Source organism: Acinetobacter sp. ACNIH1 (assembly GCF_002934695.1).
In the GTDB taxonomy this organism is placed as follows: domain Bacteria; phylum Pseudomonadota; class Gammaproteobacteria; order Pseudomonadales; family Moraxellaceae; genus Acinetobacter; species Acinetobacter variabilis.
This window is the reverse complement of record NZ_CP026420.1, coordinates 1902453-1960123: the sequence shown is the minus strand read 5'-3', so window position 1 is coordinate 1960123 and position 57671 is coordinate 1902453. Positions and strand designations below refer to the sequence as shown.

At 41.1% G+C, this 57671-nt stretch carries 57 protein-coding genes, 2 tRNA genes, 1 other RNA gene and 2 pseudogenes (1 of these 62 only partly in view); 34 read left to right on the top strand and 28 right to left on the bottom strand.

What is annotated here, in order from left to right; all coding sequences use genetic code 11:
• The 3 genes from lpdA to sucD form a co-directional block, all read left to right on the top strand.
• Window positions 1-270 carry the 3' portion of a dihydrolipoyl dehydrogenase gene (lpdA, locus tag C3F22_RS09680; RefSeq protein WP_104426440.1) on the top strand. Its footprint begins 1164 nt before the window's first position, so 270 of the gene's 1434 nt are visible here — the last part of the coding sequence; its start codon lies beyond the left edge, outside the window; its stop codon occupies window positions 268-270.
• A gap of 184 nt (window positions 271-454) precedes the next feature.
• Window positions 455-1621: an ADP-forming succinate--CoA ligase subunit beta gene (sucC, locus tag C3F22_RS09675; RefSeq protein ID WP_104426439.1), complete on the top strand. Its 1167-nt coding sequence runs from the start codon at window positions 455-457 to the stop codon at window positions 1619-1621.
• Window positions 1622-1632: 11 nt separating this feature from the next.
• A complete protein-coding gene (gene sucD, locus C3F22_RS09670) occupies window positions 1633-2523 on the top strand; it encodes a succinate--CoA ligase subunit alpha (protein ID WP_005234623.1) in 891 nt (296 codons plus the stop codon).
• 101 nt (window positions 2524-2624) lie between these two features.
• Here sucD and C3F22_RS09665 read toward each other — a convergent pair whose 3' ends face one another.
• From C3F22_RS09665 to C3F22_RS09655, 3 genes are all read right to left on the bottom strand, one after another.
• The gene (locus tag C3F22_RS09665) at window positions 2625-4343 is read right to left on the bottom strand and encodes a flotillin family protein (RefSeq protein ID WP_104426438.1); all 1719 of its coding nucleotides are present in this window, start codon (window positions 4341-4343) and stop codon (window positions 2625-2627) included.
• A 51-nt stretch (window positions 4344-4394) separates the two neighbouring features.
• A complete protein-coding gene (locus tag C3F22_RS09660; protein ID WP_005234626.1) occupies window positions 4395-5030 on the bottom strand; it encodes a YqiJ family protein in 636 nt (211 codons plus the stop codon).
• A gap of 269 nt (window positions 5031-5299) precedes the next feature.
• Window positions 5300-5842: a hypothetical protein gene (locus tag C3F22_RS09655; protein WP_104426437.1), complete on the bottom strand. Its 543-nt coding sequence runs from the start codon at window positions 5840-5842 to the stop codon at window positions 5300-5302.
• Window positions 5843-6159: 317 nt separating this feature from the next.
• Between C3F22_RS09655 and cysD the strand changes: the two genes are divergently transcribed.
• From cysD to C3F22_RS09625, 6 genes and pseudogenes are all read left to right on the top strand, one after another.
• Window positions 6160-7074: a sulfate adenylyltransferase subunit CysD gene (gene cysD / locus C3F22_RS09650; protein ID WP_104426436.1), complete on the top strand. Its 915-nt coding sequence runs from the start codon at window positions 6160-6162 to the stop codon at window positions 7072-7074.
• A 118-nt stretch (window positions 7075-7192) separates the two neighbouring features.
• The gene (gene cysN / locus C3F22_RS09645) at window positions 7193-8806 is read left to right on the top strand and encodes a sulfate adenylyltransferase subunit CysN (RefSeq protein WP_104426435.1); all 1614 of its coding nucleotides are present in this window, start codon (window positions 7193-7195) and stop codon (window positions 8804-8806) included.
• Window positions 8807-8950: 144 nt separating this feature from the next.
• Window positions 8951-9217, top strand: a pseudogene (locus tag C3F22_RS18560) (hypothetical protein).
• Between the two features lie 254 nt (window positions 9218-9471).
• Window positions 9472-9987, top strand: coding sequence for a PadR family transcriptional regulator (locus C3F22_RS09635; RefSeq protein WP_104426434.1), 516 nt, complete (start codon window positions 9472-9474; stop codon window positions 9985-9987).
• Window positions 9988-9996: 9 nt separating this feature from the next.
• Complete coding sequence (locus C3F22_RS09630; protein ID WP_104426433.1) at window positions 9997-10308, top strand: DUF3861 domain-containing protein; 312 nt, start codon at window positions 9997-9999, stop codon at window positions 10306-10308.
• Between the two features lie 18 nt (window positions 10309-10326).
• Window positions 10327-10587 carry a DUF2798 domain-containing protein gene (locus C3F22_RS09625; RefSeq protein ID WP_104426432.1) on the top strand — a complete coding sequence of 87 codons (261 nt, stop codon included), beginning with the start codon at window positions 10327-10329 and terminating at the stop codon, window positions 10585-10587.
• Window positions 10588-10604: 17 nt separating this feature from the next.
• Here C3F22_RS09625 and C3F22_RS09620 read toward each other — a convergent pair whose 3' ends face one another.
• Window positions 10605-10955: a thioredoxin family protein gene (locus C3F22_RS09620; protein ID WP_104426431.1), complete on the bottom strand. Its 351-nt coding sequence runs from the start codon at window positions 10953-10955 to the stop codon at window positions 10605-10607.
• A gap of 24 nt (window positions 10956-10979) precedes the next feature.
• Window positions 10980-11420, bottom strand: a complete 441-nt coding sequence (locus tag C3F22_RS09615) for an N-acetyltransferase (RefSeq protein ID WP_005234657.1) — start codon at window positions 11418-11420, stop codon at window positions 10980-10982.
• Between the two features lie 129 nt (window positions 11421-11549).
• On the opposite strand from C3F22_RS09615, the gene C3F22_RS09610 reads away from it, so the two are divergent.
• The 3 genes from C3F22_RS09610 (at window position 11550) to C3F22_RS09600 (ending at window position 14024) form a co-directional block, all read left to right on the top strand.
• Complete coding sequence (locus tag C3F22_RS09610) at window positions 11550-12542, top strand: NAD(P)H-quinone oxidoreductase (protein ID WP_104426430.1); 993 nt, start codon at window positions 11550-11552, stop codon at window positions 12540-12542.
• 237 nt (window positions 12543-12779) lie between these two features.
• Window positions 12780-12980: a hypothetical protein gene (locus tag C3F22_RS09605; protein WP_004782944.1), complete on the top strand. Its 201-nt coding sequence runs from the start codon at window positions 12780-12782 to the stop codon at window positions 12978-12980.
• Between the two features lie 138 nt (window positions 12981-13118).
• On the top strand, window positions 13119-14024 hold the full coding sequence (locus C3F22_RS09600; RefSeq protein ID WP_104426429.1) for a helix-turn-helix transcriptional regulator: 906 nt from the start codon (window positions 13119-13121) through the stop codon (window positions 14022-14024).
• Window positions 14025-14155: 131 nt separating this feature from the next.
• Here the strand turns inward: C3F22_RS09600 and C3F22_RS09595 are convergent.
• Window positions 14156-14241 (bottom strand) — tRNA-Leu (locus tag C3F22_RS09595).
• An 11-nt stretch (window positions 14242-14252) separates the two neighbouring features.
• A tRNA-Cys gene (locus C3F22_RS09590) sits at window positions 14253-14326 on the bottom strand.
• Between the two features lie 153 nt (window positions 14327-14479).
• Between C3F22_RS09590 and folD the strand changes: the two genes are divergently transcribed.
• Together folD and C3F22_RS09580 are read left to right on the top strand one after the other, a co-directional pair.
• A complete protein-coding gene (folD, locus tag C3F22_RS09585) occupies window positions 14480-15328 on the top strand; it encodes a bifunctional methylenetetrahydrofolate dehydrogenase/methenyltetrahydrofolate cyclohydrolase FolD (RefSeq protein ID WP_104426428.1) in 849 nt (282 codons plus the stop codon).
• Window positions 15329-15592: 264 nt separating this feature from the next.
• The gene (locus tag C3F22_RS09580; protein ID WP_104426427.1) at window positions 15593-16261 is read left to right on the top strand and encodes a class I SAM-dependent methyltransferase; all 669 of its coding nucleotides are present in this window, start codon (window positions 15593-15595) and stop codon (window positions 16259-16261) included.
• Between the two features lie 56 nt (window positions 16262-16317).
• Here C3F22_RS09580 and C3F22_RS09575 read toward each other — a convergent pair whose 3' ends face one another.
• The 3 genes from C3F22_RS09575 to C3F22_RS09565 form a co-directional block, all read right to left on the bottom strand.
• Window positions 16318-16743, bottom strand: coding sequence for a hypothetical protein (locus tag C3F22_RS09575; protein ID WP_104426426.1), 426 nt, complete (start codon window positions 16741-16743; stop codon window positions 16318-16320).
• 133 nt (window positions 16744-16876) lie between these two features.
• The gene (locus tag C3F22_RS09570) at window positions 16877-18229 is read right to left on the bottom strand and encodes an MFS transporter (protein ID WP_416332513.1); all 1353 of its coding nucleotides are present in this window, start codon (window positions 18227-18229) and stop codon (window positions 16877-16879) included.
• 355 nt (window positions 18230-18584) lie between these two features.
• Window positions 18585-20414, bottom strand: coding sequence for a phosphoenolpyruvate carboxykinase (GTP) (locus tag C3F22_RS09565; RefSeq protein ID WP_034170502.1), 1830 nt, complete (start codon window positions 20412-20414; stop codon window positions 18585-18587).
• Window positions 20415-20829: 415 nt separating this feature from the next.
• Here C3F22_RS09565 and C3F22_RS09555 point away from each other — a divergent pair, with 415 nt between their 5' ends.
• From C3F22_RS09555 to groL, 4 genes are all read left to right on the top strand, one after another.
• Window positions 20830-21768: a diacylglycerol/lipid kinase family protein gene (locus C3F22_RS09555; RefSeq protein ID WP_104426424.1), complete on the top strand. Its 939-nt coding sequence runs from the start codon at window positions 20830-20832 to the stop codon at window positions 21766-21768.
• On the top strand, window positions 21749-22525 hold the full coding sequence (locus C3F22_RS09550; protein WP_104426423.1) for a metallophosphoesterase family protein: 777 nt from the start codon (window positions 21749-21751) through the stop codon (window positions 22523-22525). Before C3F22_RS09555 ends, C3F22_RS09550 begins: the two co-directional genes overlap by 20 nt.
• 178 nt (window positions 22526-22703) lie before the next feature.
• The gene (locus tag C3F22_RS09545) at window positions 22704-22994 is read left to right on the top strand and encodes a co-chaperone GroES (RefSeq protein ID WP_004646315.1); all 291 of its coding nucleotides are present in this window, start codon (window positions 22704-22706) and stop codon (window positions 22992-22994) included.
• A gap of 69 nt (window positions 22995-23063) precedes the next feature.
• Window positions 23064-24698 (top strand): chaperonin GroEL, encoded by a 1635-nt coding sequence (gene groL, locus C3F22_RS09540; RefSeq protein WP_005234685.1) that lies wholly within the window; start codon window positions 23064-23066, stop codon window positions 24696-24698.
• Window positions 24699-24768: 70 nt separating this feature from the next.
• Here groL and C3F22_RS09535 read toward each other — a convergent pair whose 3' ends face one another.
• Window positions 24769-25275, bottom strand: a complete 507-nt coding sequence (locus tag C3F22_RS09535; protein ID WP_104426422.1) for a copper resistance protein NlpE — start codon at window positions 25273-25275, stop codon at window positions 24769-24771.
• Between the two features lie 309 nt (window positions 25276-25584).
• Here C3F22_RS09535 and C3F22_RS09530 point away from each other — a divergent pair, with 309 nt between their 5' ends.
• Window positions 25585-26448 carry an IS982 family transposase gene (locus C3F22_RS09530; RefSeq protein ID WP_004729973.1) on the top strand — a complete coding sequence of 288 codons (864 nt, stop codon included), beginning with the start codon at window positions 25585-25587 and terminating at the stop codon, window positions 26446-26448.
• A 42-nt stretch (window positions 26449-26490) separates the two neighbouring features.
• Window positions 26491-27645 carry a helix-turn-helix transcriptional regulator gene (locus C3F22_RS09525; RefSeq protein WP_104426421.1) on the top strand — a complete coding sequence of 385 codons (1155 nt, stop codon included), beginning with the start codon at window positions 26491-26493 and terminating at the stop codon, window positions 27643-27645.
• 50 nt (window positions 27646-27695) lie between these two features.
• Here the strand turns inward: C3F22_RS09525 and C3F22_RS09520 are convergent, their stop codons facing one another.
• Window positions 27696-28868 (bottom strand): hypothetical protein, encoded by a 1173-nt coding sequence (locus tag C3F22_RS09520; protein ID WP_104426420.1) that lies wholly within the window; start codon window positions 28866-28868, stop codon window positions 27696-27698.
• Between the two features lie 309 nt (window positions 28869-29177).
• On the opposite strand from C3F22_RS09520, the gene C3F22_RS09515 reads away from it, so the two are divergent.
• Window positions 29178-29756 carry a 1-acyl-sn-glycerol-3-phosphate acyltransferase gene (locus C3F22_RS09515; protein WP_104426419.1) on the top strand — a complete coding sequence of 193 codons (579 nt, stop codon included), beginning with the start codon at window positions 29178-29180 and terminating at the stop codon, window positions 29754-29756.
• Window positions 29757-29820: 64 nt separating this feature from the next.
• On the opposite strand, the gene C3F22_RS09510 is transcribed toward C3F22_RS09515, so the two are convergent.
• The 3 genes from C3F22_RS09510 to C3F22_RS09500 all read right to left on the bottom strand — a co-directional run bounded on the left by C3F22_RS09510 (window position 29821) and on the right by C3F22_RS09500 (window position 31874).
• Window positions 29821-30144: a hypothetical protein gene (locus C3F22_RS09510; protein ID WP_005234692.1), complete on the bottom strand. Its 324-nt coding sequence runs from the start codon at window positions 30142-30144 to the stop codon at window positions 29821-29823.
• A 131-nt stretch (window positions 30145-30275) separates the two neighbouring features.
• The gene (locus C3F22_RS09505; protein ID WP_104426418.1) at window positions 30276-31037 is read right to left on the bottom strand and encodes a 3-oxoacyl-ACP reductase; all 762 of its coding nucleotides are present in this window, start codon (window positions 31035-31037) and stop codon (window positions 30276-30278) included.
• Window positions 31038-31121: 84 nt separating this feature from the next.
• Window positions 31122-31874, bottom strand: a complete 753-nt coding sequence (locus C3F22_RS09500) for a sulfite exporter TauE/SafE family protein (protein WP_104427006.1) — start codon at window positions 31872-31874, stop codon at window positions 31122-31124.
• 244 nt (window positions 31875-32118) lie between these two features.
• Here C3F22_RS09500 and C3F22_RS09495 point away from each other — a divergent pair, with 244 nt between their 5' ends.
• Complete coding sequence (locus C3F22_RS09495; protein ID WP_005234696.1) at window positions 32119-32325, top strand: hypothetical protein; 207 nt, start codon at window positions 32119-32121, stop codon at window positions 32323-32325.
• Window positions 32326-32404: 79 nt separating this feature from the next.
• Here the strand turns inward: C3F22_RS09495 and rsmD are convergent, their stop codons facing one another.
• Both rsmD and mrdA read right to left on the bottom strand, forming a co-directional pair.
• Window positions 32405-32962, bottom strand: a complete 558-nt coding sequence (gene rsmD, locus C3F22_RS09490; protein ID WP_104426417.1) for a 16S rRNA (guanine(966)-N(2))-methyltransferase RsmD — start codon at window positions 32960-32962, stop codon at window positions 32405-32407.
• Window positions 32963-32965: 3 nt separating this feature from the next.
• Window positions 32966-35008, bottom strand: coding sequence for a penicillin-binding protein 2 (gene mrdA, locus C3F22_RS09485; protein WP_104426416.1), 2043 nt, complete (start codon window positions 35006-35008; stop codon window positions 32966-32968).
• Window positions 35009-35242: 234 nt separating this feature from the next.
• On the opposite strand from mrdA, the gene C3F22_RS09480 reads away from it, so the two are divergent.
• From C3F22_RS09480 to C3F22_RS09465, 4 genes are all read left to right on the top strand, one after another.
• Window positions 35243-35761 (top strand): hypothetical protein, encoded by a 519-nt coding sequence (locus C3F22_RS09480; protein WP_104426415.1) that lies wholly within the window; start codon window positions 35243-35245, stop codon window positions 35759-35761.
• 65 nt (window positions 35762-35826) lie between these two features.
• On the top strand, window positions 35827-37143 hold the full coding sequence (locus C3F22_RS09475) for a hypothetical protein (protein WP_104426414.1): 1317 nt from the start codon (window positions 35827-35829) through the stop codon (window positions 37141-37143).
• Window positions 37144-37225: 82 nt separating this feature from the next.
• Window positions 37226-37885 carry an adenylate kinase gene (adk, locus tag C3F22_RS09470; protein WP_004782907.1) on the top strand — a complete coding sequence of 220 codons (660 nt, stop codon included), beginning with the start codon at window positions 37226-37228 and terminating at the stop codon, window positions 37883-37885.
• Window positions 37886-37967: 82 nt separating this feature from the next.
• The gene (locus C3F22_RS09465) at window positions 37968-38177 is read left to right on the top strand and encodes a hypothetical protein (RefSeq protein ID WP_034170490.1); all 210 of its coding nucleotides are present in this window, start codon (window positions 37968-37970) and stop codon (window positions 38175-38177) included.
• Window positions 38178-38212: 35 nt separating this feature from the next.
• On the opposite strand, the gene nth is transcribed toward C3F22_RS09465, so the two are convergent.
• Together nth and C3F22_RS09455 are read right to left on the bottom strand one after the other, a co-directional pair.
• Entirely contained in the window at window positions 38213-38926 is a 714-nt protein-coding gene (gene nth / locus C3F22_RS09460) for an endonuclease III (RefSeq protein WP_104426413.1), read from the bottom strand.
• 3 nt (window positions 38927-38929) lie between these two features.
• Window positions 38930-39721 carry an RnfABCDGE type electron transport complex subunit B gene (locus tag C3F22_RS09455; RefSeq protein WP_034170488.1) on the bottom strand — a complete coding sequence of 264 codons (792 nt, stop codon included), beginning with the start codon at window positions 39719-39721 and terminating at the stop codon, window positions 38930-38932.
• Window positions 39722-40068: 347 nt separating this feature from the next.
• Between C3F22_RS09455 and gdhA the strand changes: the two genes are divergently transcribed.
• Window positions 40069-41412 (top strand): NADP-specific glutamate dehydrogenase, encoded by a 1344-nt coding sequence (gene gdhA / locus C3F22_RS09450; RefSeq protein WP_034170487.1) that lies wholly within the window; start codon window positions 40069-40071, stop codon window positions 41410-41412.
• A 72-nt stretch (window positions 41413-41484) separates the two neighbouring features.
• On the opposite strand, the gene C3F22_RS09445 is transcribed toward gdhA, so the two are convergent.
• From C3F22_RS09445 to rlmH, 3 genes are all read right to left on the bottom strand, one after another.
• On the bottom strand, window positions 41485-42267 hold the full coding sequence (locus tag C3F22_RS09445; protein WP_104426412.1) for an META and DUF4377 domain-containing protein: 783 nt from the start codon (window positions 42265-42267) through the stop codon (window positions 41485-41487).
• A gap of 139 nt (window positions 42268-42406) precedes the next feature.
• Entirely contained in the window at window positions 42407-43183 is a 777-nt protein-coding gene (locus C3F22_RS09440) for a dioxygenase (RefSeq protein ID WP_034170485.1), read from the bottom strand.
• Window positions 43184-43289: 106 nt separating this feature from the next.
• Window positions 43290-43772 carry a 23S rRNA (pseudouridine(1915)-N(3))-methyltransferase RlmH gene (gene rlmH, locus C3F22_RS09435; protein ID WP_004782895.1) on the bottom strand — a complete coding sequence of 161 codons (483 nt, stop codon included), beginning with the start codon at window positions 43770-43772 and terminating at the stop codon, window positions 43290-43292.
• Window positions 43773-43927: 155 nt separating this feature from the next.
• On the opposite strand from rlmH, the gene C3F22_RS09430 reads away from it, so the two are divergent.
• A complete protein-coding gene (locus tag C3F22_RS09430) occupies window positions 43928-44887 on the top strand; it encodes a M28 family peptidase (RefSeq protein WP_104426411.1) in 960 nt (319 codons plus the stop codon).
• A 65-nt stretch (window positions 44888-44952) separates the two neighbouring features.
• Here C3F22_RS09430 and lon read toward each other — a convergent pair whose 3' ends face one another.
• From lon to C3F22_RS09405, 5 genes are all read right to left on the bottom strand, one after another.
• Window positions 44953-47379 (bottom strand): endopeptidase La, encoded by a 2427-nt coding sequence (lon, locus tag C3F22_RS09425; protein WP_104426410.1) that lies wholly within the window; start codon window positions 47377-47379, stop codon window positions 44953-44955.
• A 147-nt stretch (window positions 47380-47526) separates the two neighbouring features.
• Window positions 47527-48108: a 5-formyltetrahydrofolate cyclo-ligase gene (locus C3F22_RS09420; protein ID WP_034170526.1), complete on the bottom strand. Its 582-nt coding sequence runs from the start codon at window positions 48106-48108 to the stop codon at window positions 47527-47529.
• A 288-nt stretch (window positions 48109-48396) separates the two neighbouring features.
• Window positions 48397-48581: non-coding RNA, 6S RNA (gene ssrS, locus C3F22_RS09415), on the bottom strand.
• A 97-nt stretch (window positions 48582-48678) separates the two neighbouring features.
• A complete protein-coding gene (locus C3F22_RS09410) occupies window positions 48679-48966 on the bottom strand; it encodes a cell division protein ZapA (RefSeq protein ID WP_104426409.1) in 288 nt (95 codons plus the stop codon).
• On the bottom strand, window positions 48963-49520 hold the full coding sequence (locus C3F22_RS09405; protein WP_104426408.1) for a hypothetical protein: 558 nt from the start codon (window positions 49518-49520) through the stop codon (window positions 48963-48965). Before C3F22_RS09405 ends, C3F22_RS09410 begins: the two co-directional genes overlap by 4 nt.
• 65 nt (window positions 49521-49585) lie before the next feature.
• Between C3F22_RS09405 and C3F22_RS09400 the strand changes: the two genes are divergently transcribed.
• From C3F22_RS09400 to C3F22_RS09385, 4 genes are all read left to right on the top strand, one after another.
• A complete protein-coding gene (locus C3F22_RS09400) occupies window positions 49586-50218 on the top strand; it encodes a UPF0149 family protein (protein WP_104426407.1) in 633 nt (210 codons plus the stop codon).
• 151 nt (window positions 50219-50369) lie between these two features.
• Window positions 50370-51704, top strand: a complete 1335-nt coding sequence (gene pepP, locus C3F22_RS09395) for a Xaa-Pro aminopeptidase (protein ID WP_104426406.1) — start codon at window positions 50370-50372, stop codon at window positions 51702-51704.
• A 393-nt stretch (window positions 51705-52097) separates the two neighbouring features.
• Complete coding sequence (locus C3F22_RS09390) at window positions 52098-52337, top strand: DUF378 domain-containing protein (RefSeq protein WP_034703714.1); 240 nt, start codon at window positions 52098-52100, stop codon at window positions 52335-52337.
• A 132-nt stretch (window positions 52338-52469) separates the two neighbouring features.
• Window positions 52470-53614, top strand: a protein-coding gene (locus C3F22_RS09385; RefSeq protein WP_100834114.1) for an IS3-like element ISAba14 family transposase whose coding sequence is annotated in 2 segments (ribosomal slippage) — window positions 52470-52734 and window positions 52734-53614 — 1146 coding nt in all. Because the reading frame shifts where the segments join, the coding sequence is not laid out codon by codon here.
• A gap of 198 nt (window positions 53615-53812) precedes the next feature.
• Here C3F22_RS09385 and C3F22_RS09380 read toward each other — a convergent pair.
• A pseudogene (locus C3F22_RS09380) lies at window positions 53813-54778 on the bottom strand (acyltransferase family protein); the annotation flags it as partial.
• A 35-nt stretch (window positions 54779-54813) separates the two neighbouring features.
• On the opposite strand from C3F22_RS09380, the gene C3F22_RS09375 reads away from it, so the two are divergent.
• Both C3F22_RS09375 and C3F22_RS09370 read left to right on the top strand, forming a co-directional pair.
• A protein-coding gene (locus C3F22_RS09375) for an IS5 family transposase (RefSeq protein WP_104426404.1) occupies window positions 54814-55636 on the top strand; the annotation gives its coding sequence in 2 pieces (ribosomal slippage) (window positions 54814-55194 and window positions 55196-55636; 822 coding nt in all).
• Window positions 55637-55976: 340 nt separating this feature from the next.
• Window positions 55977-56909: an IS5-like element IS17 family transposase gene (locus C3F22_RS09370; RefSeq protein ID WP_104426403.1), complete on the top strand. Its 933-nt coding sequence runs from the start codon at window positions 55977-55979 to the stop codon at window positions 56907-56909.
• Window positions 56910-57671 lie beyond the last annotated feature (762 nt).

The following is a 57671-nucleotide window of genomic DNA, read 5'->3' as shown; positions in this document are numbered from 1 at the left end:
AATGGTCGTGCTTTGGCTGCTGGTGAAGGTGCTGGTTTCGTGAAGTTTGTTGCTGATGCAAAAACTGACCGTCTACTTGGTATGCACGTGATTGGACCTGCTGCGTCTGATATCGTTCACCAAGGTATGATTGCACTTGAATTTGTATCTTCAGTTGAAGATCTACAGTTGATGACATTTGGTCACCCAACGTTCTCTGAAGTCGTACATGAAGCTGCTCTTGCAGTTGATGGTCGTGCGATTCACGCGATCCAACGCAAGCGTAAGTAATCCTTCAAAGAGCGGCTCCAGCCGCTCTTTTTACATTTGGTGGTTGTTTTTGAATGAATAATCATCTAAAAATAAAGATAAGTAAAATTTAAGATCCAAAAATACCAATATTGATTGATGTGAACCAAGAAATATTGGGAAAACGTGTAATAACAAAGTCAAATAAGTAGTAAAAGGTCAATCAATGAACTTACATGAGTATCAAGCAAAAGCGTTATTAAAAAAATATGGGATGCCTGTACAAGAAGGTATTCTTGCTACCAATGCTGAAGAAACAGTACATGCTTTTGAGCAGCTTGGTGGGAAGTTTGCAGTATTAAAAGCGCAGGTTCACGCAGGTGGTCGTGGCAAAGCGGGTGGGGTAAAAGTGGTAAAGTCGGCTGAAGAAGCAGCTGAATATGCCAATCAGATTATTGGTTCACGTTTAGTGACCTATCAAACCGATGCAAATGGTCAGCCAGTCAATAGTATTTTGGTGTCTGAAGATGTTTATCCGGTTGAACGTGAACTTTATTTAGGTGCGGTGGTTGACCGTTCTAGCCGTCGTATTACTTTTATGGCATCTACTGAAGGTGGTGTCGAAATTGAAAAAGTTGCAGAAGAAAATCCTGAAAAAATCATTAAAGTGGAAGTTGATCCTTTAGTAGGGTTATTGCCATTTCAGGCGCGTGAAGTGGCATTTGCACTTAAGTTAAAAGATAACCAGATCAACCAATTTGTCAAAGTCATGACAGCTGCTTACCAAGCTTTTGTCGAAAATGATTTTGCTTTATTTGAAATTAACCCGCTCTCTGTACGTGAAAATGGTGATATTCTTTGTGTCGATGCCAAAGTCGGCATTGATTCGAATGCACTGTATCGCCTGCCTGAAGTCGCAGTTTTACGTGATAAATCACAAGAAAATGAGCGTGAGCTGAAAGCGTCTGAATTTGATTTGAACTATGTAGCGTTAGAAGGCAATATCGGTTGTATGGTCAATGGTGCCGGTCTTGCGATGGCAACCATGGACATTATCAAGCTTTATGGTGGTCAGCCAGCCAACTTCCTGGATGTGGGTGGTGGTGCAACCAAAGAGCGTGTAATTGAAGCATTTAAAATTATCTTGGCAGATTCTTCTGTACAAGGTGTCTTGATTAATATTTTTGGTGGAATTGTACGTTGTGACATGATTGCTGAAGCAATTATTGCAGCGGTTCAGGAGGTAAATGTCACTGTGCCTGTCGTTGTTCGTCTTGAAGGGAACAATGCAGAGCTTGGTGCCAAGTTACTAGATGAATCTGGTTTGAAATTGATTTCTGCAAATGGCCTGGCCGATGCTGCAGAAAAAATTGTTGCTGCAGTAAAAGCTTAAGGAGTATCACAATGAGCGTATTAATTAATAAAGACACCAAAGTTTTAGTCCAAGGCTTTACAGGCAAGAACGGTACATTCCACTCTGAACAGGCTATTGCCTACGGCACTAAAGTTGTTGGTGGAGTAACACCGGGTAAAGGTGGTCAATCACATCTGGATCTGCCAGTATTTAATACTATGCGTGAAGCGGTGCAAGAAACTCAAGCTGATGCTTCTGTGATTTATGTGCCTGCACCTTTTGTACTTGATTCTATTGTAGAAGCTGTTGACTCAGGTATTGAGCTGATCGTTGTGATTACTGAAGGTGTACCAACACTGGATATGCTGAAAGCCAAACGTTATTTGGAAACCAATGGTAATGGCACGCGTCTGATTGGTCCAAACTGTCCGGGTATCATTACGCCAGGCGAGTGTAAGATCGGGATTATGCCGGGTCATATTCACCAGCCAGGTAAGATCGGCATTATCTCACGTTCAGGTACTTTGACTTATGAAGCGGTTGCACAAACCACTAAATTAGGTCTTGGACAGTCTACCTGTATCGGGATCGGTGGTGATCCGATTCCAGGCATGAACCAGATTGATTGCTTGAAACTGTTCCAGGAAGATCCACAAACTGAAGCCATTATCATGATTGGTGAAATTGGCGGTACTGCTGAGGAAGAAGCAGCTGAGTATATTCAGTCACATGTGACCAAGCCAGTGGTAGGTTATATTGCTGGTGTAACAGCACCGAAAGGTAAGCGTATGGGTCACGCAGGTGCTATTATTTCCGGTGGTAAAGGTACTGCTGAAGAGAAGTTTGCAGCATTTGAACGCGCGGGAATGGCTTATACACGTAGTCCTGCAGAGTTGGGTTCAACCATGCTCCAGGTATTGAAAGAAAAAGGTTTAGCTTAATTTGTTGAGCTGATAAAAAGCCCTCATTATTGAGGGCTTTTTTATAATTGCTACAAAAGAAAATTAAAGTCTAAATAAATAAGAATTTTAAAATTAAGATTTTAGCTAGCTGCATCAGCTTTGGCTTTCAGGCTTTGGGTCATCCCATTGATGTCACCGCCCTGAATGCCTAATTCATTCATCAGACTATCAATCAAAGGTGCCTGGCTACGATAACGCAAAGCACTATTCACCACCTGATCGGAGAGAGCAACATTGCTGCCTTCATGATGGGCATCTGCCTGGCAAGAACCTGCATGTGTACCATGTAGGCCATTGACTTGCAGAATCTTGATGTCATCAATGTTTTCCATCGGCTTAACACTTTCACGAATGATTTCAGGCAGGTATTTCAGCATAGCTAGGCGGATTTGCATTTCCACCTGTTCAGATGACAGTACATTATTTGCTTCATTCACTGCACGGGTACCTTCGGCATCAACCTGATACTGTTTCTCCATCGCTTGAGCAAGTAATACTTTCGCATCCGCTTCACCTTTGGCTTTTAAGCGAACTTTTTCAGCTTCGGCTTCAGCGGCTATACGAACCGCTTCTGCATCGTCGGCTGCTGCCTGTTTGCCAGCCTCTGCTGCAACGGTAATGGCAATTGCATCTTTCTCAGCCTGTTCTTTCGCTGCCACCAGTTCAACCGCTTTTTGACGTTCTGCTTGCTGGATCTGACGGACAGTGACGACTTCTTCTTCCGCTTTAACCGCTTGAGCACGTGCCTGATCAGCTAAAGCTTTGGCTTCAGATTCAGCACGGGATTTTTCTGCAATTGCAATCGCACGATCCTGTTCAGCCAGTTCAATGGTTTTCTTCTGTTCAACCTGTGCTTTTTGAATGAGCTGAGCTTTCTGAATGTTTTCATTTTCGACATCACGAGCTGCCAGAATGCGTTTCAGTTCTACTTCACGTTCAGCAGCAATACGGGCTTCTTCCGCTTCACGTTTTTTTGCAGCTTCCTGAGCTGCAATTTCAGCTAACTGTTCAGCGCGGCGAATCGAAATTTCACGTTCCTGTTGCAGTTTGGCATATTCTTCTTCACGGATAATTTGTAGACGTGCTTGCTCGGCTTCCAGATTTTTGGCTTTAATGGCCAGATCTGTATCCTGTTCAATATGATTACGCTTACGGCGACGATCTTCAATGGTTTCAGTGAGTTTGGTCAGACCTTCGGCATCGAACGCATTTTGTGGATTGAAGTATTTAAAGCCGGTTTGATCTAAGCCAGTTAAAGAAACAGTTTCCAGTTCCAGACCATTTTTGTGCAGATCTTCAGATACCACTTGCTGTACTTTTTGTACAAAGTCGACGCGTTTTTCATGCAGTTCTTCCATGGCCATTTCAGCAGCCACCGCACGGAGTGAATCGACAAATTTACCTTCAACCAGATTTTTCAATTCATTTGGCGACATGGTCTTTTGACCAAGCGTTTGTGCTGCCGTAGCAATCGAATCGGCGGTAGGCTTTACACGTACATAGAATTCAGCCATTACATCGACACGCATGCGATCACGGGTAATCAAGGCCTGATCATCGGCACGGCGGACTTCCAGACGTAGGGTATTCATATTCACTGGAATGATTTCATGTAGCACTGGTAGCACCAAAGCTCCGCCGCCTAAAATTACTTTTTCACCACCCCAACCGGTACGTACAAAGGAAATCTCTTTACTGGAACGACGGTATAAACGTGCAATGATTAATCCGAAGGTGACTAGGCCAACGAATATAATCCCCGCAATAGTCAAAACATTATATAAATCAAAATTTAGCATTGTTATAAAGTCTCTTTGGGCAAGCTTGATTTTTATAGGAAATTGGTTTAATTAAAGTTCAATAGCCTGAAAGCCATTTTTAGTTTTTTGAGTCAGAACCACTGTCTGACCTTGATTAAATATTTCATTGCGTTCAGGTTCGACCAGCACATAATGGGTCTTACCATGCTGATCCTGAACTTTGGCCTGAGCAGGGGAGTTAGCTTTGGCATCTCCAAGAATAATGGTAGCGGTTCGTCCGATCAGTTCATCGCTATAGATCGCGATGGTTTCATCCTGAGGCAGAATTTTGGCAGCAAGCACGGACAGCCCACGTACAATCGGCATGCATAAAAATAAACAGGCAGGGGAAATAATCCATGCATTTAAAAGCTGGCTGGTAAATCGTTCGAACAGGCCTTGGATTAATAATCCGCTCAGACCATAACTGGTCAGGAAAATAATGAGCCAGATAAAGAGAGGCAGGCGACCCAGATAAAGCCAGTCGAATACTTTATTGAGCAGGCCAGTATGCTGATCAACACCTACTTCCGGGTGAAGCGGTTCTTCAGGCAGAAATTGTTCGAACATATTTTGGGAGCCGCCTCCCAGCATCAGCAAGACACATTCCAAGGCAGCAAACATCAGCATCAGACTTAAACTGATACTAAATACAATGTTGGAAGGATGAGTGAACAGTTCCCACATGAGTTTCTGTCTCTAATTATGGTTTTATAGAAATTTTATGACCCTGTTAAAGATAACAGTTATTAATAAAATTGTAAGTAAAAAACAACAAAAATCCCTATCGGGATAACTTGATAAAACTAATATTTAACAACATGTGATGTATTTTTCTTAGCTACAAATAAATGTCGACTATTTATATAGGTGAGCGAATCTGAGGATTTATCTAAAGAATAGAAAAGCAATTGATGTATGTCTGCTTTTCTATCCCTATATAGATGTATAAAAAACTAAAGGATGGCGGTCTGGATACGGACTTTCATTTCTAGGGCTTGTTGCAGGATATAGCTCTTCATCCATTGCACCTGTTCGCCCATTGGATTGGTTTTTACTGCAGTCTCCAGAAATTTAAGTTCAGGCTGATTAAATAGTTGTTCGTCGAGAGCCTGTTCCAATACCTGAGTATTTGCAGACAAAGGTAAGGTCACCAAGAAGAATGCTTTAGGATAGTTATAGAAAGCATAAAGCAGGTTAAAAGCCTTTTGATCGCCTCTCAGATTGCCGGCACCTATTTCGTAACCTGCCTGCTGGTTGCTATAAGTCATACCGAGCAGGTATTCCCATTGACCATTCAGCTTACGCAGGCCAAACTGCACGCCAATCTGATCCGCTGTCAGTTCATGTTGGATATAAATGTTTAAAGGACTGCCATCTTCAGTATAGGGTTCCTGAAGAACCAAAATATGTTGCTGGTGCTGGTAAATAAAACCGGCAAGTTTTGCCTGTTCCAGACGGGATTTTAAAGTATCTAAATCAAATTCGTTATAAGGCATACATAGTTTATAAATTGGAAGAACTAATCCTACTCTAATTTTTTTTCACCACGATGTGAACTGTCCGTTTAGATGATTAATATATCATTTCATTGCTAAAAGTAATCTTCCAGAGTACTTTGACTAAACAATCAATTGTCTTTATTTAGCTAAGCTATCAGATTCATAAAAACTGATAGTTGATATTAGTGAATTTTTATATGACGTTTTAATATATGAATATCACAAAACAAGCAATCGTTATGAAAAGTTAATCACTATAATGAATATAAATTTTATAAAGTGTAATAACTACACGTGTAATACGCAGGTTGTCCATGTCATTAAATGAGGAAAGACTTACTCATCTTAAACAGCTTGAAGCTGAGAGTATTCACATCATTCGCGAAGTTGCTGCCGAGTTTGAAAATCCGGTTATGCTTTATTCAATCGGTAAAGATTCAGCAGTCATGCTGCATTTAGCATTGAAAGCGTTTTATCCTGCAAAACTTCCATTCCCACTACTTCATGTAGATACTGGCTGGAAATTCAAAGACATGATCAAGTTCCGTGACAACATGGCCAAAGAACATGGCTTTGATCTGATCGTGCATCAGAACAAAGAAGGTCGTGATGCGGGCGTAAACCCATTCGACTATGGTAGCTCTAAATATACTGACATTATGAAAACCCAAGGCTTGAAACAGGCTTTAGATAAATATCAGTTTGATGCTGCTTTCGGTGGTGCACGTCGTGACGAAGAAAAATCACGTGCCAAAGAACGTGTTTATTCATTCCGTGACTCTAAACACCGTTGGGATCCGAAAAACCAGCGCCCAGAACTTTGGAACCTTTACAATGGTAAAGTGAACAAAGGCGAAAGTATTCGTGTATTCCCATTGTCTAACTGGACTGAGCTAGACATCTGGCAATATATCTACCTTGAAAATATCAAACTTGTTCCATTGTACTTAGCGGCTGAACGTCCAGTCGTTGATCGTAATGGTACGCTGATCATGGTTGATGATGAGCGCATGCGCCTGAATCCAGGTGAAGTGCCACAAATGAAATCGGTTCGTTTCCGTACTTTAGGTTGTTACCCTCTGACTGGTGCAGTTGAATCAACTGCAACAACTTTACCGGAAATTATCCAGGAAATGCTTTTAGCGACCACATCTGAACGTCAAGGCCGTATGATCGACCATGATGAAGCAGGTTCGATGGAAAAGAAAAAGCAGGAAGGTTACTTCTAAGAGAAATCTCTCCCGGCCCCTCTTTTTCAAAGAGGGGAGAAAAAAGTCTCCCTTAACAAAGGGAGATTTAGAGGGATCAAAAGAAACCGATTTCAACGTATTTGTGGAGCTATGAGCGATGTCTCACCAATCAGAACTTATTAGCCAAGACATTTTGGCTTATTTGAAACAGCACGAAAATAAAGACTTATTGCGTTTCCTGACTTGCGGTAACGTGGATGATGGTAAATCAACTCTGATCGGCCGTCTGCTTTACGATTCAAAACTGATTTATGAAGATCAGCTGCAAGCGGTTACCCGTGACTCTAAAAAAGTGGGTACCACTGGCGATGCACCTGACCTTGCACTTCTTGTAGATGGTCTGCAAGCTGAACGTGAGCAGGGTATTACAATTGATGTGGCTTACCGTTATTTCTCTACTGAAAAACGTAAGTTCATCATTGCCGACACCCCGGGACACGAGCAATATACCCGTAATATGGCAACTGGTGCGTCTACTGCGGATCTTGCCATCATCCTAATCGATGCACGTTACGGTGTTCAGACTCAAACACGTCGTCACTCATTTATTGCGAGCCTGTTAGGTATTCGTAATATCGTGGTTGCAGTGAACAAAATGGACCTAGTTGAATTCTCTGAAGCACGCTTCAATGAAATTCAGGCTGAGTACAACAAGTTCGTGGATCAGTTGGGCGATCGTAAACCTGAAAATATTATTTTCACACCGATTTCTGCGTTGAACGGTGATAACGTGGTAAACAAATCACCAAATACGCCGTGGTACCAAGGTCAAACCTTAATGGAGACGTTGGAAACTGTAGAAATTACACGTAATACCAGCAAAGATGAATTCCGTTTCCCAGTTCAGTATGTAAACCGTCCTAACCTCGACTTCCGTGGTTTCTGCGGTACCATCGCACTGGGTGAAGTGAAAGTTGGTGATGAAATTGTTGCGCTGCCATCTGGTAAGAAATCGACAGTAAAAGAAATCGTCACTTTTGATGGTAATCTGGATCATGCTGTAGCTGGTCAAGCTGTTACTTTAACACTGAACGATGAGATTGATATTTCACGTGGTAACGTGTTGGTAAAAGCGGGCGAACAACCACTGATTTCACGTTCTGCTCGCGCGTCTGTAGTGTGGATGAACGATCAGCCGCTTGTCGTTGGCAAACTTTATAACGTGAAGTTTGGTACTCAAACTATCCCTGCGAAAGTTGCGAAAATTAACTACCGTACCAATGTCAATACATTGGAAAAACTACAAGTAGAGCAGCTTGATCTGAATGCGATTGCTGATGTCACTATCGAATTTGATGCGCCAGTGGTATTTGACCGTTATCAAGACAGCCGTTACACAGGTTCATTCATCTTCATCGACCGTCTAAGCAACGTGACGGTTGGTGCGGGTATGGTTGAAGCTGCAGTGGAATGGACTGCACATAACGAGCCTGTCACTGCTGAAGCACGTGCTGCACGTTTAGGTCAAAAACCTGCCGCAGTCACTGTCACTGCTAAAGCGCTAGAAAATGCTCAAGCACTTGAAAGCCTGTTGATTCAACAAGGTGTGGTTGCAATTGCGAAAGCGGGTCTGACTGCTGAACAGGTTGCGCTTGTTCGTGAAACTGGTGTAGTAGTGATTACTGACCTTACAGAAGGTACAGATGTGACTTACACAGCCGATGCAGTTGAAGAACTGGCTGAGAAAATTGTGGAATTGGTTCGTCTATAAGGCTGGACTGATTTAAGAAAAACCCGCTGTAAGGCGGGTTTTTTATTGTCTGAATTTTGATTGTTTGAAAATCATTCGAATAATAAAAATGTGATCTTTCAATTTATTCGCTGCTTTATACAATGATCTCAGATGGGGGAATGTATGAAAAAATTATTATTGCTAATTGGACTATGTGTAGCTTTTGGAGTAGAAGCCAAGTAGGGCAGCCAAAGTGCGGAAGCAATTAAACAGAAGATTATTAAGGAATCTATTGAGAGCTATCCGGGCAATTGTCCATGTCCTTATAATACTGCACGTAATGGCAGTCGTTGCGGTAAACGGAGTGCTTATAATCGTGCTGGAGGTTATGCGCCACTTTGCTATCCGGAAGGTGTTAGTGATCGGATGGTGCGAGAATATAAAAGTTAAAATTTAAGTTGAGGCACTAAGATTATAAATCATCTATTTTTATACATTTAGATAAGACAGTAACTATACAAAAGGTTCCTAGTTAAGTGTTGTAATCTCAACCGAGAAAATGGCTTTATAAGGCAGGATGTTTTTCACAAGTATTTCGTGCCTATTTTTCTTTTTAAATTTAACTTTTATTGCTTCACTTGAAATAAATTCAATATTATCTATGATAAGATATATCTTAATTAAATTTAAGATATATCTTTTTTATGTCTAAAACACCTCATTCTATCTTAACAGAAGAACGAGAAAGTCCCGCAAAACCTCGTAAACGCCTCTTTGAAGCAGGTGAAATGAAACTGCTCGTGCTGCATTTTATTGCTCAAGCGCCTAAGTACAGCTATGACATTATCAAAGATGTTGCTGCTTTGGTTGGGGGGGACTATAAACCGAGTACAGGCACGATCTGCCCGACGATTAACTATCTTGAAGAACAGCAATATACCCAAATGGTTATGAGTGCTGATGAACGCAAGCAATACCACATTACAGGCAAAGGCCGTGAACATCTTGAATATAGTCAGGAAACTCTTCAAAAAGTGCTTAGCCGTTTTGAAACCCGTCGCCGTATTCAAGAAGATGAACGCTATATCGATATCCATAATTCAATCGAAAACCTGAAAGTTTCATTACGATTCAAACTGCAAAATGAACTTCGTCCAGAGCAGCTCAGTGATATTGCTGCCCAGATTGAACAGGCTGCAAACAATATCCGTCAACTATAGGAGCAGGGTATGAAACAACATCAATATGAAGTGACTGTTAAACATCTGGCTGATGCTCAAGGTAATCCATCAACCTATACTGAGGAGCTACAGTTTCAGATAGGTAATCACGATGACATCTTTAAAATACTGGAAAAACTTCAAGCCAGTCAGTTGCTGGATTCGGAAAGCACCAAGGCATTTACTGTTGGTTTAAAACTGTTTAGTGAAGTCATGCTGGAAAATAAAGATTTGCAACTCTTCAAGGAATTCATGCCGCAATTTGCCCAGTTTATGAAATCCCTGAAACAGACAGTTAAAGCGCAAAGTGAAGGAAAGTAAGTATTCTAAAGGTCATTTATGAAAAAAAATCTCCCAAAATTTCACCCAAAACATCTGAACTGGTTAATGCCCTTGATTCTTTCCGGCATTATGAGTGGCGCGATTTCCTGTTTTAACATGCTGCTGAATAAAGGCTGGAGCAATGCGTTTATCTCGCTATGGCTACATGTTTGGGGACTGTCATGGCTGGTGGCATTTCCACTGATTCTACTTGTCTTGCCGCTGGTACGTAAATTCCTGATACAGTTTGTGCAGATGCCAGATCAATCTGCTAAATAAGAAATTGTTTATTCGAATCAGTCGGAATCGGAGGATTCATTTAGAACTTGAAATAAAATAGATTTCATTTCAGTTAGGCTTTTCACACCAGCAATACGGTGAATAATCTGCCCATTTTTAAAGATCAGGGTAGAGGGTAAGCCATAGACGTTATAGCGTAAGGTCAGAATCGGTGATTGATCGACATTGATTTTACCGAACTTAATTTCTGGATCATGCCTAGCATATTGTGTTGCCAGTGCCTCAAAAACTGGAAAATTCTGTACACAGGGCTTGCACCATTCAGCATAGAACCGGATCACAGCAAGGCCTTCAAACCATTCGAAGGCACTGTAATTATCTTCATTGTAGGTGATGACTGCTGACATGAATTTGCTCTCATCATTTCAAAATTAAGATTTAAACCAGCTCATAGTGAGTTCAGCCTGACCGGTATTCTCATCGATTCCTTGATTGATCATTTTAAAACCCTGCTTTTGGTAAAAATGAACTGCTGATGTATTTGCAGCATAGACATTTAAATGCAGCTGATCACATTGCCGTTTTAAGAAATCAACTAAACGGCGGCCATAGCCAGCACCTTGCTGCTCAGGATCAATGAAAAGTGCAGCTAAAACATTTTCCGATTTTAATAATGAAACAAAGCCAAGCACCGTATGATTTTCTTTAAGGACATAGTTTTCTGCTAAGGGTAAATATACCTCTCGCATTGGAAGCAGCTGATTTTCCCAATAACTAGCAGGAATAAAATCATGTGCCTTTAAAGAAGCTTTGAACCAGATTTCAAGAATGGCGTCGATATCCTCGGTTTTCGCTTTTGTAATTATTGTCATCAGTGGTCTTATATCAATTTACTAAATAGGCAGCTGATTATACATAAGTCCATGCTGCTTCAATCCATAGCATTTCTATGTTCAAATAAGTTCGAAAAATACGAAACGTGAATATTAGGGAAAGAATCCATGACGCAACATAGCATGCAACAAGTCATCATTACAGAACCGGGTGATGTAGAGAAACTCGCTTATGAAACCGTTGCCATCCCTGAACCTAAAGCAGACGAAGTGCTAGTCAAGGTACATGCTTTCGGGATTAACCGTCCGGATATCTTGCAGCGTCAGGGCTTGTATCCAATGCCTAAGGGAGTGACTCCGGTACCGGGTCTGGAAGTTGCCGGTGAAGTGGTTGCAGTCGGGAGTAAAGTAAGCCAGTTTAAAGTAGGTGACAAAGTCTGCGGTCTGACCAATGGCGGTGGTTATGCAGAATATAGCGTCGTGCCTGAAAGCCAGACTTTAAACATTCCTGAAGGTGTGAGTTTCGTACAGGCTGCGGCGATTCCGGAAACCTTTTTCACTGTTTGGGCAAATGTGTTCCAGATGGGTAAGGCTAAGGCAGGAGAGACTGTACTGATTCATGGCGGAACTAGCGGAATCGGAACCACGGCCTTAATGCTGTGCAAATCTCTAGGCATCAAAACCTTCGCGACAGCAGGCAGTGATGAAAAAATTCAGGCGATTTCACATCTGACCACAGGAATCAATTACAAGACCCAAGACTTTGAGCAGGTCATCAATGAAGCTACGGATAATGCCGGTGTAGATGTGATTCTGGATATGGTGGGTGCGCCGTACCTAGAGAAAAATCTGAATCTGCTGCGTCGTGATGGTCGTCTGGTGTATATTGCATTCCTGGGCGGCGCTAAAGCTAAGGATGTAAAATTGGGTCAAATCATGATGAAACGTTTGACCATTACTGGTTCTACCATGCGTGCACGCAATACGGCTGAGAAAGCTGAAATTGCCCAAGGCCTGAAAGAGCATGTGACACCACTCTGGGCAAAAGGCGAATGTTTACCGATGATTTATAAAACCTTCAAGTTTGACCAGATTCAGGATGCGCATGCAACGATGGATACGGGTGAACATATTGGTAAGATTGTGGTGGAAATCATCTAATTATTCTTGTGATAGAAATACTAAAAGCCAACTTTTGTTGGCTTTTATTTTGCATAAAAAACGGTAACTAATTTAAATTAATTGCTTGAAATAGGGATATAAATTTTAAAAAATGGTAAAAAGTGTCGATTGTTCGACACAACCTGTCAAAACCGAGGAGTAAATTAGCGCTTAAATATAATCTGACTAAATTGTTTGGTATTAGATGAAATGTCACGTATTAAAAGGAAGTATATTATGAAGATAGTGTCGACCCCTTATACGCATGAACATGGCTTTCGTGCATTGAAGCGTTTGCATAAAGCGATTATCCGTAATCAGTTACTTCGTTCCGACTTACACAAGCTGTATCAAGCCATGTTGCATCTGGAACGCTATATGGAACGGCTGAGCCACTCAGCACCGAAACCACACTACAAACGTCGTAAAAAATCTTAAATACCCCTTGCCTATTAGCCTTAAGTTGAAGTGAATAACTCTAATCTCCTTTTTATTTGGCTGTATAATTTTCCCATAATTTAAAAATTCTAAGCAGATGATTCATTGTGCTGCACAAGCGGCATGAAGAGGGTATTTATGAAGGACAATGCGTCAACGCATGAGCGCCTCGCAGACCGTTTGGCAAATATTTTAACCAAACTTAATATAGGGCATCAGTTGAGTGTACAGGAGCTGGCACGAGAATTTCAGGTCAGCACTCGTACCATTGAGCGTGATTTTGTTCGTCTGAATGCGTATGTGCCGCTCATACAGGATGAAAATACCAAACGCTATTATCTTGAGCCTTCATATTTAGGGCGTTTCAAGTTACAGGATATCCAGAATTTTGCACAGTTGTCCGGAATCAGTGAGCTGTATCCGGCACTGGATATGTCTTTTATTCGTGAATTGTTGGATGAGCGGGCAAATCAGGTATTTTCGGCAAAAGGCTATTATTTTGAAGATGCCAAACAGTTTGCCGAGCATTTCAAGTTGCTTGCAGGGGCGATTTATAAACGGCAGCAGATTGAGCTGCAATATTCCGATCAAGCACGAATCATCCAGCCATACCGGTTGATTCATCATCATGGCATCTGGTATCTGGCCGGTGTCACTGAAGCTGAGCTCAAAACCTATCGTTTAAGTCAGTTGCAGGAAGTCAAACTGGTTCTTGAAAATGAAAGCTTTGAGCATGATCCTGAAGTTCTGAAAATGCTGGCAGATGAAGATAGCATCTGGTTTGGCCAGCAGAAACAGCAGGTTTTGATGAAGGTGCAACCTGAAGTCACGGTATTTTTTAAAGAGCGCCGTTTATTTCCGGAACAGCAGATCGAACAGGAATCAGAGTGTGGAGAATTATTGATTAGTTGTCAGATTCGTCATGAAATGCAGTTGCTGCCACTGGTACGTTACTGGCTACCGCATGTAAAGATCATTGAGCCGATTCATTTTCAGGAAAAACTGGAACAGGATCTGGAAGGTTATTTACGCTCTGCTGGATAATATTTTGAAAGTAGAGCAGGTTGGCGAATGCTAATAAAATTCTATTGAGAATTAGATTTAGCAAATTTCAGGCATAAAAAAACCAGCTTTCGCTGGGTTTTTTATTTACACCATCTTCAGGAGTAGAAGAATGGTGCCCGAGGCCAGACTCGAACTGGCACGCTTTGTGGGCGGGGGATTTTAAATCCCCTGTGTCTACCGATTTCACCACTCGGGCTTTAACAAGATTGGAGGCGGAGGTCGGAATCGAACCGGCGTCCACGGAGTTGCAGTCCGCTGCATGACCACTCTGCCACCCCGCCGCGTCTTGTTGATGCGTATATTATCAAGCTCTGAAAAAAAAACAATAGGATATTCATTTGTATGCACATAAAAACAGCATATGGCGGAAAATATTCAGAATTATCATGTAGAATGTGCAAAATTGATTCATATCAACACTTGGGAGAAGTGCCGTGGCATTAGTTCTAGACGGTCGTGCATTGGCGAAGCAAATTGAAGCTGACTTGTTAACTCGCGTAGAAGCGCTAAAAGCAAAATCAGGTCGTACTCCAATTCTTGCGACTATTTTGGTGGGTGACGATGGCGCATCTGCAACTTATGTGCGTATGAAAGGTAATGCTTGCCGCCGTGTTGGTATGGATTCATTAAAAGTTGAGCTTCCAAAAGAAACAACTACTGAAGAATTGCTGGCTGAAATTGAAAAGTTGAATGCAAATCCAGATGTTCACGGTATTCTGTTACAACATCCGGTTCCTGCACAAATTGATGAACGTGCTTGTTTCGATGCAATCTTGCTTGAAAAAGATGTAGATGGTGTGACTTGCCTGGGTTATGGTCGTATGGCGATGGGTGAAGCAGCTTACGGTTCTGCAACGCCTGCAGGTATCATGACCATCCTGAAAGAAAACAATATTGAAATCGCAGGTAAACATGCGGTAGTGGTTGGTCGTTCTGCGATTTTAGGTAAACCGATGGTAGCAATGTTACTTGAAGCGAATGCTACTGTGACCATTTGTCATTCACGTACTCAAAACCTGCCTGAATTTGTAAAACAGGCTGACATCATTGTAGGTGCAGTAGGTAAAGCAGAACTAATCCAGAAAGACTGGATCAAACCAGGTGCAGTGGTTGTTGATGCTGGCTTCCACCCACGTGATGGCGGCGGTGTAGGCGATATTGAATTAGTCGGTATCGAAGAAATCGCTTCTGCTTATACACCAGTTCCGGGTGGTGTAGGTCCTATGACGATTACAACTTTAATTCGTCAAACTGTAGAAGCTGCTGAGAAGGCTTTGGGTTAATTGAAATTTAATTAGTTACGGCGGAGTCGTATCGTTGTGACTATTAAGATGTAAGAAGTTCATTTGTTACTTTTGTTTCGGCAAAAGTAACCAAAACCATTTGTCATTCGTAGAACTCGTCATATTTCTTTTGCGTGGTTGATGTGTCGCAAAAACAGGACGAATTAGATTTCAGTCTGCCTCGAACAGCTGCGAATGACGTGGTCATGTATCCGATTAATGTATAAATTCCAATAAAGATATTTTCGCATCAAGGCTTTCTTCATGAGCTGTACCTTCCAATTTCCTAAAGCCCCTGAGCATTTACTTCAAGCCTTACATCAAGTCATTCCCAATTGTGAACTAACGGCGCAACAACTGCCGGAAACACCTATTTCACTCTGGCTGATTCCACCAGTTTTTCCGACAGACAAACTTGACGATGAAGTGATTCGCCGGATCTGGAATGATACGCCATACTGGATCTTCTGCTGGGCATCTGGACTGGCCATGGCACAATGGCTGCTGGCTGAACCGCATCATGTCAAAGACAAGGTAGTGCTGGATTTTGGTGCGGGTTCCGGTGTAGTTGCGATTGCTGCGAAAATGGCAGGAGCCAAGCGGGTGATCTGTTGCGATATCGATCAGGTCAGTCTGAATGCCTGTCGTGCCAATGCTGAGCTAAATGATGTTGAGCTGGAATATCTGGATGATCTCTATAAAACAGAACAGGTGGATATACTGCTAGCGGCTGACGTGCTTTATGATCAGTGTAACCGCTTCTTTCTGGATGAATTCCTGAAATTTGCACTCGAGGTCTGGGTTGCAGACAGTCGGGTTAAAAACTTTAATCATCCACAATATCTCAAACTGGATGAACGCAGCGCAACCACCTGGCCAGATCTGGATGAATCACCCGAATTTCGAAATGTTAGCTTCTATCGAACCAAATAAAACACAAGAGTTAAAAAATAAAAAAGGGCATCAAGCCCTTTTTTTATGCTCTGTTTTTATGAGCAGGTATAACGAATCACACGTACAGTGGTAGGGCGGGCATCTAATGCCTCTCGGGCACCTGGATTTTCACTGTTATATAAATCAGGTGTATTACTCAAGCTGATCTGGGTACGACTATCCCCGAGTTGACGGCCATACTGAACCTGTTCTGGAGTTGGGTTAACTATTTCCTGACTATTGATAATCTGGATATTATAGTTTTTAGAGGTTCCAAGAACTTGTCTGCAAGCAGCCTGTAATCTGTTTTCATCCTGACTTGGTCGTCCTGCTAATGTATAGCTTAAGGTTGCAGTATTTTCTGAACGTTCCAGGATTTCATATCCGGTCTGACCGTTAAATTGTTGAGGTGCCGTCTGACATGCTGTCAGGCCTAAAGTGCCGATAGTTAAGCCGAGTAAAAAAACTGTTTTTTTCATCATGATGATTTCCCGTATTTTTATCAGACAAGTATGCCATAGCAACGAAATAGCGGAATGGCAGTAAACATAAAATTCCAATAAAAAAGCTTTCCGAATGTTTCCATCCGGAAAGCTCCTAGAGCAATACAGCTACTTAGTCATCAGTAATCATGCTGTGCTTTTTAGTGTCTTTCATAAAGACATAAGTCAGCAGTGACAGGCCAATCATAAAAGTAATGTAATAGAAGAAGTAGTTTTCATGGCCGGCATTTTTAAAGCTTAAAGCCACCAGTTCTGCTGTACCCCCAAATACGGTGTTGGCAATCGCATAAGGCAAAGCTACGCCTAAGGCACGGATGTGGGCAGGGAATAGCTCAGCTTTTACTACGGCATTAATCGCTGTGTAACCAGTCACAATCACCATACCGCTCATACACAGCATGAATGCTGTAGTTGGGTTGGTAGTTGAGCCTAAGCCATTAAAAATAGGAATGGTAAAGAGTACACCAAGCACACCAAAAGCAATCATGATTGGCTTGCGGCCAATTTTGTCAGAGAGTGCACCCACAACTGGTTGCAATAACATGAATACGAAGATGGCGAGGGTTGTGATTTCAGTCGCTGTAGTCTTTTCAAAACCAGAAGTATTGACTAGGTACTTTTGCAGATAAGTAGTGAAAGTATTGAAAGCTAAAGTACCACCTGCAGTCAGCATGATTACGGTAAATGCCTGTTTAGGGTATTTAGTGAATAAAGCTAAGGCACCGGATTTAGGACCACCTTTTTTCGCCTGTTCAACAGCCTGTTTTGAAGATTGTGTTTCTACCAGACCGCGACGGATCCAGAACACCACAATCGCTAAGAATGCACCAATCAGGAAGGGAATACGCCAGCCCCATTCAGTGAGTTGTGCTTCAGTCAAAGTACGTTGTAGGAAAATCAATACACAGAGTGCTAATAGCTGACCTGAGATCAGAGTCACATACTGGAAGCTTGAATAGAAACCACGATGATTTTTACCTGCCATTTCAGTTAAGTAGGTGGCACTTGAACCGTATTCACCACCTACACTCAGACCTTGTAACAATCGTGCAAATAACAACAGCGCAGGGGCCAGCATACCCACTGAATCATAGGTAGGTGCACAGGCGATAATCAGGGAACCGACACACATCAAAGATACAGAAAGTGTTAAACCGGCTTTACGACCCTTGCGGTCAGCGTAAATCCCCATAATCCATGCGCCAATCGGACGCATCAAGAAACCAAGTGCGAATACAGCAGCAGCCTGAAGGAGCTTGACGGTATTGTCACTATCAGGGAAGAACTGTGAAGCGAAATATAAGGTAAAGGCTGCATAAACATACCAGTCGTACCATTCGACCAGGTTACCTGCAGAACCACCGAGAATAGATTTAACCCGTGTTTTACGGTCAAGCTGCGGTGTAGCAGCTTCAGGAAGTGGCTGATTCACAACATTGCTCCAAAGGAATGCTGTAAAACACATCTTTTTTAAATTTTCATTGCTATAAAATCTAAAAAGTTATGTTTTAGTGAGAGAGAAAGTGAGGAGATTTCATATACTTATACGCCTCCAAGTTTTCTGTTTTTATAGGACTTTAGTCTTAATAAATAATGGAATTTTCAAATATTTTTATAAAACATAGATTTACCATTTGTTTAGAGTAATTGCTTGATTTTTATATTGGATTAACTGGTTAAATGATGTTCTTTGAGGAGATTAATAAACAGTGAATGTGGTTTTCATTTAGATGTAAAACAGATTAAAAGATTGGCTTTCACCTTTTCTTAAGATAATAAAAAAGGCCGCTTACGCGACCTTTTTAAAATTAAATCAGCAATTAAGCAGATTTAACCGCTTCAAGAAGTTCAGCTTGGCGTTTTTTCAATGCTTCTGGCAGACGATCACCTAATTTGTTGAACAATTCAGTGTGGCTTTCAAGTTCTTTGATCCATTGATCTTTGTCTTGAGAAGTTACCAGGTCAAACTGTTCTTTAGTGAAATCAGAACCAGTCCAGTTGAGCTGTTCATAAGTAGGTACACGGCCGATTGGAGTTTCAACAGCATCAGCACGACCTTCACAACGATCGATGATCCACTCAAGAACACGCATGTTTTGACCGAAACCAGGCCATACGAAGTTGCCTTCAGCATCACGACGGAACCAGTTCACGTTGTAGATACCAGGAAGCTTGTTACCAGCAGCAGCAGCTTTCTCGCCAACTTTCTCGCCCATTTCTAACCAGTGAGTGAAGTAGTCAGCCATGTTGTAGCCAGCAAATGGAAGCATCGCAAATGGGTCGCGACGAACGATACCTTGTTGACCAACAGCAGCAGCAGTTGTTTCAGAACCCATGGTGGCAGCTTTATAAACACCATCAACCCAGTCAAATGCTTCTGAAATTAGAGGCACTGTGTCTGCACGGCGACCACCGAAGATGAACGCAGAAATTGGAACACCTGCTGGATTTTCCCAATCCGCATCGATAGAAGGGCATTGACCAGCAGAAACTGTGAAACGAGCGTTCGGATGAGCCGCTTTTTCTTCGCCAGTGTGTGGTTGACCTTTCCAGTTAGTCAGATTCGCAGGTGCTTCTTTAGTCAGACCTTCCCACCAAACTTCACCGTTGTCAGCCACAGCAACGTTTGTATAGATTACGTCTTTATGAAGAGTTGCCATACAGTTCGGATTCGTTTTGGTATTTGTACCAGGAGCTACACCGAAGAAACCAGCTTCAGGGTTGATTGCATATAAACGACCATCTTCACCTGGTTTGATCCAGGCAATATCGTCACCTACAGTTTCAATTTTCCAACCTTCATAACCTGCTGGTGGAATCAGCATCGCGAAGTTTGTTTTACCACAAGCAGATGGGAATGCAGCTGCGATGTAGTGTTTTTCGCCTTTAGGGTTAGTCACGCCAAGGATTAGCATATGTTCAGCTAACCAGCCTTGTTGACGACCCATGTAAGATGCAATACGTAAGGCCAGGCATTTTTTACCTAACAATGCGTTACCGCCGTAACCAGAACCAAATGACCAGATTTCACGAGTTTCTGGGTAGTGCACGATGTATTTTTCTTTGTTGCAAGGCCAAGCAACATCTTTTTGACCTTCTTCAAGTGGTGCACCCACAGTGTGTACGCAAGGAACAAATTCACCATCTGTACCTAGAACGTCATAAACAGCTTTACCCATACGAGCCATTTTAGACATGCTGACTGCCACATAAGGAGAGTCAGTTAATTCGATACCGATGTGCGCAATGTGTGAACCCAAAGGACCCATAGAGAATGGAACCACATATAGGGTACGACCTTTCATTGAACCGTCAAACAGACCATTCAATTTTTCGCGCATAACTGCTGGATCTTCCCAGTTGTTGGTGGCGCCAGCATCTTCTTTATTTGCAGAACAGATAAAAGTACGGTCTTCAACACGAGCAACGTCAGAAGGATCAGAATTTGCAAGATAAGAACCAGGATGTTTCTCTTGGTTAAGCGCTTGCATTGTGCCGTTAGCGATCATCAAGTCGATATAACGTTGATATTCTTCTGCGCTACCGTCACACCATTCAATTTTTGCTGGTTTTGTTAATTTAGCAATTTCTTCCACCCATGCAATAAGCTTAGGGTGACGAACGAATTCTGGTGCGTTCACTTGGGTCATGGTGAGGCCTATCTCAAATGTGTACAAAATTTTGTACAAAGTACAATCTGGTCAATAAAATACTGGCCAGATGAAATATGAAAAAAAAGTGGCTGTATTAAAGCATAAAATCATCAAAAAAATAAGACTAAAGAAGTGCTGGATTTTATTTGGAATATTATGCTATTTTCTGTTTAAATTTATATAAAACAATAAGATATAAATAAAATCAAAACCTTAAATATGTATTTATTATCTTTATGTGTGGTATTTACTTTAATTATTTACATTTGAATCAAATATTTAATTAAAATTGTTCAATTGTATTTGTTATTGATTAAATAAATGGTCGCCATTCGAATTTTACATAAAGCAACTGTTAATTGTTTATGAATTGGACAAAATGCCAATAGGTATGCATCAATCTGTGTAAAAAATGTCTAATCAATCTAAACCCTTATCTATTATTTATAATCATAATTCTGGTTTCCGTCTATTCGACCAACAAGAAAAATATAAGCAATTACTAGATATTTTTGCAGCGCATGATTTTGAGACTAAAGCCTTTGAAATCAACGATCCAGAACAGTTCAAAAAAGTCATTGCTGAAGTGCTGCAACGGCATCAACAATCGCCGGATCATGGTGTGGTCGTGGCAGCAGGAGGAGATGGAACGCTCAATTCAGTCGCCAAACACCTGCTTGAAACTGATATTCCAGTCGGAATATTGCCTTTAGGTACTTTTAACTATGCGGCAAGATTGCTGGATATTCCCTTAGATTTGGTTGAAGCCGCACAAGTCATTGCAACGGGTCAAACCAAACGTATCAATGTGGCACTCATCAATCAGGAAATCTACCTGAACAATGCTAGTCTGGGCTTATATCCCTTATTTATTAAAAAACGTGAAGACTATAATCGCATATTTGGCCGTTTCCCTTTACATGCCTATACCTCAGCACTCGATGTTTTGATTCGTGACCGTAAAGAATTAAAACTGGAAATCTGGGTAGATCAGAAGAAATATCCGGTCAAAACTCCACTGATTTTCTTTGGCAATAATCCACTTCAACTGGCAGACATGAAAATGCGGATTGCCCAAGCTGCTGAGCAAGGGAAGGTGGCTGGGGTTGTGGTCTCCAAAAGTGACAAGCTGACGTTATTCAAGCTGGTATATCAGTTAATTCGGGGCAAGATTGATCAAGCCTCCGATGTTTATAGTTTTGCTGCTGATCAGGTGCGAATTGAGTCTAAACGTAAGAAATTAATGGTTGCCATAGATGGGGAGACGGTAGAAATGACACCACCGTTAAATATTTCAGTTTTAAAAAATAGTTTAAGTGTAATGGTGCCGCATGATTCTGCATCTCTCTGATCTACATTTTGGTACAGAAAGGCCTGAATGTTTGGAAGCCATCCGGCAATTTTGTCGAGATCATCCATTGGAAGCGGTGGTAGTCAGCGGCGATCTCACCCAGCGAGCACGTTTGGGACAATTTTTTGCCTGTAAACGGTTTCTGGATCAGTTGAATACGCCTTATCTTGTGATACCAGGGAATCATGACATTCCGCTTTATCATTTATGGAATCGGCTATTTACTCCATTTACCCGTTATCAATTATTTTTTGGTGAACTCGAGCCTGTTTTAGAAACCGAACATTTTTATCTGATCGGGGTAAATTCGATTAGACGTCGATATCATACCAAAGGTCATTTATCACTTGAGCAGATTCAAAGGATTGACCTGAAACTACAGCAGGCGCCTGCTTCCAAAATTAAGATTATTGTCAGTCATCAACCTTTTTATGTGCCATCTCAGAATAGGCGGGGGTTTAAGGATATTCCCCTGATGGCCAAAATTGCATTGGAGTCTTGGTCGCAACATGGTCTGTTTGCTGTATTGCATGGGCATTTGCATCATACCGCAGTCTATGATTTGAACCATATATTCGAATTGGGAGGAGATCATCCGGTTTATGATGTACATGCGGGGACTTCTGCGTCACATCGGCTCCATAAGAATCAGCCGAATAGCTTTAATGCAATTGATGCAACAGGAAAAATCACGCAATATTGTTTTGATGAACAGTTAAAAACCTTTGTTCCACAGCCTGATCCCATAAATAAATAGACAAAAAATACGCAATCCATCAAAAAATTAAAAAAAAACCAATTTTTTTTCATTTTTGCCCTTGAAGCATTTTATTCCATCTCCATAAAAAGCACATCAAAAAATTTTGATGATGACCAATGGAATAAATAAGTCGTCATCGGTGATCTAAAAAAGACTTAGTCTGATGGAGTTATTTATGAGCAACATTCGTCCATTACATGACCGCGTTGTTATTCGTCGTGTTGAAGAAGAAACAAAAACAGCTGGGGGCATCTTACTTCCAGGTTCTGCTGCTGAAAAACCTGCACAAGGTGAAATCATTGCAGTTGGTAATGGTCAAATCACTGACAATGGCGTACGCGCGTTAGACGTAAAAGTTGGCGACAAAGTATTGTTCGGTACTTATGCAGGTACAACTGTAAAAGTAAACGGCGAAGAACTTTTAATCATGAAAGAGTCTGACATCCTAGCAGTATTAGAAGCTTAATCTGCGCCAGATCGTTTTACTCATTCCAATTCAGATTTTGTAAAGATACAACAATATTCGGAGTCAAATATGTCAGCTAAAGACGTAAAATTTGGTGATTCAGCTCGTTCAAAAATGATTGCTGGTGTGAACATCCTTGCAGATGCGGTGAAAGTGACTTTAGGTCCTAAAGGCCGTAACGTTGTAATCGACCGTTCTTTCGGTGCACCGCACATCACTAAAGATGGTGTATCTGTTGCGAAAGAAATCACCCTAAAAGACAAATTCGAAAATATGGGTGCGCAACTGGTTCGTGAAGTTTCTTCAAAAACCAATGATATCGCCGGTGACGGTACAACGACTGCGACTGTATTGGCTCAAGCAATCCTAAACGAAGGGATCAAGTCAGTAACAGCGGGTATGAACCCAATGGATCTGAAACGCGGTATCGACCTTGCAGTGAAAACTGTTGTTGAAAATATTAAACAAACTGCAAAACCAGCTTCTGACTCTAAAGCGATTGAGCAAGTTGGTTCGATCTCTGCAAACTCTGACACCACTGTTGGTTCTCTGATTGCACAAGCAATGGAAAAAGTGGGCAAAGAAGGCGTAATCACTGTTGAAGAAGGTTCAGGCTTTGAAGATTCGCTTGATGTTGTAGAAGGTATGCAGTTTGACCGCGGTTATATCTCTCCATACTTCGCAAACAAACAAGACACTTTAACTGCTGAACTTGAAAACCCATACATCCTATTGGTTGACAAGAAAATTAGCAATATCCGTGAATTGATCACTGTTTTGGAAGCTGTTGCGAAAACTGGTAAGCCTCTTCTTATCATCGCTGAAGATGTTGAAGGCGAAGCACTAGCAACTCTTGTTGTAAACAACATGCGCGGCATTATCAAAGTATGTGCTGTTAAAGCTCCTGGCTTCGGTGACCGTCGTAAAGCAATGCTTCAAGATATCGCGATCCTGACAGGCGGTACTGTGATTTCTGAAGAAATCGGTATGCAGTTAGATCAAACTTCACTTGAACACTTAGGTACTGCGCATAAAGTAACTGTATCTAAAGAAAATACAGTGATTGTTGATGGTGCTGGTGATGCAAATCAGATTTCTGAGCGTGTTCAGCAAATTCGTGCACAAATCGAAGAATCTACTTCTGAATACGACAAAGAAAAACTTCAAGAACGTGTTGCTAAATTGGCAGGTGGTGTAGCAGTTATCAAAATTGGTGCTGCAACTGAAGTTGAAATGAAAGAGAAGAAAGACCGTGTAGACGACGCACTTCACGCAACTCGTGCTGCAGTTGAAGAAGGTGTTGTTGCAGGTGGTGGTGTTGCACTGGTACGTGCTGCATCTGCACTTGATGGTTTAACTGGTGCAAACGATGACCAAAACGTTGGTATTAATATCCTTCGTCGTGCAATCGAAGCTCCTCTTCGTCAAATCGTAGCAAATGCTGGTGATGAGCCATCTGTAGTGATCAATGCTGTGAAGAACGGTGAAGGTAACTATGGCTATAACGCTGCGACAGGCGAATACGGTGACATGCTGGAAATGGGTATCCTGGATCCTGCGAAAGTAACTCGTTCAGCACTTGAGCATGCAGCTTCTGTTGCTGGCTTGATGTTAACAACAGAATGTATGATTACTGAAATTCCAGAAGAAAAACCAGCTATGCCTGATATGGGCGGCATGGGTGGTATGGGCGGTATGATGTAATTCATCGTTCGATCATATGATGTAAAAAATCCCCGCATTTGCGGGGATTTTTTATTAAGTTAGAAAATGATTAAGGTGATTTTTTAACTAATTTATAATTCAGATTACTCTGTATTTCCTTACCTGTTTCTATATCACGAGCTTCAACGAAGTTATCACCTACATAAAACTTCCTGTTTTCAGCTTTTCCATCTAGGACGATAATAGAAGGTTGTTGAGAATCGAAAGTGAAGCTACCTTTGGTCTCAGTTTCATTATTTCCAGTTTTACCTAAATATTCCTCACTCAATTCATAAGTTTTGTCAGGATTAAGATCTAGTTCAACTTTAATCCCTTCGCAGTCAGCACATGGGAAAACACCTTCATATTCACCTGCCCAGTTTGAGTTAACAGTAGCTTTACTGGTCATCTCAGTACTCATATTGCTTTGACTATTTGTAGTCTCTGTAGTAACAGGAGCATTTGTGGTATTAGATTGAGTATCTGCACTGGCCATATCGCGGTCATTCTGTTTAGAACATGCACTTAAACTAGTAACCGTTACTACCAATAAAGCAGGCCATAGTATTTTTTTCATTGAAGATCATCCTCTTGTTCTTCTGTTCTAGGATTTACATTAGAAGTATGAGCTATCAATATACAGAGGGATCTTGTTAAAAATTGATTCGTTAAGTGAAACGGATTAAATATATGTAGATGAGAAACTAAGATAATTAAAATACAAAATAAGCGATTGGTTTTCTTTAGTTTTATTTTATAAACCTTAAGGTTATGATTTGATAGAAATAATTAACCTGAGTTCGACATAAAAAATAAATAAAAAAAAGCCTTAGCATCTGTAATATCTTGGTTACGAAGACAAAACATTTCAGAGCAAGGCTTTTTCATGGACTATATTACCGAATTATTTTGTATCTTGGATGATTTCTGCAAAAAGTTTAATGAATCTTTAGAGAAAGCTCTAATTTCTGATCAAAAAACAACAATGAAAAAGTCAGCTTTAAGCTTGTCTGAAGTCATGACCATTGTCATTTTATTTCATAAATCCGGGTTTAGATTTTTCAAATATTTTTATTGTCATATGATCATCCCATTTTGGAAATCAGCTTTTCCCAAGCTTCTTAGTTACAATCGTTTTATTGAAATTATGCCGCGTTGTTTGCAAGCTTTGAGTAGTTTCTTCCATCAAGTTAAAGGAGAAGATACCGGAATTTGTATTATTGATTCGACTAAATTGGTCGTTTGCCATAATCTTAGAATTAAAAGACATCGTGTATTTAAAGGCTTAGCTGGTCGTGGTAAAAGTAGCACAGGTTGGTTTTATGGATTTAAAGTCCATATTGTTATCAACAACTTGGGTGAAATTATTAATCTCAAGATTACATCGGGAAGTGTTCATGATGTTGCTGTACTTGAATCTTTAACCCAAGAGTTAAAAGGTATTTTACTGGGCGATAAAGGCTATCTGAGTAAAGCAAAAACTGAAGCTTTAGCAGCAAGGGGGCTCAGACTATTAACCCCGTCACGCAAGAATATGAAAAATAAACCCATCCAAACTGAAGAAGAAAAACAATTGCTTTGCAGAAGAGGATTGATCGAAACAGTGAATGATCAGTTAAAAAACTTACATCAAATTGACCATTCACGTCATCGTTCGGTGAATAACTTTATGGTGAATATTATGGCTGCTATAGTGGCTTATTGCTTAAATCCAAATAAGCCAACTTTCCAAAACTTGCTAAAAAGCTAAAATATTTCATCGAACTCAGGTTAATTATTAAAAAGAGTGGTCATGAAAGCAGAACAGGAAAATAATATCATCGCGAAAATTTATGATGCTGCTTTATTGCCTGCTTTATGGTTGGAGGTCATCCAGGATATTATGCAATATACCCAGAGTCATAGCGCAATATTTACCGGGCTTGATCAATTCAATCCAGCCTATGAGTTTGTTTATACTTACAATATCCCGGAAGAAAGTCTGGCTGCTTATCAGGAGGAACGGATTCGGGTCGTTGACATGAAGCTGCACATGCCACTATGGAATGAAATTGATATGGGGGAGGCGCTTAATCAGGACTGTCGTCATTATGCAGATCAACCTGGAACAGAGCAGTATATCTTTTATGAAAAATGTCTTAAGCCTACAGGGATAGGATATATGGCTGGAGTATTACTGGACAGAGGAAACTATCGCTGGGCAGTCATGGGACTACATCGTGCTCCACACACTCAAGGTTTTGAAGCAGCTGAACTGAATTTTCTCAAACGGATCGGCATACATTTGCGTCGCTCTTTACAGATTCATCGGCAAATCAGTTTGGTACAACAAGACAATATCAGCTTATATACTGTATTGGACTGTTTAAAAATCGGTATTATTTTGCTGGATCAGGATCTCAAGTTATCTTATTCAAATCCACTGGCACAAAGCATGATTGAAGCTTCAACGTGTTTGGAAATGGATATACATAACCGTCTGAAAATACCGGTAGGTGATCAGGAACGTCTGGAAAGATTGCTATCCAGTGCTTTGCTGGAAGAGACCAGTATGCCGAGTGAAATAGGCGGGGTCTTGGCTCTGCAGGATTCTAAAATGCAGCAATTGATGCTCACTGTTGTGTCTTTTAAAAGATTAAAAAAGATGCAGCAATTTTCTGAAGCTCAGCATCAGATTGCTGTATTTATGACAGACAAAAATCGGCATTATTCATTATCCAGAGCTTATTTACAGCAAGCATATCAACTGTCAAAACGTGAATTTGATTTGTGTGAGCTTTTAATCAATGGCTATAAATTAGAAGAAATTGCGGCGAAATGTGGGATCACTTTAAGTTCAGTACGCACTTATTTTAAGAATATTTATGAAAAAACTGACTGCACTTCACAAATTGAACTGATGCACTTATTGATGGGATGTGCGATTCATTTTGAACATATTAATTAAACCTACCTAAAGATAATTCTTTAGGTAGGCTGTGCTCATTATCTAACGTGCTATAATGTTACAGAACCTTCACCTTGTGGGTGCAAGATCAGAGTTTCTGCCGATACATTGATGTTTGCAATGGTCTTGCTGCCATCGGAACTGTCTTGTAATCCGCCACATTCATTGGTATCGAATAAAACTTCAGTGGTTGTGAGTGTATTACCTGAAAGAGTAAATTTGCCATATTCAATTCCAGGCCAGCCACAATCATCTCCGCCTTCAGTGTCCAGGAAGAAATAATAGTTTGTGTCAAAGAAGGCAAATAAATGGGTGTCACTAAATCTCCAAGCACCTACCAGACCATTAGCAGACTGTTTGACGCGGCTTAACCGGTATTCAGTATTGATCCCCGGTTCTGTCAGAATTAAGGTCGTTCCATCATAGTTTAAGGTGTAAGGTTTGCCTTTTGCAGGATCTGAGAGTCCCCATTCACCATTACTGTCTTGAATAATGCGCGGTGAAATCACGCTGGTAGTTGCGTTCCAGTTTAACTCTCCAGTTTCAATGCCAGGTGTTCCATCACCGTCAGCAGCTTCTGCTTGACCTAAGGCATAACGGCCATCTTCTAAAATATGGATCAGTACAGCGCTGTTTGCATTGCGGCCAATTTCCCAAGTACCGGCAATATCTTTATAGAAAGTTGACTGGAAGTTTTCTGCAGCTTTTTCAGGTGTAATCAATTTTTCTGTGGTAACTACGCCTGTTGATACCACATCTGTAGCAAATGCTGTAGGGGCCTTAGAAAAATCTAAACTTTGATTAAGAAGGGCATTAGCAGCTTCAGTACTGATGCTAATCCCATTGTCATGATTACTGTCTGTATCTAAAGACTGTAAAAACACCATCAGATTGGTACGTGCAATTTCAGTTTGTGCTAAATCTAAAGGCGTAACACGTTCTTTAGCTTCAATTTCTTGACCTAGTTGTACGTCACCAATCAGGAATTTAACCTTTTCTCCGTCATTAAATTTAAATTCACCTTTTTCATTAGTAACCCCTTCAGCACCACTACTGGTGATATATGTTACCCCTGAGATAATTCCATCTGTCAGTACACCAGTTTCGGTCCCGACCGGAGCTGTAGGTGGAACAGGTGATGAACCCTCTGTACGATCATTATCTGAACCGCCACATGCTGTAAGTAACCCCGCTAAGGAAAGACAAATTAAAGTCTTTTTCATGAAAATCTTCCTAAAATTTATTATGTCAGCGAAGTATAGAAAGAAAGCTAAAATCAACATATTCTAAAATTAGGATGGAAAAATATATAAATCAGTAAAATAAATTGAACTCATTATTTGCTTAAAAGAATGAGCTTGCTATAGGAAGTGAAAAAAGGAAGATTCAAATAACAATAAATTGAAAACTCTTCCTAAAATTTAAAAATACAAATATATATTAATTGGTGATTTATTGATCAGTATGCACTATCTATATTCTGCTGCATTGTTAGACTGTGGCGAAATTTTGACAATGATTGTGATGTAACTGTGTTTGAAAATTTAGCTGAGAAAACTTTAAATTTAATGGGCTGGAAAACCGATGACCAATGGCCCGAAGACCTTGATCGATGTGTGATGATTGCAGCGCCACATACCAGTAACTGGGATGCACTATATGCACGTTTGGCCTTAAAGGCATTAAAAGTGAATGTGCGCCTGACCATTAAAGACAGCTATATGAAATTTCCATTTGGGCCTTTTGTACGTGCAATGGGTGGAATTGGTATTGACCGTCGTCCCAAACAACCGGGTGAGCCACGTCCAAGCATGGTTCAGGCCATGACGGATTTATTTAAAGAACATTCTAAACTAGTCATGTTGGTTACACCGGAAGGCACACGCGCCCGTCAAGAACAATGGAAAACCGGTTTTTATCATGTGGCGATCAATGCGAGTGTGCCAATTGCGCTGGCTTATATGGATTATGCAAAAAAAGAAGCGGGCGTAGGTAAAATCATTTATCCAACAGGAAATTATGAACAGGATATGGCTGAGATCATGGCGTTCTATGCCAATGTTGAACCTAAATTTCCTGAAAAATTCAGTATTGATCAACGCTATTTTTAATTTCAGGAAAAATAAAAGCAGAGGGATGGACTCTGCTTTTCTGTACGATATATAAATACCGAATTTAATTTTGATTCTCTTCAGATAAAATTCCCCCCAGATTCTGGCAGGCATCTTTATAAAGATTGTATTGCTGTTCTACCACTTCATATAAAGGCAGGTCAAAAGGCTCTTCACCTTGATGATATTGCTCAATATAAGACTCGACCTTGGTTTTGCTGCTGTACAGCATGTGTTGATAATAATCCGTCATACTACTGTGTGGCATTTGCGCTGTATCAATCTTGGCACAATTGAAGTTTTGCAGAAGCTGTTCTGACTTTTTAAGATCATTGGACATACAACCTGCCAGTAATATGCTACTGAGCAATGCCGTTAGGAGTTTCATAGAAAAAGATGAACTTTAATGGGGAGCGCACTATTGTAGAAGTAAATGCGCTATGCAAAAGTAGTTTCATTCAACAACTGGTCAAAAAATAGAAGAATAAAATTTAGAATCTCATTCTTCCTTGGCGATCTTTAACCTTTAACCAGTCCGCCATCGACAATCAGGTTTTGACCTGTCACTGCACGTGAATAAGGTGACAGGAACATCAGAATAGCAGACGCAAATTCCTCAGGTGTAATCACGCGGCGCAGAGGAGTGGACTGAGCAATCAGGTCAAAGACAAAGTCAGGTGTTACTTTACTTGCATCCGTGGTTTGCAGTAATCCGCCTGAAAGCATGTTCACGTTAATCCCATGCTGACCAAGATCTTGCGCAGTAGTTCGGGTAAAGGCCAATAGCGCCGCTTTCGCAGTCGTATAATCATGATAAGGAACGACAGGGTTTTGAACCAGGTTAGTCCCAATATTCACGATACGACCAAAATGTGCCTGTTTCATATCTTCTAATGCAGCTTGTGTTGTATTTAAACAGGCCTGAACTGCTCCACTAAACTGACGGGACATACTTTCCCAGGTCAGATCTTCAACTTTAGGTCGCTCATCACCATTAAACTCAAACTGCACCAGCGCATTATTAATAACGGAATGGACGGCTTCTCCGAAATGGGCCTTGCTGGCAGCAAATAAAGCTTTTACCTGGTCAGCTTGTGTTACATCTGCCTGATAGGCAAAGACCTGATCAGGATACTGATTTTGTAAAGCTTCAGCTTGGGTTTTGCTGCTATGGTAATTTACTACCACACGTGCACCTTCCTGTATCAGAAGCTGGGTAATGGCTAGACCCAATCCACGTGCACCACCAGTGACAAGGGCAATTTGATCACGAATTTGCATTGCTTATATCCGCCTGAGAATCATTCGGGCTAACATAACAGCAATAGGGTTGAAAGCAAAGTGATGTAAGGTTTTAGAGCTGCTCTATCGCGCAAATGAGTCAATACCTTCCTTAATCAGGAGAAAGCAGCCCGAGCTGAAGAGTAAGCCTAAGACAATCTGTTTAAAACGTAATTCTGATATTCGATGAAACAGACGTGCGCCTAAAATAGCGGGAATACTTACAGCTAGAATGAGTACCACCATATAGGGAAGGTGAGTCTGATTTAAGCTGCCTTGCAGTAAATAGGCGGCTAAGGTAAACACCTGTATGGCAAAATTAAAATGACGCAATATGTAGCGCTGCTGTTCTTTCGGTAGCTGTTTCAGCATTAACCAGGCAGATGGTACAGAACCACAGAATCCCCCTAAACCTCCTAAAATGCCACCAACCAAACCAATCCCTGCATCCGCAGTTTTGCCTGAATGTTGAATCAATTTAATCTGTGGATTCAGCAGCATTAGTGGACACCAGATCACGAGAAATATACCAAGAAAAATACGAAAAGTGCCCGCTTCAACGATATTCAGTAACCAGGTACCGAGTGGGACACCGATCAGACCTGCAATTAAATAAGGTAGATATAAGGCTCGGTGCAGATGAGGAAGTTTAGGCTCATTAGATAATGAAATGAGGTGACTCCACACCGAGGCAAAAACCACTAAAGGCGCAGCAAGTAGAGGACTCAATCCCCATACCCAGAATGACATGGTAATTAATGCAAAAGCAAAACCGGTAAGTCCCTGTACAAATCCTGCGATAATTGCACCAAGAATAAAGAGTAGCCAGGTCGTCATAAAAATCAGGGTATTGGAAAAGTTTGTAGTATTCAAAACATGGTCAGAAAAACCAAGCAGATCCTTAGCTGTATTTATGCGAATCTAAGTGTAAATATGCATAAATGATTTTTATTAAATCCGAGACAAATCCTTTAATTAAGTATGGAAAATGAACAAAATCATACAAGAGTGCAACAATGGCTCCGCGTACTCTTCATGAAATCACTTGATACTAATTGAGGGCGGTATAGAGGTGATGAACATGAAAAAAATGATATTACTGTCATCTGTATTGGCAGTAGCGCTAACAGGCTGTGTGGTTGATCCTTGGGATGAAGGTTATCGCGGTCATCATGATCGTAATGGACATTATGATCGGGATCGTGGTGATAAGGACTGGAAAAAACATAGAGATCATCGTGACTGGAAACGTGATAGAGGCGATAGGGACTGGCGTCGTAATCGTTAACCGTTATCTTCTATTTATAAAAAAGGATTCCTTAAAGGAAGGAATCCTTTTTTATTTAAGTATTTAATATAAGTAAGTCTTAAGCTGCTTTTTTCTGATACAGCCCTGCGCGTACTGTGCCGGCTTTGGTATTTTTGATTAAATGCCATGAACTTGGCAGCTTCAATGTACTCAGTTCACGATCGGCTTCTACATAGATAAAACCATCTTCTTTAATCAGTGGATCAGTCTGAGTAGCCAGAGTTTCCCATAAATCCAGACTATAAGGTGGGTCTAGAAAGACCAGATCAAACTGCTGTTTCAGGCTGGTTAAGGCTTGTTGTGCTGTCGCAATTTTAAGTTGCGCACGTGCTTTGGTGACTTTGAGTAATTCCAGATTTTGGGTGAGGAATTGTGCCTGAGTACGATCCGGCTCAATCATCACCACTGAAGCTGCACCACGTGATAATGCTTCAAAGGATAAAGCGCCTGAACCGGTACACAGATCCAAGACACAAGCATTCTGGACATCCCACATCAGCCAGTTAAACAAAGTTTCACGCACACGGTCAGGTGTAGGACGTAATCCTTCAATACTGGCAAAAGCCAATTGACGGCGTTTCCAGTCACCACCAATAATTCTAAGTTGATTTTTCATGAATTATTCCTGATCGTCATTGGCTGCAGGAGCAGAGCGAGAAGTTGCAGGTTGCGGATTGTTTGACTGTGCATGGGTCGCCTGACTGCCTTCTTGGGTTGGGCTCGCATTCGGATCTGCACTTAACAGATTCGGTCCACTTGGCAATTCACCCGGTTTAATACCTGCTGTCATGAGACCGCCACTAATTTGATGGCCTGCAGGATGAATCGGATTTTTATCGCGAGACAGTAACCAGTAATCAAATAACGGTTTAGCCAGTTGTGCAGCAGAACCCCCATGTCGACCATTTTCCCAGACAACGACTACTGCAATTTCAGGGGCTTCAGCAGGTGCAAAACCCACAAATAGACCATGATCCAGTTGGCGTTCAGTCAGTAGGGCTTCATTATAGCGCTTACCTTGCGCAATACTTTTCACCTGTGCCGTACCAGTTTTACCTGCAATTTGATACATTGGTGTGCGGATTCCGCGACCTGTACCTGACTGAACCACATCAATCATCGCATCACGCATTTTAATCCAGTCGTCTGGTTGACCGTTAAAGTCGATTTTACCATTAGGGGCATTATGTACTGTAAAAGGTTTGGCACCCTTACTTTCACGCAGTACGTGAGGCGTAACATGTGAGCCTTGATTCGCTGTAATAGCAGTTGCCATAGCAAGCTGTAATGGTGTTGCGGTAAATGCACCCTGGCCAATACTCACCGAAATGGTTTCACCACGTGACCATTTGGATTTACGGGTACGCATTTTCCATTCAGGACTTGGGTAAAGGCCTGAACTTTCACTTGGTAAATCCACACCGGTTTTTTCGCCAAAGCCGAACTGGCGCATCCAGCTATTCATTTTTTCAATGCCCATGCGGTAGGACATGACATAGAAATAGGTGTCGCAGGACACCACTTGCGCCTTATGCAGGTTCACAGCACCATGACCAGTTTTCTTATGGTCACGGAAGCGGTGGCTATCGCCCGGTAAGGTAAAATAGCCCGGGTCAGAAATCGCTGTACTCCAGTCAACCAGTCCATAATGCAGACCGCCCATACCAAACATCGGTTTGATCGTTGAACCTGGAGGATACGCCCCTTGAACAGCACGGTTATAAAGTGGCTGATCCAGACTGTCACGAAGGCCTGAATAATCTTTGCTACTAATCCCGGTGACAAATAAATTAGGGTTAAAACTTGGACTGGAAACCAGCGCCAGAATTTCACCTGTACGTGGGTCAATCGCGACAATAGCACCGCGACGACCGGCCAGTTGCTCTGTGGCAATGGTTTGTAGACCATAATCTAGTGACAAATACAGATCATTACCTCGTACCGGCTCTTTACGGCCTAAATGACGCAGGACATTACCGAAAGCATCAGCTTCGACTGACTCATTCCCTGGCACACCATGTAAGAGATCTTCATAATATTTTTCTACCCCAATTTTCCCGATCAGGTTAGACCCGGCATAGAGATCCTTATCAATTTCTTTAAGTTCTTTGTCATTAATGCGGCCGACATAACCAATCACATGCGCGAAAAGTTCACCATGCGGATAGTAACGAGTCATCTGGGTTTCAATATTGACGCCCGGAAATAGATATTTTACTTCACTAAAACGGGCAATATCATTTTCATTCAGATTCAGCTTGATCGATACCCGCTCAGTTTTACGCGCCGTCTTGACTCGTGCCTGAAAACGTTCAATATCTTCTTCAGTCAATTCCAGAATCGGTGTAAGACGTTTCAGCGTATCATCAATATCTTGCACATCGGCGCGGCTTAAGGTAGCTGTGAAAACAGGATAATTATCGGCAAGTAAAATACCGTTACGATCATAAATATAGCCACGTGCGGGCGCTAAGGGCTGCAGACGAATACGGTTCTGGTCAGAAGCCGTAGAGAAGGTTTCAAAATTAAAAATTTGCAAATAGGCATAGCGGCTGACCAGCATCAGCATAAAGAAAACCACAATACCGACAGAGATCCAGACCCGACTGTTATAGATGCGCTTCTCTTGTTGTGCATTTTTTAAAGGAAAGTGCTGCTTCATACGCGATCGACTTAAGACCAGAGGGAAAGGAATCAAAGTGGAGTATTCTAGCGCAACTGTACGGGATTTGATAATGAAAAACTGGCTGTAGCAATTCCTGTGTTTAAACTTTGACTTTGCAGACATGAAAATTGTAAAGTGCTGTATACAAGAGTTTTAATAATTCTGATAAAGTCAAAATTAAATAAAAATAGGACTCTACCAAAAACTATAATTAAGGAAGATGGTGAAGGAATGAACAAAGTTTACCCTTTGTTGGCATTTGCATTCTTTGCAAATGGGGGATATGCACATGATCAAGTGAATAATACGACAAACAGAACTGAGGATCGTGAGCCTAAAGAATTAAATGTTGGGGTCGGTTTTACCCAGAAACTTATCCATCTAAACACTGAATGGGTGAATCCTTATGGGATTGCTTATGTGAAAGGTGGTGCTTTTCTCAACGATGATCGTACAGTTGGAGCACAAGTTGGCTTTCGTTATCCTGCACACCTCACCGGCAAGGACAAAAATGGTTATTATGTAGGGGCTTATGCCGGTCATATCGATAGCAAACAGGTTGATGGCAAATACGAAAGCCGTTTAGGTGGGGGCATTGATCTGGCGTATGTTTTGCTTAGTTCAGAACGGATCAGCAGTTTTAGTATCGGTATTGGGGCGGGGGAGAAACTACAGGACAGTAATGGTCGTGTTGTAGCCGAAACTGAACCCAGACTACAATTCTCCTATACTTTAAGTATCGGTTTATAGACAAAATATTCAACTTTATTAATACCTGTATTCTGTGAACAAAAAATTAAATATGGAATTTATGCATGCTTGAGTACGTCAATGAATTGTGGCAAGCCTTCTTGAATCGCCCAGATTTTTGGGCAGTGCTCAGCATTATCCCGGTGACCGCATTCGTAACATGGGCTCACGTGTGGATGGCGCTAAAAATGGTGTTTTATCCAATTAATTTTTGGGGTTTTCATGTCGGGCCTGTTCCTGTTGGCTGGCAAGGTATTGTGCCGCGTAAAGCTGGAAGAATCTCAGGAATTATCACGGATAATACCTTATCTAAATTGGGCTCCATCCAGGAGTTTTTGCAGGCAATGGATCCGGATGATATGGCACGTATTATCGGGGAACAGGTCGGTTTTGAACTCGAACATCTGATTGATGAAGTCATGATGGACCGTAATGCGGTGCTATGGGAAAACTTGCCTTATTCAATCAAGCGCCGTATTTATGCCCAAGCCCATAAACAGCTGCCACAGGTATTAAAAGAATTAGTGACTGAACTGACCATGAACGTCGAGTCACTGGTCGATATGCGCGACATGGTGGTCAGTCAAATGGAAGGCGATCGCCGTTTAATGGTGCGCATGTTCCTGAAAGTCGGGCAGAAAGAAATCAACTTTATCTGGCATATCAGTGCCCTGATCGGGATGTTCTTTGGCCTGTTCCAGATGGTGGTCTGGTTTGTGGTGCCATGGCACTGGACCGTACCGTTCTGGGCGGCTATCTGGGGCTTCCTGACCAACTGGATTGCGATCTGGATGGTGTTTAATCCGGTAGAACCGCACTATATCAAATACCCGCAATTCTTTAAGCGTACGGCTGATCATAGATTCCCTTGGATCAAACCGGTGATTCCAAGAATTGGCATCTATAACATACAAGGCGCATTTATGAAACGTCAGGAGGAAGTCTCTGACGTATTTGCAAGTGTGGTCACAGAAGATCTGATTACGCTAAAATCGATCATGACAGAAATGATGTATGGTGGTAAAAAAGATAAAACCCGCCGTATTGTCAAACGTCATATTAACGAAATTATGGAAACACCGCTGGTTCGGACCTCTTTACAGTTGTCTTTAGGGCCAAAAGAGTATGCAAAACTCAAGACAGACTTGATCGATCGCTCGATTGAAATTACGATGGTGCCTGTAAGCGACCCTGCGTTTAATGCGAGCCGTGCACAGAAGATCTACCAAATGTTTAGAGACCGCATACGTGATTTGACGCCTAACGAGTTTCAGAATCTATTACGTCCTGCCTTTCAGGAAGATGAATGGATCTTGATTGTCCTGGGGGGAGTTACCGGTTTTGTTGCGGGTTTAATCCATTTGTTTGTGGCTTTCTTATAATTAGATGCCAAAGAGCAGCACACGTTTTGGTCGTGTGAAGCTGGGTATCTTATACATAGTTAAAAAATGAGGATGTTTATATATGCGCATTATCTTACTCGGACCACCTGGAGCAGGTAAAGGTACACAAGCTCAGTTGATCTGTAAGCGCTACAATATCCCACAAATTTCAACCGGTGATATGCTCCGTGCTGCAATTCGTGAAGGAACTGAATTAGGTCTACAAGCTAAAAGCGTCATGGACAATGGCGGTTTGGTTTCTGATGAATTGATCATTGGTCTGGTCAAAGAGCGTATTGCACAACCTGACTGTGCAAATGGCTGCATCTTTGATGGTTTCCCACGTACGATTCCTCAAGCTGAAGCGCTGGAAAAAGAAGGCATTGCAATTGATCATGTGATTGAAATTGATGTGCCGGATGAAGAAATCGTTCAACGTCTATCTGGCCGTCGTCAACACCCGGCGTCTGGTCGCGTTTATCACATCGTTTACAACCCACCAAAAGTGGAAGGTAAAGATGATGAAACTGGTGAAGATCTGGTACAACGTCCAGATGACCAGGAAGAAACTATTCGTCGCCGTTTAGGTTCATACCACACTGAAACTGAACAGCTGGTTGGCTTCTACCAAGGCCGTGCAGCTTCAGGCGAAAATGCACCGACTTATGACAAGTTAAATGGTCTACGTCCAATCGAAGAAGTTCAAAAAGATCTTTTCGCGATTCTGGATCAAGCAAAATAATCGGTTTCCGATCATTTTGACTTTCAAAGAGCCCTAAGTCATATTAGGGCTCTTTTTATTGCGTTGTTCAAAAGGATCTGCTGTGAAATTTGCTGTATTGGGATTGATGATTGTATTTCTGGCAGTACTGTTTGCACTGTTCTATGTCAGCTTCAAGATGCTGAAAAAAGTACGTCAGGAAGAACGTGCTGAAAATGCGGGTAAGGTACCTGAGCGTCAGCTGCATCCTAAATTACAGGCCGAGCTTGAGCAAAAGCGCAAGCAAGAACAGGCTGAGCAAAATAAAAAATAAAAAAATTTCGAGTACTTAAATTAAAAAAGCTGAACCTAAAGTTCAGCTTCAATATTTTTCACCGGAATTGCGTGACTTGCACCAAATTTAAAACGGTCGGGCCAGTTACAGACATCAGCGACCACACACTCGTGACACTTCGGTTTACGTGCGATGCAGCAATAGCGACCATGTAAAATCAGCCAGTGATGTGAATCAATAATAAATTCTTTTGGAATCACTTTGACCAGACGATGCTCGACCTCAAGCACGTTTTTACCCACTGCCAAACCGGTACGGTTACCAACACGAAAGATATGCGTATCTACAGCCATGGTTGGCTGGCCAAAGGCAGTATTCAGCACAACATTCGCTGTTTTGCGCCCTACACCCGGTAAAGCTTCTAGATCTGCACGATTGTCCGGTACCACGCTGTTATGCTTCTTGATTAACATTTCACAGGCTTTAATGACGTTCACAGCTTTGGAGTTATACAGGCCAATCGTTTTGATATATTCCTTCAACCCCTCCACGCCGAGTGCATAAATTGCTTCCGGTGTATTGGCGACCTGAAACAGTTTATCGGTGGCTTTATTCACGCTCACATCCGTAGCCTGGGCAGACAGGGTCACTGCAACCAGTAATTCAAATGGACTTGAATAATTCAATTCAGTTTTTGGATTCGGACGCTGCTCACGCAGGCGCTCAAAGAAAGTCTGAATCTGTTTTTTAGTCATGTTTTTTACAGGCTTAGCTGTTACTGTTGTCATGTCTTATCCCTGTAAAGCCTGTAATTGCTGCGTCAGTTCTTCAAGTTGCAGACGTTTGCGTGCATCCTCACGAACAGAAAGCTGTTTTTCTAACTTTTTGATTTGTGTACGTAATTTGGCAAGCTCAATCGTGGTTTTGGCATCAAGTGTAACCACTTCATCTGCTGGTTTTTTCACGATTTCAATGACAGGAACTTGATCGACCTGAGCAGAGAACTGGGCAAATAGGGCTGTATTAATTTCTGCACGAACCACTGGACCTTTACGGTCAATTCGGCGTTTTTCTTCACGTTGAATATGCGCATAGTAACGTTTACGCAAGTCATCCTGTTCAGCAATACGCTGAGCTTCAGTTGGCAAAGGCTGAAGATCTTCGACCAGATCAATACAGTCTACCGGGCAGGGCGGAATGCAGAGTTCACAGCCGGTACACAAGTCAGTGAGCACAGTATGCATCAATTTGCCTGAGCCAATGATCGCATCGACCGGGCAAGCACTGATGCATTTGGTACAGCCAATGCATTCATCTTCACGGATGATGGCTTTCATGCGCTGAGGACGACCATCCGCCTGAATTGGCCAGACGCTTTCTTCAGCGGGCAGTTTAGAGCGATTTAACAATGCTGCCAGAGCATCAGCGACGGGCTGTCCACCCGGTACACATTTATTGGCATCTTCGCCCTTAACAATGGACTGAGCATAGGGCAAGCAGCCATCACGATGACCACATAAACCGCACTGGGTTTGAGGCAATAAAGCATCAATAGACTGGACTAGAGAGATCTGCGAATTCATGAATAACCTAGGCTGCTCGGGCTGAGCCTTAGAGTGAATGAAACAAAATATGTCAATTTAATGATTTTAACATGTTTTTAAGGAACTAAGTTGTGCACGATTAAGGGTCACTTTGTGCATTATTATCAGGCATAAATTAACAATTAAGCATTGATTCAGTTGGTATTTAAGCACACAGAAAAAATATTCATAATCAATATAAATAATTGTTATCAAATTAAATTTAAACTATTTTTCAAAAAAGTATTGTAGATTAGTTACAAAAGATATTTAATATTTTGCGCCAAAATTTAACATTGATTGTAAATTTGACCAATTTTGATCCATTTTCTGCTGAGGATTAAGCGTTGAAATACAACACACTTAATGAGTTCCTAGATTACGTAAAATCACGTGATGCACATCAACCCGAATTTCTTCAAGCTGTAGAAGAAGTGATGACCAGTTTGTGGCCATTCATTGAAAAGAATCCACAATACGCAGCACATGGTTTACTAGAACGTCTAGTTGAACCTGAGCGTGCGATCCAGTTCCGTGTTGCTTGGGTAGATGACCAAGGTCAAACACAGGTTAACCGTGCGTTCCGCGTACAGTACAACTCAGCGATTGGTCCATTCAAAGGTGGTATGCGTTTCCACCCGTCAGTGAACCTTTCTATTTTGAAATTCCTCGGTTTTGAGCAAACTTTCAAAAATGCCCTGACTACATTGCCTATGGGCGGTGGTAAAGGCGGTTCTGATTTTGACCCTAAAGGCAAATCAGAAGGCGAAATCATGCGTTTCTGCCAAGCGTTAATCATCGAGCTATATCGTCATCTTGGTTCTAATACAGATATCCCAGCGGGTGATATCGGTGTGGGTGGCCGTGAAGTTGGTTACATGGCTGGTATGATGAAAAAACTCAGCAATGACACTTCATGTGTATTCACTGGTAAAGGCCTGACTTTCGGTGGTTCTCTGGCTCGTCCAGAAGCAACGGGTTACGGTACAGTGTATTTCGCTGAAGAGATGCTGAAAACTCGTGGCGAAAGCTTCAAAGATAAAGTGGTAACAATCTCTGGTTCTGGTAACGTTGCGCAGTACGCTGCTGAAAAAGCAATGTTCCTGGGTGCTAAAGTTGTTTCTCTATCTGACTCTGCGGGTACTGTTCACGTTAAAGACGGTTTCACTGAAGAGCTTCTTGCTGAAGTGATGGAACTGAAAAATATTAAACGTGGCCGTATCTCTGAATTTGCATCTAAACACGGTTTTGAATACCTTGAAGGTCAACGTCCTTGGGGTATTAAATGTGATATCGCGCTTCCATGTGCGACTCAAAACGAACTTGATGCGAATGATGCAGCAGCGCTTCTTGCAAACGGCGTAATCTGTGTTGCTGAAGGCGCGAACATGCCTTCTACACTTGAAGCAGTTGAGAAATTCGTTGAAGCGAAAATCCTTTATGCTCCAGGTAAAGCATCTAACGCCGGTGGTGTAGCAACTTCTGGTCTTGAAATGTCTCAAAACGCATTGCGTTTAGGCTGGACTTTCGAAGAAGTTGACGAGCGTCTGCATGCGATCATGAAAGAAATTCACCGCAATTGCGTAAAATTCGGTACGAAAGAAGACGGTACCGTGAACTATGTAGACGGCGCAAACATCGCTGGCTTCGTAAAAGTTGCTGATGCAATGCTTTCTCAAGGCGTATTCTAAGTCTGACTTAGTTTAAGCTTGAAAAAAAAACCGAGGTGAATGCCTCGGTTTTTTTATGTTCAGTATTTATCTTTAAAGAGCGCCTTTAACTGTTTCACGCTCTACAGCCATGTCGAATACATAGGCATATTTAGACTGGTCAGCTGCCGGATTTTTGATTTCATAACGTTTGACCCGAATAATCTGAAGCTCATTCGGTGTATGCTGAAAACCTTCAATCTGATCATAGAATAAAGTCCAGTCTTTATCGACCTGAGTCTTTAAGCCTTTTTCATCATATTTGATTTCTTTTACTTGCAAGCAGGTTTGTTGAGCTACACCCGTACAAGCTTTAGTCTGCGGTGAAACTTCTAGGAAAATGGTTTCTGCCTGACCTTGGTATTTGGTTTCCGGTGTCATTTTTCCGGTAAAGACATATTTTTGACTATCAGCTGCAGTAATACTCAGTTTCGGCTGATTGGCATCACTTAGATCCAGACTAAACGGAATATCACGCTTTTGCAGAAGCTGGCTGATAAAACGTTCCTGTTCCATTAATGGTGCATCACATGCCATCATGGTGCCCATCATGTCACCCGTACTCAGGGTATTATCTTTAACAGTCCAGCTCGTGCCAAGGCCATTACAGCCAGAAGCGACACTCAGTCTGCCTTGCTGATCAAAGCTCAGAACAATCGGGCGTTGCAGCCCACGATCAAGTTCCCAAGTATAAGCAGGCAAAATTTGTGTAGGCGTTTTTAATGTAGTAGATAGAGTAGAAATAGCCGGATCTCCTGAAGTGACAGGAAGATGAGAAGATTGACATGCAGTTAAAGCCAAAGGGAGTAGGGCAAGCGCAAAAATACTGAATTTCATTTGTTTATATTCTATGTGCTAAAGTTTCAACGTGATTATAATCAAGAGATTAGCAAAAAATATGGATACAAATCGTAGCTTTTGCTAACAAAATGTATCCAAATTAAAAAGTCAGATTTTAAATAAGCGGAGCTATCGGTTAGTCAAAACGGTAGATATCCATCCCCAAAGCGCCCATCGTAAAACTGCTGTGTACGATGCTGAAACGGTTGCCGGTACCCATAGCAAAGAACAGTGGAGCAAAGTGTTCCAGTGTTGGGTGATTACGTTTTAGCTGAGGAATAGACTGCCAGTCCAGAACGGCATCAAAATCACTATGGGTTAATTTATTGGCCACATAGTTTCGGAAGGTAGATGCCCATTCCGGAACTTCATCGCTATTTCCCTGCCAGGACAATTCACGCAAATTATGGGTAATGCTCCCTGACCCGATCAGGAAAACCTGCTGCTCACGAAGTGGCGACAAAGTCTGGCCAATCTTGTAAATCTCTTCTGCACTCATCGACATCGGCAAAGAAATTTCAACTACTGGGATATCTGCTTCTGGATACATATGTAAGAGCGGCATCCAGACGCCATGATCACGCGGACGGGTGCTGTTGGCATGTGCAGAGAGACCGGCATTGGCCAATAAGCCCAAGACTTGCTCAGCCAGCTCTGGATTGCCGGGAGCTGGGTAGCGTAACTCATACAATTCATGTGGAAAGCCACGGAAGTCATGCCAAGTTTCAGGACGAATACCTGTATTGACTTCCAGAGCTTCACTTTCCCAATGTGCCGACATAACAATAATGGCAGTTGGACGTGGCAGATTCAGGCTTAAACGGTGCAGTGCCGGGCCAACCTGCTCAGGATTGAGCGCGAGCATGGGAGAACCATGAGAAATAAATAAGCCGGGCAAAGTCTGTAAGTTCATAAGTCAAACCACATTAATTCAATGTTTTAATCATGCAATAAAAAGGAAAGCAAAGGCAGGGGTGATTGTTCAACAAAACGTTGCATAATCAGAACGCATCAACAGATCAGCCTGCACGGTGATAAGGATGATTATGGTTAATGCTCATGGCACGATACAGTTGTTCAATCAGCATTACACGGACTAGCGGATGTGGCAAGGTAAGTTTAGACAGAGACCAATGCCAGGCTGCTGCTTTTCGGACTGCTTCAGAATGGCCATCTGGCCCGCCAATCGCCAAGGCAATATCATGACCTTCCAGCATCCAGCCTTTCATAGTTTCAGCCAGTTTTTCCGTACTAAACTCACGTCCACCGACTTCTAGTGCAATCAGGACTTCATTCTGTTTTAAGGCATTTAAAATACTGTCACCTTCAATATTCCGGTATTTCAGAATATCGGCTTCAGAATCGTTTTTGCCCCGTTTCGCCATGGGCAATTCAACCACCTGAGTCTGTACAAAAGGCTGGATACGTTTGAAATAGTCTTCAAAGCCTGTCAACACCCAAGCCGGCATTTTCTGGCCGATGGTTAAGATACGGATTTTCATAGAACTGGATCAATAATTAGATACTTCATTATAACGATCAAACAACACGAAGTTGAGCTAGGGAAACAAATTGAAATTGAAATCATGAATTTAATGTTGCTTTAATATCCATGATTCAAGTATCCGCTTGATAATAAAGGAATGGATAATAAGAAATGCGGACCAGTTTCATTATTAAAAGATCTTGTACTTTTCTACTAATTATTCTTGGTTTAACCAGTTCAGGCATGAGCTTTGCTGCGCCTGCAAATTTTTCCTCCAAACAGGCTCAGCCAGAACATCTGGAACTGTTTATCAAACAGATTATCAGTGTGGACGAATACCGGAATTTTAAAAATACAAGTGAATTGAATCGAGTATCCGCATGGCTCAAAGAACAAATGCGTCTGCTTGGCATTCCATGTCAGTTCCAAAACTATATTGTAAATAACCTAAGCTATAGAAATGTGGTATGTCAGCTGAATTCCAAAGCCAAAACCAAACTGGTTATTGGCGCCCATTATGATGTCTTTAGTGACTTGTATGGAGCTGATAACAATGCTTCTGGTGTAGCAGGGGTACTGGAAACAGCTCGATTACTGGCCTTACAAAAGTCAAAACTCAAACATAATATCGAGTTTGCTTTCTATACACTGGAGGAGCCACCATATTTCAAGACTGAACATATGGGAAGTTATTTACATGCCAAAGCATTAAAGACCCAGAAAAAGAAAGTGAAAGGTATCATTATTCTGGATTCTATTGGCTATTATGATGAAAATCTGGTGCAGACCTATCCGACAGGTTTGAAATGGATCTATCCACGGCATGGTAACTTCATTGCTGCGATTGGACATTTGGCATCAGCCGGTTTGACAGGAGATTACTGCACGTCCATGCAACGTTTTAAGCGGCTAGACTGTCAGCGTTTTATTAGTCCGGCATTTGCTCAAGACATGAATTTTTCTGGCTATTTGAATTATGCCAAGTTTAACTATTCAACTATGCTGATTACAGACACAGCGCATTATCGTAATCCTTACTACAATACCGAGCAGGATACCTTAGATAAACTGGATCTGACCAAGATGGCTCAGGTCGTGAATGGTTTGGTCGATATGGTGATTCGTCTTTAAAATTATCTTCGTTTGGATACAAAAACACCCTGCCAGAGCAGGGTGTTTTTCAAAGCCTTTAGGTCTTAATGACGTGCAGCTTTAGCTTCTTCGCTCGCTTTCACAATTGGTGGTTTGACCAGTGCTTTCGGCCTATCGATCAAAGCCAAAGGTAAAATCTCATCAATCGATTTAACAGCTTTGATTTCTAAGCCTTCTTTTACATTCTCAGGAATTTCCGCAAGGTCGCGAACGTTTTCCTGTGGAATGAATACCAGTTTAATGCCACCACGGTGCGCAGCAAGCAGTTTCTCTTTCAGGCCACCGATACGCATTGCACGGCCACTTAAGCTGGTTTCACCTGTCATCGCAATATCTGGGCGAATCGCAATACCGGTGAATGCAGATACTAGAGCAGTCGTCAGGGCCAAGCCTGCAGATGGACCATCTTTCGGAGTCGCACCTTCTGGTAAATGCACGTGCACATCAGTTTCTTCAAAGCGAGATGCTTCGATACCTAACTCAGCCGCACGGGTACGAACGACAGTCATGGCAGCGGTAATCGATTCTTTCATTACATCGCCAAGTGAACCGGTAGTAATGAATTTCCCTTTACCAGGTACTGCTGCAACTTCAATAGTCAGTAACTCACCACCCACTGAAGTCCAAGCCAAGCCATTTACGCGGCCGATTTGAGCTTCTTCTTCCGCCATACCGTAGTCAAATTTATGTGGACCCAAGTAATCTGGAAGATTACCCGCATTCACTTCAACCTGAAGATTCTTAGCTTTCTTGCTAACTGCTACTTTCACCACCTTACGTGCAATTTTAGACACTTCACGTTCAAGGTTACGAACACCGGCTTCACGAGTATAACGACGCACGATGTCACGAATCGCTTCTTCGTGCACAGTCAACTCTTTAGCACGTAAACCATTGTTCTTAATTGCTTTAGGAACAAGGTAACGGTCAGCAATGTTAACTTTCTCTTCTTCGGTATAACCAGGCAGACGGATCACTTCCATACGGTCCAGCAGGGCCTCTGGAATATTCATGCTATTGGCAGTACAGATGAACATCACTTCTGACAGGTCAAGGTCAAGATCAAGATAGTGATCGTTGAACTTGTTGTTCTGTGATGGATCAAGTACTTCAAGCATCGCAGAAGCTGGATCACCACGGTAGTCTTGAGCCATCTTGTCGATCTCATCGAGCAGGAACAGCGGGTTTTTCACGCCAACTTTGGTCAATGACTGCACGATCTTACCTGGCATCGCACCAATGTAGGTACGACGGTGACCACGAATTTCTGCTTCGTCACGTACACCACCGAGGGCCATACGGACAAACTCACGGCCAGTCGCTTTGGCAATCGATTCACCCAAGGAAGTTTTACCTACACCTGGAGGACCGACTAGACACAGGATTGGACCGCGTAATTTTTTCACGCGAGACTGAACCGCCAGATATTCCACAATACGGTCTTTGACATCGTCCAGACCATAGTGATCGGCATCCAGGATTTCCTGAGCTTTGTTCAGGTTAATGCTAACTTTGCTGGCTTTGTTCCATGGCGTATCTAGAATCACTTCCAGATAGTTACGAACTACCGCAGCTTCGCTAGAGGCTGGTTGCATTGCTTTGAGTTTACGGAACTCAGATTCCGCTTTCTTACGCACATGCTCAGGCAGATCAGCTTCAGCCAGACGTTTTTCGATTTCCGCAACGTCATCTTCTGCACCGCCATTCATATCGGAAAGCTCGCGCTGAATGACTTTCATTTTTTCATTCAGGAAGTATTCGCGCTGGTTTTTTTCCATTTGACGTTTAACCGAGTCATGCAAAGTCTGTTCAATCTGCTGTTCTTCAGACTGTTGCAATAAATATGTCATCAACTCAGTTAAATGTGCATCGAACTCGTCGTATTCGAGGAATTTCTGTTTCACTTCGATATTCAGAGGAACACGGGTCGCTACGAAGAATAACAGCTGCAGTAAGTCTTCGATTTTATTCGCCGCTGCAATCAGCTCACGAGCATTACGAAGTTTTGCTTCAGCATACTGAGCGAACAGGGCACGCAGCTCCTGTAAGCGCGTAGCTTGAGTGGTTTCATCGACTGATACAGTCATTGGGCTAAGTTCATGCTCAGCAGTCAAATACTCATTTTCATCAATGATGGTTTTGAGCTTGGCACGATACAGTCCTTCAATCAGGACTTTAATACAGTTTTCATCATTTTCGTGATTCACAACTTGCACAATCTTCGCGACAGTACCGTATTGATAGAGGTTGTCGTGATCAATTTCTTCTGTAAGCGAATCTTTTTGCGCAACTACAAATACTAGATTGTCACTGTTACGAGCCACATCAACTGCATTGATCGATTTTTCACGACCGACAAATAGCGCAATTTGCATGTGTGGATACACCACCACATCACGTAGCGCCAAAAGTGGTAATACACTTGGAACCTGAGGCTCTAAGGTTTCTTGATTCATAATAATTTCAGACATGGGCACTCCTAATGAGTGACAACGGTGTTGCCATGTTTTTAATAGTGATGGGTAATTTAAAAATTACAAGGGCTATAGCGACTAAATTGTATAAAAAATTACTAATTATTTGATTTTAAAGTACTTGTGTATTTGGAAATACATCATTTAACGCTTAAAACGTTGTAAAAGTGTAGGCGTAAGCAGGGCATCTAGAGGCTGGTCCCAAACTTCTCGGACTAAAGGTTGTGACACACGCTGAAAGTCATGCGCCAGTCCAAGGCGAAAAGGACGGCGCGCTGCTGTTGCCAGCGTACGATCATAATAGCCACCTCCCATACCAATCCGGGTACCATATTGATCACAAGCTAATAGTGGCATAACCAAAAGATCCAGTTTTGAGACATGCAGCCCCCGTGTAGCCATGGGTTCACGCATTCCCAACCGATGATGAGCAAAACGCTGGGAATGATAATGATTTTGACTGATTTCTACCCACGTGAGCCGCTGGTTCATATTGCAAATATTTGGGAGATAAACCCGTTTATGATGCTTAAAGCAGTATTCAATTAGCGCCTGAGTGCGAACCTCACCGAAAGCATCCAGATAAACCCCCACAGACTTGCTTGCATGAAATTCTGGCAAAGTCCGAATCATATTCAGGATACGTTGTTGAGTCTGTTTTTGGGTAAATCGAGAGAGTTGACGGCGCTGTTTACGTAGCTGTTTGCGAAGTTCGGAAAGATTCATCGTCGTCATAAATATGGTCTTCAAGATTTTAGGGCATTAGATTAATAAAATGCCATAACTTAAATAGAGGGTAGCAACATAGCGAGTATTATAGGCATCTGTATGAATTTTTGATTGAATTTTAAAAATAATGAAACATTTATGATGAATTAATCGATCTGTACTTAGATCCAGGTAACTTTTTAAAAGACGAAAAAAGATACGGATACAGGACGCTAAACCAGGAAAATGTAATAAATTTGAGATTTATAAAACAAGATAAATAATGAAATATTTTGAGAAAAATAGAAGCACTCCGAAGATGCCGCTGCATGTCATTACCCTTGAACCCTAAAGTTCAAGGTGGACGAGACGCATACTTGCTGGGTTTCCCATACCGGATGGGCATACACTCTAAATATGCAGAACTCAATCCTAAGATTTAAATATCGGCTCAGGGGAATCTGACCCGCTGGCGAACATCTCAGAGTTAGACTAAGTATAAACGATAATGCCGATGTGGCAACTCTATGCTGTTCGTGAACTGTAAACAGTTTAGTCGAACGACCGAAGTTTAAACAAAAAACTCGATTATTCAGTTAGTTCTTCAACTTCTTCTAAAATAGTTTGTAACAAACGTTCGCAGTGCGCATATTGTTGCAGGGATTTATTCATCGTCAATACTTCCTGCATCAGTTCCAGTGCCACCATAATGATCAGTTTACTTGGTTCCATACGAGGGGCTTTACGGCGAAATTCATCGTATTTTTCATTGAGTAATTGCGCGGCACATTGTAGTTCATCCTGCTGATCCGCAGTGGAGGCCAGACGGAAACTGTGACCCAATACCTTTAAGTCGATTGCGATTTGTTCACTCATGATGAAGCTTCCTCAGTCACTTCAGTAGGATGGGCCAATTGCTGAATTTCCTGTGCATTTTGATCTTGGGCTGTTCCCAAAATCGCCAGACGTTGAATAATGGCTTCAACTTTAGCTTTGGCATTTTCATTTTTCTGGGTAAGACGTTCAGATTCCTGATTCAGGCGCTGAATTTCCTGCTGGGCATGACGCTGTTCCAGCAATAACTTTTCTTTCAGCACGCGCAATTCATTACGTTCAGCCAGAATTTCCTGAAAACGGTTCTTTAGATCAGTGCAACTTTTTTCCAGACGGCTATAACGATCTGCCAGTGCTGTAGCATCCTGGTTTAAATGCTGAAACTGATTACGTGATTCTGTCAGTTGCTGATTGAGGTTCTGGATTTCTTGTTGTTTTTGCGCAATAAAGCTATTTTTTTGTTCAATTTGAGTTTCATGTTGCACGTTTGAAGCCTCTTGCTTCTCCCGTAAACTGGTATTCTCACTTTCAAGTTGTGCAAGTCGCGTTTTTAAAACGCCAATATGCACTTGTAGACGCTGTAATTCTTCTAACATATCGAGGTCGCACAGTGTTGCAAACAAAGGTAATATATAAAGCAGTATAGAGATTGGATAAACGAATGCAAGACGATATTTCAGGTTGGTCAGAATGGTACCGCAATTTTTCTTCAATTGAAGAAATTTCTAGCCCAAGCGAACTGCATGGTTTGCTTACTGGAATTGTCTGTGTCACTCAGGCACCTTCAAGTGATGAATGGGTACAGATTTTAGAAACGCTAGATGTTCCTGAACTGGATCCTGAAGCATTAGAATTGTTAACAGGTGAGGCAGAAGACATATTTCATGCGCTGTCTGAAGATGAACTGGATTATCTGCCATTACTACCAGATGATGAGCATAGCTTGGCTGAACGCGTTCAGGCATTGGCTGACTGGTGTGCAGGTGTAGTGCTTGGTTTCGGTCTGGCTTCAGGTCATATCCGTAATGATGAAATGGAACTGATTGAACATTTACAAGATGTTGCAGCAGTTGAGTTTGAAGATTCTGATAACGATGCCGAAGGTGAAGAAAGCTATCAGGAGTTGTATGAGTTTGTTCGTCTGATTCCAGTAAGCCTGTCCGTCGGTCGTAAGAAAGTAGAGGTTGAGGAAACACCTTTATTGCAGAAATTCACGCAAAAAGCTCCAGCTCCAGCTTCTGCAACTGAAGCGCAATCTGTAGTTGAAATTTTCTCGCCGAAACGTCCGAGTTAAGTTCAAGCGGTTTTAGACACAAATTAAAAACGTTTCTGAAACCGGCATATTTTTTGCTGAGTCTTCTCATGAAGATGATAGTAAATTGATCTGACCCGTTTTCAGAATCAAATTTTAAATAACAGTAGCAATTGATAAGAAGTAAGGTGTAATGAAGAAACTGACTCAAGCCGATTTTCAGGAACGTCGTGACATCCTCGCAGGGGAAATGGGATTACGTAGTATCGCGATTATTGCCACCAGCCCGGTTGCCCTGCGTAATCGTGATGCAGATTATAAATACCGCGCGGACAGCAGTTTCTTTTACCTGACCGGATTTGCTGAGCCTGAAGCAGTTGCAGTCATTGAAACTTTTGATACTGAAGAAGAAGGCTATACCTATAGTCTGTTCTGCCGTGAACGTGATCGTGAAATGGAAATCTGGAATGGCTATCGTGCCGGAGTGGATGGCGCCGTTGATGATTATGAAGCGGACGAAGCTTATGCGATTGATCTACTGGATGAGGAAATCCTCAACAAGCTTCAGAACAAAGACAAGCTTTTCTACCGGATTGGGCACAATGCCGAATTTGATGCACGTGTAGCTAAATGGATTGCAACAGCCAGTGGTGAAAGCCGCCGTGGTACTTCTGCACCGGCACAGATCATGCAGCTGGATCGTATCGTTGATGAAATGCGTCTGCATAAAGATGAAAATGAAATTGAACTGATGAAGCTTGCATCGGATATTTCTGCAGAAGCCCATACACTGGCTATGCAGAAAGTTCGTCCAGGCATGATGGAATATGCTTTAGAAGCTGAATTGAATTATATCTTTGGTAAAAATGGCTGTGTACCATCCTATAACAGTATTGTCGGTGGCGGTGAAAATGCCTGTATTCTGCATTATGTGGAAAATGATAAAGAGCTGAAGGATGGTAATCTGGTTCTGATTGATGCTGCCTGTGAATATCAGTTTTATGCATCAGACATTACCCGTACGTTCCCGGTAAATGGTAAATTCAGCCCGGAACAAAAAGCTTTATATAATGTCGTACTGGATGCACAGATTGCTGCGATCAATGCTGTTCAAATCGGGAATTCTTATAAAGAGCCGCATAATGTGGCGGTTCGCATTCTGGTTCAAGGTTTACTTGATCTGGGGATTATGCAAGGGGAACTTGAAGAAATTATCCAGACTGAAAGTTTCCGCCAGTTCTATATGCACGGTACTGGGCATTGGCTCGGTATGGATGTACATGATGTAGGTACATATAAAGCCAACGGTGAATGGCGTGCATATGAAGAAGGTATGGTCGTGACCGTTGAGCCAGGTCTTTACATTGCGCCAGATGATGAAACTGTGGATGCGAAATGGCGTGGCATCGGAATCCGGATTGAAGATGATGTGGTTGCTACCAAAAATGGCCCACTAGTGCTAACTGCAAAAGTGGTGAAAACTGTGGAAGATATTGAAGCCTTAATGGCCAAAGCTCATGCTGCTTAAATGAAAGATATAAAAAAGCCGGTAATCTCACCGGCTTTTTTATATAGTAGAAAGTTAAAAATGTATTCGTGAATGATAGTAATTTTTTAATTTATTGATATTAAAATGAATATTTATAAAATTTTAAGAAAAAATGGATTAATTCCTTAGGCAATAAGTTATCCAATAGCTAGATAGAACAAAGATACTATCGAGAAACATGCAAGACTTTTACTTACGTTAATCGCGACTTATTCAAATAAAATTAACTTTGTTAAAATTGAGAATTATAAGATGACAGGAATTCAACACAGCCAATCAGTTTTTAGCATCAAAGCAACATATTAATCCCGATTTCGTTCTCATACTTGACCTGTTCCTTAAATAAACTCAAAGAAGAGCAGGAGAAAAATGATGAGACTAAATACGCTTGACTGGATTGCTTATGCTTTAGCGATTATTGGTGGCATCAACTGGGGTCTGGTTGGTGCGTTTAACTTTGATTTAGTCGCTGCCATCTTTGGTGAAATGAGTGCACTATCTCGAATTATATATGTATTGGTTGGTTTGTCTGCCTTGTATCTGATTTATACGGGTACAAAATTGGGTCGACGTGATGTACATCATGAGTCTCAAGCTCGAGTAGTACGTTAACTGACTAAAAGTTAATTGAAGTCATTGATATTTTTTTTAATTAACTGATGCCTATAAGAGATGGATCCGTAAATTTGAACAACTCCTATAAGTGATATTCTGCTCCTCAAATGATGTTATAAACATCAATATATGGAGTATTTTATGGCACGTAGACCAAGAAGAAATCATTCAAATGATTTTAAAGCTAAGGTAGCACTTGCTGCGATTAAAGCAGAAAAAACACTTGCTGAATTGAGTGCTGAATTTGATGTTCATCAAAACCAAATTATTGACTGGAAAAATCAATTGATCTCAGCTTCCTCGCAAGCTTTCGATCAATCAAAAGCTCCATCAGAACCCCCCATTGATCTTAAAAAGTTACATGCAAAAATCGGTGAGCAGGCATTAGAAATTGATTTTTTAGAAGGTGTGTTGAAGAAACTGGGCCGCTTCAACCACAAAAGTTAATCGACGACTCACTTCAGATTTCAGTATCTAAGCAAGCTAAGCTGCTGAAAGTCTCCCGTGGTTGTTATTATTATCGCCCAAAACCTGTTAGCTCATCAGATCTGAAGCTGATGCGATGTATTGATGAATTACATATGCAATATCCTTTTGCAGGCAGTCGTATGATGCGTGATTTGTTGAATCGTCAAGGGCATCATATAGGACGACGTCATACACGTACTTTAATGAAGAAAATGGGTATTCAGGCGTTATATTGCAAACCAAATTTAAGCCAGGCTAATCAAGCTCACCGTAAATATCCATATCTGCTCAAAGGGTTGGCTATTCAGCGCAGTAATCAAGTGTGGTCTACGGATATAACGTATATCCCTATGGCAAAAGGCTTTGTTTATTTATGTGCTGTGATTGATTGGCATAGCCGCAAGGTACTTGCGCATAGGGTATCGATTAGTATGGAGGTGGATTTTTGTATTTCGGTTTTAAATGAAGCGATTGAAAAATATGGATCACCTGAAATATTGAATACAGACCAAGGCAGTCAGTTCACCAGTGATGCATTTATTGATGTATTGAAATCAAATGGCATTCAAATCAGTATGGATGGTAAAGGTCGATGGGTAGATAATGTGATGGTTGAACGATTATGGCGGAGCGTTAAATATGAAGAGGTGTATCTCAAAGCTTATAGCAGTGTCACAGATGCGAAAAAGCAATTAAGTGCATATTTTGAGTTTTATAATTTGAAACGACCTCATTCGAGTCTAGACAAAATGACACCAAATGAGTTTTACTATGATCAGCTACCCCAACAAAACAAGGTGGCTTAACTAGAGCGGAATATCACTTATAAATACGCTTTTAGTTGTTCAAACAAGTGGGACCACCTCTATAATAGATTATTTAATTTAAAAGATATAAAGGCATTTAACAGAAACGGAGCTTAGGCTCCGTTTTTCGTCTTTAAATTGGTCAACCTAGATAAAATTTTAAATCAATAAAAACCGTATAAAGTGATCAAAAAATATCTATAAGTTTTTTCTATCTACCGGATAAAAATACCTAAAGAAATTAAATGGTTCTTTGCCTAATTTAATTAATCTTTTTTCTAAAACTAGATACGTAATAGAACCTGCCAAGATCGAAGAGGTAATAAGTATGGAACTAAATAGGTAAGGGTTTAATATATTGAGTTTGTTTAAAACCATAGCAACTGGGCTTAAAGTAAAAGGATGAATCAAATATAAAGAGTAAGATGAATCTCCAAGATGATTAAAGAATCTTAAAATTAGTGATTTAGTTTCTGTGATTAAGTCTTCTAAAGCTACGCATCCAACAAAAATGAAAAACATCGGGATCCCAATTTTTAATGATCTTAAGGTGATGAAATCAGGCAATTTATAAAAGTTTTGATAGGCTAATAGGGAAGCACCGACAAGAATCATAAATATAGACATTAATCGTGAAAGCTTAGTATTTTTTATAATGATAAATGCCAGAACGCCTAGAGCGAATTCAAGCAGAAGGTTATGGGTTAAAAATATCAGAAATTCAGATTTTGGTTGGAGTATTAAACCTGTAGCCACAACAACTGAAAAATATAGAATGATAGAAAGATATTTATATAAGTCTTTTAATAAAAAGATTAGGAAAAATGAAAATATAAAATAATAATAAAATTCATAGCTTAAGGTCCATCCATTATTAATTAAAAATTTACTGCCATTCGGAATTAAGAAGAAGGATTCGAAAATACCTGTTTCACCACCGGATGAATTTATAAGATTTGGAGAAATAACAAATACAATTAAAGCAAAAAAACTGAGAACCCAATAAAGAGGAATAATTCTGATGAATCGGTTTCTCATGAAATTTAGAAAATTAACTTTTTTATTATATGTTGTATAACACATAATAAAGCCAGAGATTATGAAAAATAAATCAACGCCAGAACCACCTATGTGATACCACTGGAGCGTATCAACATTAGACCTCTTGCGAAAGTAAAAACTGCCTCAATATAGATTTCATGAAATATCAGAAATTAAATCGTTTTTCAGATTCTGAATTCCAGCGCTTGGTTGGTGTACCTCGAGCAGTTTTTAGTGAAATGGTCGAAGTTTTAAAAGAAGCAGAATCACTTAAAAAGAAATTAGGGCGTCCTCATACTTTAGCTATAGAGGATCAATTATTATTAACACTCAATTACTTACGGAGCTACAACACCCAATTGGAATTGGCGGCAAATTACCATATCGCTGAAAGTAATGTGAATCGAACTATTAAAAAGGTTGAAGATGCATTAATGAAATCAAGACGTTTTACCCTGCCAAAACGAAGCATTACCACAGCAGACGAACAATTTAACTGGGTAATTATTGATGCGACAGAATGTTTAATAGAACGCTCGAAAAAAAAATCAGAGTAAGTTCTACAGTGGTAAAAAGAAGAAACATACGTTAAAAGCCCAAGTGATCTATCATCCGAAGAGCAAACAAATCATAGGAGTAGATATATCGTCTGGCAGTCAGCATGATATTAAATTGGCAAGAAAAACAGTTAAGAAATTCAAACATTGTGACTATGTTATGACCGATTTAGGGTACTATGGGTTAGAGCAAGATGGCTTTAAATTATTGATGCCAATAAAGAAAAAGAAGAATTTACCCTTATTTGATGCTGAGAAAAAGTACAATAGGATGATTGGGAAAATAAGGGTTGTGATCGAACACATCAATAGTCAATTGAAAACATTCAGAATATTAAGTGAACGCTATAGAAATAGGCGGAAAAGATTTGGTTTACGTATTAACTTAATCGCTGCACTGGTAAATCGGATAAATTTGCAATAACGACTTTCGCAAGAGGTCTATTGTATTGTTGTCCTTTAAAGGAGGTATGGCTTATAACTACCATTAAGGCAGCAATCCCCCTAAGAAATTGCACTGAATAAAGCATAGTTATTATTTTATTAAAGTATTTAATTTAAACTACCATACTCAATGTTTGTCTAACAAATATACCTTATGAAAGACCGTGAATATTACTAATTATTTAATCAAAAAATATTACAGTTGGTTTTATATAAAAGTAGCCGTATTTTACGGAAACTTAAATATTCACTAGAGTTTTGGAAACGGCTTTGTTGCACAAACCTATCTGTAAAGGCTTTTTCAGCGATATAATTTTCAAATGAAGAAGCCTACACACAAAATCTACCGCACAACCAATTGGCCCGCATATAACCGAGCACTCATGAGTCGCGGAAATATTGCCATTTGGTTTGATCCTGCTACGCAATGGTATGCTCTATCAAAAGGCAAACAAGGGCGAAATCAAACCTACTCCGACGCAGCTATCCAATGCTGCTTAATGATTAAATCCTTATTCCGTTTGTCTTTACGTATGGTCACTGGCTTTGTGCAAAGTCTGATTAAACTTTGCGGATTAAATTGGACAGCACCAGATTACAGTACGCTTTGTAGAAGACAAAAGCATATTGATATTGCAATCAGCTACCAAAAAAGTAGCGATGGGCTGCATCTACTCGTAGACTCTACAGGCATGAAGTTTCTAGGTGAGGGCGAATGGAAACGCAAGAAACATGGAGCTGAATATCGTCGCCAATGGCGTAAACTACATATTGGTATAGATGCCAAAACCCTACAAATACGCGCTATTCAGCTCACAACCAATAATGTCAGTGATTCACAGGTGCTTGGTGATTTACTTAATCAGATTCCACAAGATGAGCAGATTGACTCTGTTTATACCGATGGAGCTTATGACACCAAGCAATGCCGTCAGGTCATTGCAGATCGGCAAGCACATGCGGTGATTCCACCTAGAAAAAATGCGAAACCATGGAAAGATACAAAGAGTAGCTCGCTAGAGCGAAATGAATTACTTCGAACAGTTACACGTTTAGGCAGGACATTATGGAAAAAATGGTCAGGCTATCATCGCCGCAGTTTGGTGGAAACCAAGATGCATTGCATCAAATTATTAGGCGATAAATTAATGGCAAGAAGCTTTCCTAGTCAGGTGAATGAAATTCATGCACGTGTAGCAGTCCTCAACCGATTTACGGAATTAGGTCGACCACTTACCCAAGTTACGCCTTAAATTTGGCTCAATTAGGGGCGCTTTGCATTTCAAATCTTTGTGCAACAAAGCCTTTGGAAACTGTAAAAAATGAATTTTTTATTAATTATTATTATTTATTAACCAGCTTAAAATATATTTCAAAATTTTAATAAAAAGTAAAAGTGCTCAGCTTAATCAAAGAAATTCCAGAAACCATTTATGAATCAATTCAAAGATCACGTATACAGTATCTTCTTCACACCAAAATTTGGGAATTTTCTATACATAAATGAAAGATATATTTAACAGTAATTGCTAAGATTTCTGTTTAGAAACCTTGATACTATATTCAAATTTTTAATCATTAGATAATAAAAAACCCCGGCATCCTGCTGGGGTTTTTCGTATTGGTTAGCTTGGTATAACTCCTGTCGTACCTTACCGTCCTTGTGCTTATCTATTGTTATTCTTATGTGGAACTTCCTGTTCCTGATGTAATCATCATATGAAAATTCATTTAACCAAAATAGTAGTAAAGGACTTGAATGACTGTAAGTCAAAGAGTACAAGATTGATTATTAAATAGGCATGTTTTTTGTATCGTTTAGAAATTTAAAACAGTTACCCTTTAAAAATATTTTGAGAAAAGAGGAAGAAGAATGTCCATACTTAATAAGTTGCTTGAGCTCGACTTAGACTGTCGTTTCTAAATTGAACAAGAAGACTCATATAATCCTTTCCTTCATCTTTGCTATTGTATTTGTAGCAGTTGCACTACTGATCGAGAACAAATCGCTGATT

Coding starts and splice junctions, on each gene's coding strand:
- C3F22_RS09370 (WP_104426403.1), top strand. CDS start 55,977: ATGAAGAAGCCTACACACAAAATCTACCGCACAACCAATTGGCCCGCA.
- C3F22_RS09495 (WP_005234696.1), top strand. CDS start 32,119: ATGAAAAAAATGATATTACTGTCATCTGTATTGGCAGTAGCGCTAACA.
- C3F22_RS09615 (WP_005234657.1), bottom strand. CDS start 11,420: ATGACAATAATTACAAAAGCGAAAACCGAGGATATCGACGCCATTCTT.
- C3F22_RS09530 (WP_004729973.1), top strand. CDS start 25,585: ATGGACTATATTACCGAATTATTTTGTATCTTGGATGATTTCTGCAAA.
- sucD (WP_005234623.1), top strand. CDS start 1,633: ATGAGCGTATTAATTAATAAAGACACCAAAGTTTTAGTCCAAGGCTTT.
- C3F22_RS09580 (WP_104426427.1), top strand. CDS start 15,593: ATGAGCTGTACCTTCCAATTTCCTAAAGCCCCTGAGCATTTACTTCAA.
- C3F22_RS09480 (WP_104426415.1), top strand. CDS start 35,243: ATGAACAAAGTTTACCCTTTGTTGGCATTTGCATTCTTTGCAAATGGG.
- C3F22_RS09455 (WP_034170488.1), bottom strand. CDS start 39,721: ATGAATTCGCAGATCTCTCTAGTCCAGTCTATTGATGCTTTATTGCCT.
- cysN (WP_104426435.1), top strand. CDS start 7,193: ATGTCTCACCAATCAGAACTTATTAGCCAAGACATTTTGGCTTATTTG.
- C3F22_RS09390 (WP_034703714.1), top strand. CDS start 52,098: ATGAGACTAAATACGCTTGACTGGATTGCTTATGCTTTAGCGATTATT.
- C3F22_RS09655 (WP_104426437.1), bottom strand. CDS start 5,842: ATGCCTTATAACGAATTTGATTTAGATACTTTAAAATCCCGTCTGGAA.
- nth (WP_104426413.1), bottom strand. CDS start 38,926: ATGACAACAGTAACAGCTAAGCCTGTAAAAAACATGACTAAAAAACAG.
- rsmD (WP_104426417.1), bottom strand. CDS start 32,962: ATGAAAAATCAACTTAGAATTATTGGTGGTGACTGGAAACGCCGTCAA.
- rlmH (WP_004782895.1), bottom strand. CDS start 43,772: ATGAAAATCCGTATCTTAACCATCGGCCAGAAAATGCCGGCTTGGGTG.
- sucC (WP_104426439.1), top strand. CDS start 455: ATGAACTTACATGAGTATCAAGCAAAAGCGTTATTAAAAAAATATGGG.
- mrdA (WP_104426416.1), bottom strand. CDS start 35,008: ATGAAGCAGCACTTTCCTTTAAAAAATGCACAACAAGAGAAGCGCATC.
- C3F22_RS09545 (WP_004646315.1), top strand. CDS start 22,704: ATGAGCAACATTCGTCCATTACATGACCGCGTTGTTATTCGTCGTGTT.
- C3F22_RS09505 (WP_104426418.1), bottom strand. CDS start 31,037: ATGCAAATTCGTGATCAAATTGCCCTTGTCACTGGTGGTGCACGTGGA.
- C3F22_RS09535 (WP_104426422.1), bottom strand. CDS start 25,275: ATGAAAAAAATACTATGGCCTGCTTTATTGGTAGTAACGGTTACTAGT.
- adk (WP_004782907.1), top strand. CDS start 37,226: ATGCGCATTATCTTACTCGGACCACCTGGAGCAGGTAAAGGTACACAA.
- C3F22_RS09520 (WP_104426420.1), bottom strand. CDS start 28,868: ATGAAAAAGACTTTAATTTGTCTTTCCTTAGCGGGGTTACTTACAGCA.
- C3F22_RS09565 (WP_034170502.1), bottom strand. CDS start 20,414: ATGACCCAAGTGAACGCACCAGAATTCGTTCGTCACCCTAAGCTTATT.
- C3F22_RS09405 (WP_104426408.1), bottom strand. CDS start 49,520: ATGTTAGAAGAATTACAGCGTCTACAAGTGCATATTGGCGTTTTAAAA.
- C3F22_RS09500 (WP_104427006.1), bottom strand. CDS start 31,874: ATGACGACCTGGCTACTCTTTATTCTTGGTGCAATTATCGCAGGATTT.
- C3F22_RS09630 (WP_104426433.1), top strand. CDS start 9,997: ATGAAACAACATCAATATGAAGTGACTGTTAAACATCTGGCTGATGCT.
- C3F22_RS09410 (WP_104426409.1), bottom strand. CDS start 48,966: ATGAGTGAACAAATCGCAATCGACTTAAAGGTATTGGGTCACAGTTTC.
- C3F22_RS09555 (WP_104426424.1), top strand. CDS start 20,830: ATGTCTAATCAATCTAAACCCTTATCTATTATTTATAATCATAATTCT.
- lon (WP_104426410.1), bottom strand. CDS start 47,379: ATGTCTGAAATTATTATGAATCAAGAAACCTTAGAGCCTCAGGTTCCA.
- cysD (WP_104426436.1), top strand. CDS start 6,160: ATGTCATTAAATGAGGAAAGACTTACTCATCTTAAACAGCTTGAAGCT.
- C3F22_RS09475 (WP_104426414.1), top strand. CDS start 35,827: ATGCTTGAGTACGTCAATGAATTGTGGCAAGCCTTCTTGAATCGCCCA.
- C3F22_RS09620 (WP_104426431.1), bottom strand. CDS start 10,955: ATGTCAGCAGTCATCACCTACAATGAAGATAATTACAGTGCCTTCGAA.
- C3F22_RS09525 (WP_104426421.1), top strand. CDS start 26,491: ATGAAAGCAGAACAGGAAAATAATATCATCGCGAAAATTTATGATGCT.
- C3F22_RS09665 (WP_104426438.1), bottom strand. CDS start 4,343: ATGCTAAATTTTGATTTATATAATGTTTTGACTATTGCGGGGATTATA.
- C3F22_RS09635 (WP_104426434.1), top strand. CDS start 9,472: ATGTCTAAAACACCTCATTCTATCTTAACAGAAGAACGAGAAAGTCCC.
- C3F22_RS09430 (WP_104426411.1), top strand. CDS start 43,928: ATGCGGACCAGTTTCATTATTAAAAGATCTTGTACTTTTCTACTAATT.
- C3F22_RS09625 (WP_104426432.1), top strand. CDS start 10,327: ATGAAAAAAAATCTCCCAAAATTTCACCCAAAACATCTGAACTGGTTA.
- pepP (WP_104426406.1), top strand. CDS start 50,370: ATGAAGAAACTGACTCAAGCCGATTTTCAGGAACGTCGTGACATCCTC.
- groL (WP_005234685.1), top strand. CDS start 23,064: ATGTCAGCTAAAGACGTAAAATTTGGTGATTCAGCTCGTTCAAAAATG.
- C3F22_RS09600 (WP_104426429.1), top strand. CDS start 13,119: ATGAAGGACAATGCGTCAACGCATGAGCGCCTCGCAGACCGTTTGGCA.
- C3F22_RS09660 (WP_005234626.1), bottom strand. CDS start 5,030: ATGTGGGAACTGTTCACTCATCCTTCCAACATTGTATTTAGTATCAGT.
- C3F22_RS09440 (WP_034170485.1), bottom strand. CDS start 43,183: ATGAACTTACAGACTTTGCCCGGCTTATTTATTTCTCATGGTTCTCCC.
- C3F22_RS09570 (WP_416332513.1), bottom strand. CDS start 18,229: ATGTGTTTTACAGCATTCCTTTGGAGCAATGTTGTGAATCAGCCACTT.
- C3F22_RS09605 (WP_004782944.1), top strand. CDS start 12,780: ATGAAGATAGTGTCGACCCCTTATACGCATGAACATGGCTTTCGTGCA.
- C3F22_RS09420 (WP_034170526.1), bottom strand. CDS start 48,108: ATGAATCTTTCCGAACTTCGCAAACAGCTACGTAAACAGCGCCGTCAA.
- C3F22_RS09550 (WP_104426423.1), top strand. CDS start 21,749: ATGATTCTGCATCTCTCTGATCTACATTTTGGTACAGAAAGGCCTGAA.
- C3F22_RS09575 (WP_104426426.1), bottom strand. CDS start 16,743: ATGATGAAAAAAACAGTTTTTTTACTCGGCTTAACTATCGGCACTTTA.
- C3F22_RS09610 (WP_104426430.1), top strand. CDS start 11,550: ATGACGCAACATAGCATGCAACAAGTCATCATTACAGAACCGGGTGAT.
- C3F22_RS09445 (WP_104426412.1), bottom strand. CDS start 42,267: ATGAAATTCAGTATTTTTGCGCTTGCCCTACTCCCTTTGGCTTTAACT.
- C3F22_RS09510 (WP_005234692.1), bottom strand. CDS start 30,144: ATGAAACTCCTAACGGCATTGCTCAGTAGCATATTACTGGCAGGTTGT.
- C3F22_RS09400 (WP_104426407.1), top strand. CDS start 49,586: ATGCAAGACGATATTTCAGGTTGGTCAGAATGGTACCGCAATTTTTCT.